Origin of the sequence: Flavobacterium anhuiense, from assembly GCF_050990855.1 — a bacterium.
In the GTDB taxonomy this organism is placed as follows: Bacteria; Bacteroidota; Bacteroidia; order Flavobacteriales; family Flavobacteriaceae; genus Flavobacterium; species Flavobacterium anhuiense_C.
In genome coordinates, this window is sequence record NZ_CP158861.1 from 2,558,671 (window position 1) to 2,616,341 (window position 57,671).

General features: G+C 34.0%; 56 protein-coding genes (1 of these 56 running past the window's edge). 21 read left to right on the forward strand and 35 right to left on the reverse strand.

Going from position 1 to position 57,671, the window contains the following annotated elements; all coding sequences use genetic code 11:
- Nucleotides 1-2,195, reverse strand: the 5' portion of a protein-coding gene (gene gltB / locus ABTV69_RS11360) for a glutamate synthase large subunit (RefSeq protein ID WP_433836416.1). It extends 2,323 nt beyond the left edge of the window; 2,195 of the gene's 4,518 nt are visible here — the first part of the coding sequence; its start codon is at nt 2,193-2,195; the stop codon falls past the left edge of the window.
- A gap of 415 nt (nt 2,196-2,610) precedes the next feature.
- Between gltB and sucC the strand changes: the two genes are divergently transcribed.
- Entirely contained in the window at nt 2,611-3,804 is a 1,194-nt protein-coding gene (gene sucC, locus ABTV69_RS11365) for an ADP-forming succinate--CoA ligase subunit beta (RefSeq protein ID WP_091131042.1), read from the forward strand.
- A 410-nt stretch (nt 3,805-4,214) separates the two neighbouring features.
- Here sucC and ABTV69_RS11370 read toward each other — a convergent pair whose 3' ends face one another.
- Both ABTV69_RS11370 and ABTV69_RS11375 read right to left on the reverse strand, forming a co-directional pair.
- The gene (locus tag ABTV69_RS11370; RefSeq protein ID WP_433836418.1) at nt 4,215-5,012 is read right to left on the reverse strand and encodes a DUF5694 domain-containing protein; all 798 of its coding nucleotides are present in this window, start codon (nt 5,010-5,012) and stop codon (nt 4,215-4,217) included.
- Nucleotides 5,013-5,090: 78 nt separating this feature from the next.
- Entirely contained in the window at nt 5,091-5,894 is an 804-nt protein-coding gene (locus ABTV69_RS11375) for a DUF5694 domain-containing protein (protein WP_433836420.1), read from the reverse strand.
- Between the two features lie 220 nt (nt 5,895-6,114).
- On the opposite strand from ABTV69_RS11375, the gene ABTV69_RS11380 reads away from it, so the two are divergent.
- Nucleotides 6,115-7,155 (forward strand): sensor histidine kinase, encoded by a 1,041-nt coding sequence (locus ABTV69_RS11380; RefSeq protein WP_433836422.1) that lies wholly within the window; start codon nt 6,115-6,117, stop codon nt 7,153-7,155.
- A gap of 3 nt (nt 7,156-7,158) precedes the next feature.
- Nucleotides 7,159-7,872 carry a LytR/AlgR family response regulator transcription factor gene (locus tag ABTV69_RS11385; protein ID WP_433836424.1) on the forward strand — a complete coding sequence of 238 codons (714 nt, stop codon included), beginning with the start codon at nt 7,159-7,161 and terminating at the stop codon, nt 7,870-7,872.
- 233 nt (nt 7,873-8,105) lie between these two features.
- Here the strand turns inward: ABTV69_RS11385 and ABTV69_RS11390 are convergent, their stop codons facing one another.
- From ABTV69_RS11390 to ABTV69_RS11405, 4 genes are all read right to left on the reverse strand, one after another.
- Entirely contained in the window at nt 8,106-8,573 is a 468-nt protein-coding gene (locus tag ABTV69_RS11390; protein ID WP_433836426.1) for a DUF1456 family protein, read from the reverse strand.
- A 108-nt stretch (nt 8,574-8,681) separates the two neighbouring features.
- Nucleotides 8,682-9,710, reverse strand: coding sequence for an aminotransferase class I/II-fold pyridoxal phosphate-dependent enzyme (locus ABTV69_RS11395; protein WP_433836428.1), 1,029 nt, complete (start codon nt 9,708-9,710; stop codon nt 8,682-8,684).
- Between the two features lies 1 nt (nt 9,711).
- Nucleotides 9,712-10,722, reverse strand: coding sequence for a dipeptide epimerase (locus ABTV69_RS11400; RefSeq protein WP_433836430.1), 1,011 nt, complete (start codon nt 10,720-10,722; stop codon nt 9,712-9,714).
- A 29-nt stretch (nt 10,723-10,751) separates the two neighbouring features.
- Nucleotides 10,752-11,549 (reverse strand): alpha/beta hydrolase, encoded by a 798-nt coding sequence (locus tag ABTV69_RS11405; RefSeq protein ID WP_433836432.1) that lies wholly within the window; start codon nt 11,547-11,549, stop codon nt 10,752-10,754.
- Nucleotides 11,550-11,606: 57 nt separating this feature from the next.
- Between ABTV69_RS11405 and ABTV69_RS11410 the strand changes: the two genes are divergently transcribed.
- Nucleotides 11,607-12,008, forward strand: a complete 402-nt coding sequence (locus ABTV69_RS11410; protein ID WP_433836434.1) for a TerB family tellurite resistance protein — start codon at nt 11,607-11,609, stop codon at nt 12,006-12,008.
- Here ABTV69_RS11410 and uvrB read toward each other — a convergent pair.
- The 12 genes from uvrB to trmD all read right to left on the reverse strand — a co-directional run bounded on the left by uvrB (nt 12,005) and on the right by trmD (nt 25,637).
- The gene (gene uvrB / locus ABTV69_RS11415; RefSeq protein WP_433836436.1) at nt 12,005-13,996 is read right to left on the reverse strand and encodes an excinuclease ABC subunit UvrB; all 1,992 of its coding nucleotides are present in this window, start codon (nt 13,994-13,996) and stop codon (nt 12,005-12,007) included. The two genes, ABTV69_RS11410 and uvrB, sit on opposite strands and share 4 nt — an antisense overlap.
- 158 nt (nt 13,997-14,154) lie before the next feature.
- Nucleotides 14,155-15,093 carry an alpha/beta fold hydrolase gene (locus ABTV69_RS11420; protein WP_433836438.1) on the reverse strand — a complete coding sequence of 313 codons (939 nt, stop codon included), beginning with the start codon at nt 15,091-15,093 and terminating at the stop codon, nt 14,155-14,157.
- Nucleotides 15,094-15,177: 84 nt separating this feature from the next.
- Nucleotides 15,178-15,414: a uroporphyrinogen decarboxylase gene (locus ABTV69_RS11425; protein ID WP_433836440.1), complete on the reverse strand. Its 237-nt coding sequence runs from the start codon at nt 15,412-15,414 to the stop codon at nt 15,178-15,180.
- A 309-nt stretch (nt 15,415-15,723) separates the two neighbouring features.
- Complete coding sequence (gene rlmF, locus ABTV69_RS11430; protein WP_433836442.1) at nt 15,724-16,671, reverse strand: 23S rRNA (adenine(1618)-N(6))-methyltransferase RlmF; 948 nt, start codon at nt 16,669-16,671, stop codon at nt 15,724-15,726.
- Nucleotides 16,672-16,807: 136 nt separating this feature from the next.
- Complete coding sequence (locus ABTV69_RS11435; RefSeq protein WP_433836444.1) at nt 16,808-17,467, reverse strand: thiamine diphosphokinase; 660 nt, start codon at nt 17,465-17,467, stop codon at nt 16,808-16,810.
- A 113-nt stretch (nt 17,468-17,580) separates the two neighbouring features.
- The gene (locus tag ABTV69_RS11440) at nt 17,581-18,027 is read right to left on the reverse strand and encodes a DinB family protein (protein WP_433836446.1); all 447 of its coding nucleotides are present in this window, start codon (nt 18,025-18,027) and stop codon (nt 17,581-17,583) included.
- Between the two features lie 2 nt (nt 18,028-18,029).
- Entirely contained in the window at nt 18,030-18,512 is a 483-nt protein-coding gene (locus ABTV69_RS11445; protein ID WP_433836448.1) for a GyrI-like domain-containing protein, read from the reverse strand.
- A gap of 2 nt (nt 18,513-18,514) precedes the next feature.
- Nucleotides 18,515-19,336 carry a DUF4249 domain-containing protein gene (locus tag ABTV69_RS11450; protein ID WP_433836450.1) on the reverse strand — a complete coding sequence of 274 codons (822 nt, stop codon included), beginning with the start codon at nt 19,334-19,336 and terminating at the stop codon, nt 18,515-18,517.
- Between the two features lie 30 nt (nt 19,337-19,366).
- Entirely contained in the window at nt 19,367-21,748 is a 2,382-nt protein-coding gene (locus ABTV69_RS11455) for a TonB-dependent receptor (protein ID WP_433836452.1), read from the reverse strand.
- Nucleotides 21,749-21,891: 143 nt separating this feature from the next.
- A complete protein-coding gene (locus ABTV69_RS11460) occupies nt 21,892-24,111 on the reverse strand; it encodes an NADP-dependent isocitrate dehydrogenase (protein ID WP_433836454.1) in 2,220 nt (739 codons plus the stop codon).
- Nucleotides 24,112-24,391: 280 nt separating this feature from the next.
- Nucleotides 24,392-24,742, reverse strand: a complete 351-nt coding sequence (gene rplS, locus ABTV69_RS11465; protein WP_008462155.1) for a 50S ribosomal protein L19 — start codon at nt 24,740-24,742, stop codon at nt 24,392-24,394.
- Nucleotides 24,743-24,962: 220 nt separating this feature from the next.
- Entirely contained in the window at nt 24,963-25,637 is a 675-nt protein-coding gene (gene trmD, locus ABTV69_RS11470) for a tRNA (guanosine(37)-N1)-methyltransferase TrmD (protein ID WP_433836456.1), read from the reverse strand.
- 182 nt (nt 25,638-25,819) lie between these two features.
- Here trmD and ABTV69_RS11475 point away from each other — a divergent pair, with 182 nt between their 5' ends.
- The 9 genes from ABTV69_RS11475 (at nt 25,820) to ABTV69_RS11515 (ending at nt 32,968) form a co-directional block, all read left to right on the forward strand.
- On the forward strand, nt 25,820-26,170 hold the full coding sequence (locus ABTV69_RS11475) for a hypothetical protein (protein ID WP_433836458.1): 351 nt from the start codon (nt 25,820-25,822) through the stop codon (nt 26,168-26,170).
- Between the two features lie 893 nt (nt 26,171-27,063).
- A complete protein-coding gene (gene tnpA / locus ABTV69_RS11480) occupies nt 27,064-27,525 on the forward strand; it encodes an IS200/IS605 family transposase (RefSeq protein ID WP_433836460.1) in 462 nt (153 codons plus the stop codon).
- A gap of 12 nt (nt 27,526-27,537) precedes the next feature.
- Entirely contained in the window at nt 27,538-28,074 is a 537-nt protein-coding gene (locus ABTV69_RS11485) for an NADPH-dependent FMN reductase (RefSeq protein ID WP_433836462.1), read from the forward strand.
- A gap of 31 nt (nt 28,075-28,105) precedes the next feature.
- Nucleotides 28,106-28,978: a sugar phosphate isomerase/epimerase family protein gene (locus ABTV69_RS11490; protein WP_433836464.1), complete on the forward strand. Its 873-nt coding sequence runs from the start codon at nt 28,106-28,108 to the stop codon at nt 28,976-28,978.
- Between the two features lie 12 nt (nt 28,979-28,990).
- Nucleotides 28,991-29,893: a reprolysin-like metallopeptidase gene (locus ABTV69_RS11495; RefSeq protein WP_433836466.1), complete on the forward strand. Its 903-nt coding sequence runs from the start codon at nt 28,991-28,993 to the stop codon at nt 29,891-29,893.
- 12 nt (nt 29,894-29,905) lie between these two features.
- On the forward strand, nt 29,906-30,256 hold the full coding sequence (locus tag ABTV69_RS11500) for a cupin domain-containing protein (protein ID WP_433836694.1): 351 nt from the start codon (nt 29,906-29,908) through the stop codon (nt 30,254-30,256).
- 188 nt (nt 30,257-30,444) lie between these two features.
- Entirely contained in the window at nt 30,445-31,599 is a 1,155-nt protein-coding gene (locus ABTV69_RS11505; RefSeq protein WP_433836468.1) for an MFS transporter, read from the forward strand.
- A gap of 42 nt (nt 31,600-31,641) precedes the next feature.
- Entirely contained in the window at nt 31,642-32,574 is a 933-nt protein-coding gene (locus tag ABTV69_RS11510; protein ID WP_433836470.1) for a peptidylprolyl isomerase, read from the forward strand.
- A 91-nt stretch (nt 32,575-32,665) separates the two neighbouring features.
- Nucleotides 32,666-32,968, forward strand: a complete 303-nt coding sequence (locus ABTV69_RS11515) for a cytochrome c (protein WP_433836472.1) — start codon at nt 32,666-32,668, stop codon at nt 32,966-32,968.
- A 91-nt stretch (nt 32,969-33,059) separates the two neighbouring features.
- On the opposite strand, the gene ABTV69_RS11520 is transcribed toward ABTV69_RS11515, so the two are convergent.
- The 3 genes from ABTV69_RS11520 to ABTV69_RS11530 form a co-directional block, all read right to left on the reverse strand.
- Complete coding sequence (locus tag ABTV69_RS11520; RefSeq protein ID WP_433836474.1) at nt 33,060-33,452, reverse strand: GreA/GreB family elongation factor; 393 nt, start codon at nt 33,450-33,452, stop codon at nt 33,060-33,062.
- A 374-nt stretch (nt 33,453-33,826) separates the two neighbouring features.
- Nucleotides 33,827-34,381 carry a thioredoxin family protein gene (locus tag ABTV69_RS11525; protein ID WP_433836476.1) on the reverse strand — a complete coding sequence of 185 codons (555 nt, stop codon included), beginning with the start codon at nt 34,379-34,381 and terminating at the stop codon, nt 33,827-33,829.
- A gap of 127 nt (nt 34,382-34,508) precedes the next feature.
- A complete protein-coding gene (locus ABTV69_RS11530; RefSeq protein WP_433836478.1) occupies nt 34,509-35,402 on the reverse strand; it encodes an alpha/beta fold hydrolase in 894 nt (297 codons plus the stop codon).
- 127 nt (nt 35,403-35,529) lie between these two features.
- On the opposite strand from ABTV69_RS11530, the gene ABTV69_RS11535 reads away from it, so the two are divergent.
- Nucleotides 35,530-35,865 carry a tRNA-binding protein gene (locus ABTV69_RS11535; RefSeq protein ID WP_144214881.1) on the forward strand — a complete coding sequence of 112 codons (336 nt, stop codon included), beginning with the start codon at nt 35,530-35,532 and terminating at the stop codon, nt 35,863-35,865.
- 87 nt (nt 35,866-35,952) lie between these two features.
- Here ABTV69_RS11535 and ABTV69_RS11540 read toward each other — a convergent pair whose 3' ends face one another.
- From ABTV69_RS11540 to ABTV69_RS11555, 4 genes are all read right to left on the reverse strand, one after another.
- Nucleotides 35,953-36,501 (reverse strand): RBBP9/YdeN family alpha/beta hydrolase, encoded by a 549-nt coding sequence (locus ABTV69_RS11540; protein ID WP_433836480.1) that lies wholly within the window; start codon nt 36,499-36,501, stop codon nt 35,953-35,955.
- A gap of 24 nt (nt 36,502-36,525) precedes the next feature.
- On the reverse strand, nt 36,526-37,350 hold the full coding sequence (locus ABTV69_RS11545) for an alpha/beta hydrolase (protein WP_433836482.1): 825 nt from the start codon (nt 37,348-37,350) through the stop codon (nt 36,526-36,528).
- A gap of 185 nt (nt 37,351-37,535) precedes the next feature.
- On the reverse strand, nt 37,536-37,904 hold the full coding sequence (locus tag ABTV69_RS11550; RefSeq protein WP_306157030.1) for a PUR family DNA/RNA-binding protein: 369 nt from the start codon (nt 37,902-37,904) through the stop codon (nt 37,536-37,538).
- A 68-nt stretch (nt 37,905-37,972) separates the two neighbouring features.
- A complete protein-coding gene (locus ABTV69_RS11555) occupies nt 37,973-39,751 on the reverse strand; it encodes an ABC transporter ATP-binding protein (RefSeq protein WP_433836484.1) in 1,779 nt (592 codons plus the stop codon).
- Between the two features lie 204 nt (nt 39,752-39,955).
- On the opposite strand from ABTV69_RS11555, the gene ABTV69_RS11560 reads away from it, so the two are divergent.
- The 3 genes from ABTV69_RS11560 to yajC all read left to right on the forward strand — a co-directional run bounded on the left by ABTV69_RS11560 (nt 39,956) and on the right by yajC (nt 42,610).
- Complete coding sequence (locus ABTV69_RS11560; RefSeq protein ID WP_433836486.1) at nt 39,956-41,059, forward strand: Glu/Leu/Phe/Val family dehydrogenase; 1,104 nt, start codon at nt 39,956-39,958, stop codon at nt 41,057-41,059.
- Nucleotides 41,060-41,341: 282 nt separating this feature from the next.
- Complete coding sequence (gene nusB / locus ABTV69_RS11565; protein ID WP_433836488.1) at nt 41,342-42,253, forward strand: transcription antitermination factor NusB; 912 nt, start codon at nt 41,342-41,344, stop codon at nt 42,251-42,253.
- 75 nt (nt 42,254-42,328) lie between these two features.
- Complete coding sequence (yajC, locus tag ABTV69_RS11570; RefSeq protein ID WP_433836490.1) at nt 42,329-42,610, forward strand: preprotein translocase subunit YajC; 282 nt, start codon at nt 42,329-42,331, stop codon at nt 42,608-42,610.
- Nucleotides 42,611-43,009: 399 nt separating this feature from the next.
- Here yajC and ABTV69_RS11575 read toward each other — a convergent pair whose 3' ends face one another.
- From ABTV69_RS11575 to ABTV69_RS11605, 7 genes are all read right to left on the reverse strand, one after another.
- Nucleotides 43,010-43,597, reverse strand: a complete 588-nt coding sequence (locus tag ABTV69_RS11575) for a YdeI/OmpD-associated family protein (protein ID WP_433836492.1) — start codon at nt 43,595-43,597, stop codon at nt 43,010-43,012.
- A complete protein-coding gene (gene pepT, locus ABTV69_RS11580; protein ID WP_433836494.1) occupies nt 43,598-44,875 on the reverse strand; it encodes a peptidase T in 1,278 nt (425 codons plus the stop codon).
- 118 nt (nt 44,876-44,993) lie between these two features.
- On the reverse strand, nt 44,994-46,133 hold the full coding sequence (locus tag ABTV69_RS11585; protein WP_433836496.1) for a formylglycine-generating enzyme family protein: 1,140 nt from the start codon (nt 46,131-46,133) through the stop codon (nt 44,994-44,996).
- A gap of 95 nt (nt 46,134-46,228) precedes the next feature.
- The gene (locus ABTV69_RS11590; protein WP_433836498.1) at nt 46,229-47,227 is read right to left on the reverse strand and encodes a DUF6515 family protein; all 999 of its coding nucleotides are present in this window, start codon (nt 47,225-47,227) and stop codon (nt 46,229-46,231) included.
- A gap of 72 nt (nt 47,228-47,299) precedes the next feature.
- Nucleotides 47,300-48,520: an OprO/OprP family phosphate-selective porin gene (locus tag ABTV69_RS11595; RefSeq protein ID WP_433836500.1), complete on the reverse strand. Its 1,221-nt coding sequence runs from the start codon at nt 48,518-48,520 to the stop codon at nt 47,300-47,302.
- A 21-nt stretch (nt 48,521-48,541) separates the two neighbouring features.
- Complete coding sequence (locus ABTV69_RS11600) at nt 48,542-49,123, reverse strand: hypothetical protein (RefSeq protein ID WP_433836502.1); 582 nt, start codon at nt 49,121-49,123, stop codon at nt 48,542-48,544.
- Between the two features lie 95 nt (nt 49,124-49,218).
- A complete protein-coding gene (locus ABTV69_RS11605; RefSeq protein ID WP_433836504.1) occupies nt 49,219-51,657 on the reverse strand; it encodes an arylsulfatase in 2,439 nt (812 codons plus the stop codon).
- Between the two features lie 329 nt (nt 51,658-51,986).
- Between ABTV69_RS11605 and ABTV69_RS11610 the strand changes: the two genes are divergently transcribed.
- Entirely contained in the window at nt 51,987-53,021 is a 1,035-nt protein-coding gene (locus ABTV69_RS11610; RefSeq protein ID WP_433836506.1) for a quinone-dependent dihydroorotate dehydrogenase, read from the forward strand.
- Here the strand turns inward: ABTV69_RS11610 and ABTV69_RS11615 are convergent.
- Nucleotides 53,016-53,723, reverse strand: coding sequence for a DUF3307 domain-containing protein (locus tag ABTV69_RS11615; protein WP_433836508.1), 708 nt, complete (start codon nt 53,721-53,723; stop codon nt 53,016-53,018). The two genes, ABTV69_RS11610 and ABTV69_RS11615, sit on opposite strands and share 6 nt — an antisense overlap.
- Nucleotides 53,720-54,334, reverse strand: coding sequence for a hypothetical protein (locus ABTV69_RS11620; protein WP_433836510.1), 615 nt, complete (start codon nt 54,332-54,334; stop codon nt 53,720-53,722). The genes ABTV69_RS11615 and ABTV69_RS11620 overlap by 4 nt, the downstream gene beginning before the upstream one ends.
- Before the next feature lie 364 nt (nt 54,335-54,698).
- On the opposite strand from ABTV69_RS11620, the gene ABTV69_RS11625 reads away from it, so the two are divergent.
- The 3 genes from ABTV69_RS11625 to ABTV69_RS11635 all read left to right on the forward strand — a co-directional run bounded on the left by ABTV69_RS11625 (nt 54,699) and on the right by ABTV69_RS11635 (nt 57,586).
- Nucleotides 54,699-55,565, forward strand: a complete 867-nt coding sequence (locus ABTV69_RS11625) for a hydroxymethylglutaryl-CoA lyase (RefSeq protein ID WP_433836697.1) — start codon at nt 54,699-54,701, stop codon at nt 55,563-55,565.
- A 78-nt stretch (nt 55,566-55,643) separates the two neighbouring features.
- Nucleotides 55,644-56,195: a hypothetical protein gene (locus ABTV69_RS11630; RefSeq protein ID WP_433836512.1), complete on the forward strand. Its 552-nt coding sequence runs from the start codon at nt 55,644-55,646 to the stop codon at nt 56,193-56,195.
- Between the two features lie 59 nt (nt 56,196-56,254).
- Entirely contained in the window at nt 56,255-57,586 is a 1,332-nt protein-coding gene (locus ABTV69_RS11635) for a DUF5723 family protein (protein WP_433836514.1), read from the forward strand.
- The last annotated feature ends 85 nt before the right edge of the window (nt 57,587-57,671 follow it).

A 57,671-nucleotide genomic window follows, 5' to 3' on the forward strand; every position in this document is an offset into this window, starting at 1 on the left:
GTAGAGATACCAATTTTGTTCATGATTTTTACGATTCCTTTTGCGATAGCTTTGTTGTAGTTTACAACTGCATAATCTGCTTTTACTTTTGTAATGAAACCTTTTTCAACTTGATCGTGAATGATTTCGTTTACCATGTAAGGGTTGATCGCACTTGCGCCATATCCAAACAATAAAGCAAAATGATGCGGTTCGCGTGGTTCAGCAGATTCGATGATGATTCCGAATTTAGAACGAACCTGTAAAATGTTTAATGAGTGGTGAATGTAAGAACAAGCCAATAACATCGGGATTGGAGCTAATTCTTCGCTTACACCTCTATCAGATAAGATAATGATGTTGCATCCTTCTTCAACTGCTTTAAAAGTCGCCTGAACACATTTTTCAAGAGCGCGCTCTAAACCGTTAACTCCTTTTTCTATTTTATATAAAGTAGAAATCGTAGCCGATTTGAAATCTGCGTGATCGATATTTCTAATTTTATCCAAATCCTCATTAGAGATAACTGGATTTTGGATTTTTAATTTTTTACATTGTTTTGATTCGATTTCGAAAATGTTGAAATCTCCTCCAATTGCTAAACTGATATCCGTAATGATTTCTTCACGAATACCATCCAAAGGCGGGTTAGTAACCTGAGCAAACAATTGTTTGAAGTAGTTGTACAACAATTGCGGCTGATCAGATAATACAGCTAATGGTGTATCGTTACCCATAGAACTGATGGCTTCAGCTCCGTCGCTACCCATTGGGTTGATGATTGTTTTTAAATCTTCAATTGTATAACCAAACAAACGTTGTCTTGTTAAGAAATCTAATTTTTCAACAGGAGTAGGGTTGTTAGTATAAGGAACGCTAGCCAAAGGCAACAAGTTTTCGTCAACCCATTGTTTGTAAGGACGTTTTGTAACTATCGCTTTCTTAACTTCCTCGTCTTCGATGATACGACCTTCATTCATATCAACCAAGAACATTTTTCCTGGCTCTAAACGACCGTGTTGGATTACATCTTCTGGATCGATGTCTAATACACCAATTTCAGATGACATAATTACGAATCCGCTATGCGTTAAAGTATAACGAGAAGGACGCAATCCATTTCTATCTAATAAAGCACCAATTACGTTACCATCTGTAAACGGAATAGAAGCTGGACCATCCCAAGGCTCCATGATACAAGCGTTGTACTCATAGAAAGCTCTTTTTTCCTCAGACATGGTTTGGTGTTTTTCCCAAGCTTCAGGAACTACCATCATCATTGCCTCTGGAAGAGAACGGCCTGTCATTAATAAAAGTTCAACCACCATATCCATAGAAGCAGAATCTGATTTTCCTTCTAAGATAATTGGGAATAATTTTTTGATATCATCGCCAAAAACTTTGCTCTGCATAAGCTCTTCACGAGCACGCATACGGCTTACGTTTCCACGAAGTGTGTTGATCTCACCATTGTGACACATGTATCTAAACGGTTGAGCTAAATCCCAAGAAGGGAATGTATTTGTAGAGAAACGTTGGTGTACAAGGGCAAGACGCGTCACCAAGTCTGGATCTTTCAAATCTATATAATAACGGCTGATGTCTTCTGGCATCAATAGACCTTTATATATTATAGTAGTGGTCGATAAACTAGTAAAATAAAACATGTGGCTTTCAGAAGTTTTAGATCCTCTTACGGCATGTTCAGCAATTTTTCTAGCTGCAAAAAGTTTTGCATTAAATTCATTTTCAGTTAAATCCTGTCCATTTTTAGAAACGAAAACTTGTTTAACTGTTGGTTCTTTTTCTGCGGCGATTTCACCTAAATTCTCAACGTCAACTGGCACATCTCTCCAACCTAAAACCTTTAAGTTCTGGTCTTTAATAGTAGCCTCAAATGCATTAATACAAAAAGAAACCTGGTTTTTGCTTTTTGGTAAAAAAACCATTCCTACTGCATACTCACGCGCTTCAGGGATTTCAAAGTCACATACTTTCTTAAAAAAATCATGAGGAATGTCGAATAAAATTCCGGCTCCGTCTCCAGTTCTTCCATCAGAACTAACGGCACCACGATGTTCTAATTTAATTAAGATGTCTAATGCTTTGTGAATAATATCATTTGACTTAATACCATTCAAATTACAAATAAATCCTGCACCACAATTGTCGTGTTCAAATTCAGGCAGATAAAGCCCTTGTTCTTTAACTCTCATTCTTGATATTTTTTTTACAAAAATACAGATTTCGTTAAACATAATGTATTGAAATTATCTATTCGCTTTCATTTTTATAGGAATATTAGAAAAAGGGTTCTTAAATGATAAAATTATCAGATAAAGCATTGCGAATTATCAAAATCATAATTGCGATTAAAATATATTAAGAAAAATCGTCGCTTAGGTATTGATAACAGTGAAGTTTTTGTTAAATCTCAAACGTTTTAGCGATTTTGTGTTAACTTTTTAGATACAATTGTTTAATGATTTTTTTTCTTTCGATTTAAATAGCAGAAGAATCATTTAAGGTGCCGTTATTAATTAAAAAAAGATTTTACTTTTAAGTTGAATTTTGCTACTTTTGTCGCACTTTTATTCTGAAATAAATTCAGAACCAGACAAATTCTATATTATGAACATACACGAATATCAAGGAAAAGAAATTTTAGCGAGTTACGGAGTACGCGTACAACGCGGAATCGTGGCTAATAATGCAGTTGAAGCTGTGGCCGCTGCAAAACAATTAACTGCCGAAACTGGAACAGGATGGCATGTAATTAAAGCACAAATTCACGCAGGTGGTCGTGGAAAAGGTGGTGGAGTTAAGCTGGCAAAAAACTTACAACAAGTTGAAGAGTTAGCAGAACAAATCATCGGAATGCAGTTAATTACGCCTCAGACTCCGCCTGAAGGTAAAAAAGTTAACAAAGTATTAGTAGCTGAAGATGTTTACTATCCTGGTGAAAGCGAAACTTCTGAATTTTATGTTTCTGTTTTATTGAATAGAGGTACAGGACGCAACATGATCATGTATTCTACTGAAGGTGGAATGGATATCGAAGAGGTTGCTGAGCACACTCCACACTTAATCTTTACTGAAGAAATCGATCCTTCTGTAGGTTTACAAGGTTTCCAAGCTAGAAGAATTGCTTTTAACTTAGGACTTTCTGGAAATGCTTTCAAAGAAATGGTGAAATTCATCGATGCACTTTACAATGCTTACATTGGTTCTGATGCTTCTATGTTTGAAATAAACCCTGTATTAAAAACTTCTGATAACAAAATCTTAGCTGTAGATGCTAAAGTTAACATCGACGATAACGCTTTATACAGACAACCTAAATATGCTGAAATGAGAGATATCCGTGAGGAGAATCCAATCGAAGTTGAAGCTAAAGAAGTTGGTTTGAACTATGTTGATCTTGACGGTACTGTAGGATGTATGGTAAACGGAGCTGGTCTTGCTATGGCAACTATGGATTTAATTAAATACGCTGGTTTTGAGCCTGCTAACTTCCTTGATGTAGGAGGAACTGCTGATGCTAAGCGTGTTGAAACAGCTTTCAGAATTATCTTGAAAGATCCAAACGTAAAAGCGATCTTAATTAACATCTTCGGAGGTATTGTTCGTTGTGACCGTGTTGCTCAAGGTGTTGTTGATGCTTACAAAAACATGGGTGACGCTATCAATGTGCCAATTATCGTTCGTTTGCAAGGAACAAATGCTGAAATTGCAAAAGAATTAATTGACAACTCTGGTATGCCAATCTTATCTGCAGTTCAATTCCAAGAAGCTGCTGACCAAGTTAAAGCTGCTCTTTCTTAATTAAAATAAGAAATCAAATTATATAGAAAAACCATTCCGAAAGGAATGGTTTTTTGTTTTTATGCCCAACGTATATTGTAGAGACGCACCGCAGTGCGTCTACATAAAGTCTGGCAAGGAATTACGTGACGTAAGACGCACTGAAGTGCGCCTCTACGGTAAAAAAAGGAAGAAAATCTTTAGCATACATTTTCTCTCGTAGATTGAGCAGATTTTTAAAAATAAAGAAAAAAAATAATCTGCTCAATCAGCAGAATCTGCGAGAGATAAAAAATCGTAGCACACAGAAAAAAATATAGCCACAGATTAAAAAGATTAAAAGGATTTTTAAAATCTGTGTTAATCCGTATAATCTGTGGCTAAAAAACTTTGCGAACCTTGCGTAATTCTTAGTGTGCGGTTAAAAAAAACTATTTCAAAACAGTTGACAATTCCACAATTTCAAATGTTGGATCATGTTCTATAAATTCTCTAATTAATGCAGCATGGCCAGCGCCTACTAAAATCATTATTTTGTTATCTGTACTTTCAGTTAATTTTTGAATTAAAGAGTACATATATAAGTTTCTTTTGTACCAATTTGAAACCAAAGAAGCTCCAGTAAAATCATCTGGATTTCCAGCTCTATTTGCTACTTCTAAATACCATTGGATGTTTTTATTTTCGGTTTCTTTTTTATTGTAATGTAGCATAAGTTCTTGTAACGAACTTTTTGTTATTCTTTCATTGTGATCTTTTTCATTCCTTTTTTTCCACTCACTATTTCTTTTCAATAAATCCTGTTGATTTGCTTTTTCCATTGACATCATTAAACTATCATAAGGAAAAGAAGTATAGAGATTCATTCCGTATAATTTTTTATGATTTAGTTTTTTTGCCGTGCGAAGTGCCAGTTGTGTTATTTCGTTTTTGTTAGTTTTAATAAGACTGTCAGTGTTTTTATTGTAAAACTTATCTAAATCGGCTTGTCCGCTAAATTCCCATTCGACAAATATTTTATCTGGGCCAAAATTTTTGATTTTGTCACTCATTATTTCGAGTTCTTTTTGGCTCTTCTCAGACATGATATTGAAACTGTTTAGTTTTGCAACATCAAGGCCAGGATTGGCGTAATGAAAAGTACCGACCAATAGAATCTGCTTTTTCTTAGTTTGTGCAGATGTCATGTTAAATGTAATAAGAGCTAATAATAAAATGATTTTTTTCATGATTTTTTATTTTTTAGGGATATAATGTATATGATTCTTGTATGTTAAAAAGTACTTGCATATTTCACGGTTAAAATGCTATTGTTTCAAAACAGTTGATAATTCTACAATTTCGAATTCAGGATCATGAGCTAAAAAGTCTCTAATGATTGCAGCATGACCCCCACCAACTAAAACCATTATTTTATTATCTGTGCTTTCTGTTAATTTCTGAATTATAGAATACATATATAAATTTCTTTTATACCAATTTGAAACCAAAGATGCCCCTGTAAAATCGTCTGGGTTTCCAGCTCTGTTGGCTACTTCCAAATACCACTGAATATTTTTATCAAGAGTTTCTTTTTTATTGTTGTAAAGCATAATATTGGTTAAAGATTTTTTGCTAATTTGTTCATTATCATTTTTCTCAAACTCTTTTGTACTCTCAGTATTTCTTTTCATTAAACCCTTCTGATTCGCTTTTTCCATTGACATCATCAAACTGTCGTAAGGAAAACGGGTACGGTAATCAATTCCATACATCTTTTTATGATTCAATTTTTTGGCCGTACGTAATGCTAACTGAGTAATTTCATTAGGATCTTTTTTTAGTAAACTGTCGGTATTTTTATTGTAGAATTTATCTAACTCGGCTTGTTTGTTAAATTTCCATTCTATAAATATTTTATCTGGACCAAATTTTTTGATTTTATCACTCATTATTTCGAGTTCTTTTTGGCTTTTTTCAGACATTACATTAAATGTATTTATTTTAGCAATATCATTTCCTGGATTAGCAAAATGAAAAGTTCCAATTAATAAAATTTGTTTTTTCTTAACTTGTTGAGCAATAGTCGTGTTAAGTGTAATAAAGGCTAATAGTAAAATGATTTTTTGCATGATGGTTTGTTTTTAAATTCATGGCAAATGTATTCTGTCTTTTGAGGGTATTTTTTTGTTTTTGATGAACACAGGATTTCATTTTATAAACAGGTGAAATTTGGAGTATAATAATTTCGTATAACGTTTTTGGCAGTTCATACCTAAAAAAAGGCATTTTAAATAAATACCATTTTCTATTAAAGGCTTAATTGTATTTTTGAATTAATTATCAAAAACTATGAAATCAAGAATCCCTTTTTATTATCACATTGTCTTTTTCTTTTTGTTGTTTCTAACATACATTTTCTGGGACATTGGACTTAATGATCAAAAGATAGAAATTGTAATCAAAGCAATACGTTATGGAATTACGCCAACTCATTTGTTAGCCATATTTTGCATTTATATTCTCAATTTTTACTACTTCTGCGAATGGTTTTTAAACAAGAAGAAATTACTTTTTTATATTCTGACCATCCCAGTTTCGTTATTGCTTTTTGCAGCTGTTCGTTATTTTTTGCAAGAAGTTGTTATGTTTAATATTACCGGAATACACAACTATTATGAAGAAGCTAGAGAAATAGGTTATTACATAAAAGATAATTTTTTCTTCGGATTACCAGCTGTAATTTTAAGTGCTTTGACTTTTTTATTCTGGCAATTTCAGACTGCACAACTTCAAAATCAGGAATTATTATTAGAGAATAAAAAGGCAGAATTTCAAATGTTAAAAGCACAAGTGAGTCCGCATTTTTTATTTAATACTTTGAATTCTTTTTACAGTCAATTGATCCTGAAAGACGATAAAATGGCCGATGATGTTTTGGTACTTTCTGATCTACTTCGTTACGTTATTACAGAAACAGACAAAGAGGAAGCGATACTTTCAAAAGAGATTCAATTCATTCAAAATTATATTCATTTACAAAAGAAAAGATTTGAAGATCAGCTGTTTTTGGACTTTACAATTGAAGGAAATTATTCAAACGAAAAAATCATTTCTTCGGCTTTGATTCATTTTGTTGAGAATGTTTTCAAACATGGAAAATTTAATAATGAAGAAGAAAAAGCCATTATTTCTATTCGAATAAAAGACGATTTTCTGGAAATTTCAACTTTTAATTATTTCATTGAGGGAGAAAATTATTCTTCAACTGGAATTGGTTTTGATAACTTGACGAAAAGATTGGAATACACGTATAAAAACCAATTTATTCTTGAAAAAACAGAAGAAAATAATACCTTTAAAACTTACTTAAAAATACCGCTAAAGAAATAATTTATGGCTTTTAAATGTATAATTGTCGATGACGAACCGCCAGCAACTCGAATATTAGAAAATTATATCGGAAAAGTAAATTTTCTGGAGAAAGTCGGCGTTTTTAATGATTCTTTAAAAGCACTGGAATTTCTAAATAAAGAATCTGTAGATGTTATTTTTCTGGATATTCAAATGCCTCAATTGACAGGTTTACAGATTTCTAAAATTATTTCTAAAGATATAAAAGTCATTTTCACAACTGCTTATCCTGATTTTGCTTTAGAAGGATTTGAGCTAAATGCCGTTGATTATTTATTGAAGCCAATTGCGTTTGAACGTTTTTATCAAGCGGTTTCAAAACTAAACTCTGAACCAAAAATAGAAGTTTCAAACAGCACTAATAATTCTGGACCAGATTTTTTATTTATAAAAACCGACGGAAAAAATAAATTTCAGAAAGTATTTTTGAATGAAATTTTATATGTAGAAAGTTTACAGAATTATGTTTGCATTCATACCATAAAACAGCAGATTATCACACATTCGTCTTTAAAAAATGTAATAGAATCATTGCCAGAAAATGGTTTCATTCAAATACATAAATCGTATATAATTTCATTACAGCACATCGAATCGACAGATAATTTTTCTGTTTTTGTAAATGGAAAAGAATTGCCAATTGGAGCAACTTTTAAAGATGCCTTTTTTGATGAAATTGATCAGAATAAAATATAGTCAAAGTATATCGTAGAGGCGCACTGCAGTGCGTCTACGCAAAGTTTTGACATTGTGGTTACGTTGTGTTAGATGCACTGCAGTGCATCTCTACAATAAAATTGATATAAAAAATATAGCCACAGATTAAAAAGATTAACACAGATTTTTTAAATCCTTATAATCCTTTTAATCTGTGGCTAAAAAATATCTTTGCTCCCGATAGCTATCGGGATTGCAGTTAATTCGCCCAATTAAGATTTTTTCTTATTTCCATTTTTGAAAACCACCTTCTCTACAACAACTGGTTTTCCATTTCCTTTTGGGAATGATTTCTTTTTAGGTTTTCCAGTTGCTGAACCTGATTTTGACGGACTTTGATCGCCTCTGTATTTTTCAGAATCTTTTGGAGTTGCTTTAAATTCAGCTCTTTCTTTAGTGTTTTCTCTTTTTGGAATTTCAGCTTTATGTTTTGCTAAAACATCATTTGGGTTCTTCGGATTTTCTTTAGTTCCTCTCAAATGAATAACTAATCCGTTTAAGAAGTTTCTCAAAACCTGATCGCCACATTCCATGTAGTTTGGATGATCTTCGGCTCTAAAAAAAGCACCCAACTCTGATTTTGAAATTCTAAAATCTACTAATTCTAAAATTTCAACTATTTGGTCATCACGGAGCATTAAAGCCACGCGAAGTTTTTTAAGTATATCGTTATTTGTCATAATTTTTGTTTCAAGTTTTTTTGTTTCAAGTTTCAAGTTTTTCAATCTTTACTTGAAGTTAAAACTATTATTTATTTTTGCAAAGGTAGTTTTTTAAAATGATTAAAATTAAGAATTAAAATCATTTAAAACGCCAACCAATTTATCTAAATCTTCTCTTGTGTGATTTGCCGTTATGACAATTCTATTCAATGGTTCGGCCTCTTTGGTATATTTAAAACTGGCAATAATGATATTTTCTTCTTTTAATTTCAGAACTAATTCTTTTGGCAATAAATAAATTAAAGGATAATATTTACTGAATTTAACGTTCTCATTTTTAATTAAAATCGAATCAATATAACTTAAATTGTCTAGCAATTTTTGATGCTGTATTTTATAAATTTCTGAAGCATCTGAAATCGTTTGTACAAAAGCAGGATTCATTCCCGCAGCGCTGGTAAAAGTTTCTAATTCTTTTAATTCAGAAATAAATTCAGAATCTGAAGCAATTACGCCGCCTGTTAATCCAAACGCTTTTCCGAGGGAAGAAACCAAGATTTTTCTTTTAATTGGAAAATCAATTGATGAATAAATTCCAGAACCAATATCGCCGATAATTCCTAGCGAATGAGATTCATCAATAACCAAAGTGATTTCCTTTTGATTTGAAATCTGATTTAAGAAAGACAAATCAACAGGTTTAGTTTGAAACGAAGGAACTCCATCGGTTAAAATTGTTATTTTTTCTGGTTTAGAATCTAGTAAACGTTCATTCAATTTTTCATTTACAAAAACAGGTAGGCTATTTTCTATCTGAATTGCCGAGTGAATTTCGTTTACATGATAAAAACAATCGGTTTGTTTCTTCAGTTTTTCTAAAACCAATTTTCCAGCCAGCATTCCAGACGAAACTGTTACAGCATCTTCTGAGCCAATATGTTGAGCTAAAAACTTTTCGCCAGAAGTATAAGCACTTAATTTGATATTGGCAGTTCTTGAACTTCCGTAAGTGGTTCCCCATTTCAAAATGTTCTGAACGACTAAATCTTGAAATTTTTGGTTTGTTGGAAGTCCCAAATAGGCAGTCCCGCCAAAATACAAATATTGTTTGTGGTCAATTTCAATAATGCGGTCTGGAAATTTTTCGACTATCATTTTACAGCAATGTAACTCCGGTTCCGTTTAGGTTTGAATAATGAATAATACCATTTTCAATTGTTACTCCTGTTGCAATATCTTCTGCTAATAAAAGCGCGCCGTCCATATCAACATAGTCTAATTGCGGAAGCAAATGCGCAATGGCAGAAATCCCGACAGTAGATTCGGTCATGCAGCCAACCATTGTTCTTAAGCCTAATTTTTTAGCTTCTTCAATCATGCGTTTTCCTGGAGTTAGTCCGCCGCATTTTACCAGTTTCACATTCACGCCATGAAAATGATTGAAGCATTTGGCAACATCTTCTTCGATGATACAGCTTTCGTCAGCAATTACAGGAAGAGCAGAGTGTTTGAATACTTCTTTATGGCCTTCCCAATTATCTGCTTTCATAGGCTGTTCTAGAAACTCAACGCCAAGTTTTTTTAATTCGACTGCATTGTTAATGGTTTCATCAACCGTCCATCCGCAATTGGCATCAATTCTAAAAATGGAGTCAGTATGTTTTCTCAATTCTTTTACAATGGCAATATCTTCCTTAGTTCCTAATTTAATTTTGTAAATAGGCCAAGGCAGTTCTTGCATTTTAAAAACCATTTTTTCAATGGTGTCAATTCCGATTGTATAATCGGTTAACGGATTATGATCGGTTTTGTAATTCCATAATTCGTATAATTTCTTGCCTTTTTTACGAGCATACAAGTCATTGTAAGCCAAATCTAAAGCGCACAACGCAAACATATCGTCTTTTAAATACACATGCATTTTGGACCAAAATACCTCTGGAGTTTCATTTTCTGTATTTTCAATAATCGATCTGATTTTCTCCAAATCAGCAACCATCATCGGAACTGTAATATGATAATACGGATTTGACGTAGCTTCTCCGAAACCAGAGAAACCATCGCTTTGCAATTCTACAATTAATGAAGGCTGTACATCAATAGATTCTCTCGAAATCGTGAAAGTATGCTTTAGTTTGAGATTGTATTCTCTTAAAATAAGTTTCATTTTATTGGGGTGTTTTTTTATTTTTTTAGTTAATAGCCTAGCCATAATAATGCTTCAACAAAATGATCGCGCCATAGTTTTTCATTGTGTTGGCCACCTTTTACAATTTTTTCTTTATCCAAATGAAGACAATAACAGCGTTTGGTATCTAATAAACGTTTCATTTTATTTAAATCGTTTACCATATCGTCACTTTCTTTATCACCGCATAGAAAATAGATTTTGGTCTTGATTTTAGATTGTTTTTCGGTAAAAGCATAAATCTCATTAGAAAACCAAAAAGAGGGCGAAAAAACGCCTGCTTTAGCAAAAACATCAGGATATTTTAAAGCGCCATAATACGAAACCAATCCGCCGAGCGAACTACCGAATAGAATCGTATTTTTAGCTTTTGTTTTGGTTCTGTAATTTTTGTCGATATGTGGTTTTAGCGTTTTTACAATAAACTCTAAATAATGATCTGCATTTCCTCCGCCATATTTTTCGTTTTTGAAAGGAGTCAATTCATCAATGCGTTTTTCGTTTCCGTGTTCGATTCCAACTACGATTACAGGAGCTTTTAAGCTGTCTAATTTCTCGTCGACATTCCATTCGCCAGAATAGGAAGTTTTGGCATCAAACAAATTTTGAGCATCATGCATATAAATAACGCTGTATTTTTTCTTTATGTCTTTGGAATAATTTTCAGGAAGATAAATCCAGATTTTCTTTGTGGTATTGAGTTGTGGCGCTTCAATTGTAAAAGTAGAAACATTTTTTGAAGCTGTATTCTGCGCTTTGCCAATAAATGTAAATAGAAGTAAAACTGCAAAGAAAATCCTCTTCATTATCTGTGTTTTGTATTTTTATTTAAAAGCAATATTTTAGCTAAAAATAAGAAATTGATGAATACGGAAGCAGAAAAAAGAAGTTTACTTTTAGAAATGATTATGTTCGCTACAGTTGACGGACATTTGCACAAACGTGAGCTTGAATTTTTAAGACTCGTAGCTTTAGAATTGAGTATTAGCGAAGAAGAATTTCAGGATTTATTTCATCAGGAACATAAAACCATTCCCATAAAATCAGAAATGCAACGTATCAATCAGTTTTACAGATTGGCTTTATTGATGCATATTGATGGCATTTTGCACGAAAGAGAACATCACGCCATTCAGCAAATTGCTTTAGAAATGGGATTGAATTTGTCGGCGGTAAAACGTGTTTTGGAAATGATGAAAAAAGCGCCAAATACGATGATTAATCCAATTGTATTATTGGAGATTTTTCAGGAACAGCACAATTAAGGAAGCTGTTCCTGTAGTTTTTTAATTTCGTCACGAAGTTTTGCTGCCTGTAAGAAATCTAGTTCTTTAGCTGCTTTTTCCATTGTTTTACGCTTTTCGCGAATCATTTTCTCGAGTTCCGCTTTAGATAAATAAGCTGTTTCTGGCTCAGCTGCAACCGGAATTGGATGTCCTAATTCATATTCCACCAATGGATTTTTGGTAAAGGCACTTTCTATTTTCTTGTTTAAAGGCTGCGGAACAATATTGTTTTCTACGTTATAGTTGATTTGTTTGGTTCTTCTGTAATTGGTTTCATCGATTGTTCTCTGCATGCTTTCGGTAATTTTGTCTGCATACATAATCGCTTTCCCATTAACATTTCTAGCCGCACGACCAATAGTTTGCGTTAACGATTTTCTGTTACGCAGAAATCCTTCTTTATCGGCATCTAAAATAGCAACAAGAGAAACCTCGGGTAAATCTAAACCTTCACGAAGTAAGTTTACTCCAATAAGTACATCAAAAAGTCCTTTTCTTAAATCCTGCATGATTTCGATACGTTCTAAAGTATCCACTTCAGAATGTATGTAACGGCATCGAATGTTTACTTTTGTTAGATATTTTGCCAATTCTTCGGCCATTCTTTTGGTTAAAGTTGTCACTAAAACTCTTTCGTCTAATTCACAGCGAACCTGAATTTCTTCAATCAAATCATCAATCTGATTTAAACTTGGACGAACTTCAATAACAGGATCTAATAATCCCGTCGGACGAATAATCTGCTCGACATAAATACCGTCTGATTTTTGCAATTCGTAATCGGCTGGAGTTGCAGAAACGTAAATCACCTGATTTTGCAATGCTTCAAATTCTTCAAATTTCAAAGGTCGGTTATCCATCGCGGCAGGAAGGCGGAAGCCATATTCAACTAAGTTTTCTTTTCTGCTTCGGTCACCTCCGTACATCGCATGAACTTGCGACACGGTTACGTGGCTTTCGTCTACAACCATTAAATAATCGCTTGGAAAATAATCTAATAAACAGAAAGGTCTTGTACCAGCTTCACGTCCATCTAGGTATCTTGAGTAATTCTCAATTCCAGAACAATATCCTAATTCACGGATCATTTCTAGGTCGAAATTGGTTCTTTCTTCTAGACGTTTTGCCTCAAGATGTTTTCCAATTTCTTTGAAATAATCCACTTGTTTCACCAAATCTTGCTGAATCTGCCAGATTGCGCCTTGTAAAACTTCTGGAGAAGTTACAAACATGTTGGCAGGATAAATGGTTAAACGTTGAAATTTCTCTATTACTTGAGAAGTCTTAGCATCAAATGATTCGATTTCTTCAATTTCATCTCCAAAAAAGTGAATTCTGTACGCATCGTCAGCATAACTCGGATAAACTTCAACCGTATCACCTTTAATTCTGAAAGTCCCTGGATTAAAATCGGCTTCTGTTCGGGCATATAAACTTTGAACTAAACTATGCAATAATTTAGTTCTCGAAATGACTTGGTCTCTTTTAATTTCGATTACATTTTTCTGAAATTCAACAGGGTTTCCAATACCGTAAAGACAAGAAACCGATGCCACAACCAAAACGTCACGTCTTCCTGAAAGTAGAGAAGAAGTGGTGCTTAAACGCATTTTTTCTAGTTCTTCATTGATAGATAAATCTTTTTCAATAAAAACTCCTGTAACAGGCATAAAAGCTTCTGGCTGATAATAGTCGTAATAAGAAACGAAATATTCAACTGCATTATTCGGGAAGAATTGCTTGAATTCGGAATACAATTGCGCAGCCAACGTCTTATTGTGAGCCAAAACCAAAGTTGGCCTTTGCACTTCTTGAATTACGTTGGCAACGGTAAACGTTTTTCCGGAACCTGTAACTCCCAATAATGTTTGGTATTTATCTCCCTCAATCACGCCTTGAGCTAATTTTTCTATGGCTTGGGGCTGATCTCCTTTTGGACTATATTCTGAAGAAACTTGAAATTTCATTTATTTAGGCTGAAAATTTGTTCTGTAAAGATACGAAGTTTGAATGTAAATGAATTGTGTAAAAAAGTTTGCCACGAATTACACGAAGTTTTAACGACACTACAAAATAGATATCAATTAGAATTTGTGAAAGTTCGTGTAAGTAGTGGCTAAAAATTTTAATCTAAAAAATTAATAACAGCATCATTTACAACCTTTGGCTGATCTATGGTTAGAAAATGTCCTGCATCTTTTACAAGTTTGGTTTTGGAGTTCGGCAAATGTTTCTGCGCTATCTCTAAGCTTTCTTCTGAATTAATCACGTCTTTGTCACCAACCAAAACCAAAACAGGATTCTGAATAGATGCTAATTCTTTGTTTGAAAACGGCATCATTTTTAACATGCTTGAATTGGATTTTGCGTATTTATTAGCTAAATAAAACTGTCTTTTATAGGTGCGGCTTATGTTTTCTGGATGAGTTGAAAAAGTGTTTAAGGTTTTACTGAATTTCTTTTCGCTTGGAAAAAGTTTCAGCATTAATGCTGAAGTCGTCTTTCTTGGTTTGTCAAGAAATTTGAAAGTCTGCGCAGGGCTTAATAAAACAATTTTATCAATAGAATTTGGTTTTTGAATAGCTAATAACGTGGCAATCCATCCACCTCGTGAAGCGCCAATAATGTCGAATTTCCTTAATTTATAATGATCAAAAATCTCATTGTAAAAAACTACAATATCATCTGAGGAAAGAGGTTTTGCTGTTAGATTGGATTTGTTGGGTTCCATAATAAAATCAATCGCGTAAATGCGATGATTCTTGGCTAAAACCTGAATGTTTGGATACCACATTGTTGAGCTGGCATCCATTCCGTGGAGTAAAACTAAAGATTTTCCATTTTTTGGACCTGCGATTACAACGTGTGCGGTTCCAAAATTGGTTTTTACATCTTCTTCGTTATACGGAATATTCCAAAGTTTTAAAGCTTTGTCGTAAGCAGCTTGGTATTTGACTTCTTCAGTTCGGGTTTTAAAAACATAGTCTTCATATTTTGCTTTTTTTGAAGCGCAACTTGTGACTATGAAAAGTACGATGGCTAAGCGGGAATATAGTTTTAACATGGTATAAAATTCAATTTTCAGCTTAAAGTTACGAGTGGAGTAGGTGAAAAGTGTATCAGAATTTTATTTTAAAATATCATAATTTTAAGATTTATCATTTTTTGAGGTTAAATAATAAATCTGTACAAAGGCTAAAATGGCATTCGGAATAATTACGGGCCAGAGCCACTGGCTTAAGTCGCTAGAGTCGTTTAAAAAGATGCCATAAATAACAAAACAAATACAGCCAAACATATTAATCAGTCGGATTGTTCTAAGGTTTTTAAGTAAAAAACCGCCAACAATAAAAACAGATGCGAGATAACCAATATATTCTGCCATAATCTTGATTTTAAAATGTTTACAATAAATGTACTTAAAGTAAATTATAAAATCAAGGTTTTGGTTTGGAAATCAGTTGTTTGAAAATTTTAGTTTGTCAAAAAATATTTCGCTCCGCTGGAGCTTTGGAAACTACGACCAATAATTTCTATAAATATTTCGTCCCGCGGGGACTATTCTAAAATAATATCTATTTCAATTTGTGTTAAGGCTCCGGAGGAGCCAAATATTTATAGCAAAATTTGTCACCACATGGTATAAAAGCTCCAGCGGAGCGACACATTCTAAAATGTTAGAAAATCATATCTTTTAAATTGTAGCTTTTCGTTGAGCATCATTTAAAAAACTCCAAGCTACAATACGACTATTTTTCTGTCCTTGCGCCATATCAATTGTTTGGACAGAAACAGCATTTACTTTTTTCAAAGTTTTATAAATCGAAGAAAGATTTTCTTTTTTAGAAACCAAAGTTGTAAACCACAAAACCTGTGAAGCATATTTTGCGCTTTCGTAAATCATTTGAGTTATGAATCCGATTTCGCCGCCGTTGCACCATAATTCGGCATTTTGACCTCCAAAATTTAAAACGGGATTTGTATTTCTTTTTTCTTTCGGATTAAGATTGGAAACTTTTCTCGATGCACTTTTATTTGCTTCTTCCGCAGAGGCATGAAAAGGCGGATTACACATTGTGAAAGTAAAACGATCTTCGGGCGTAATGATGTTTTTGAAAATGAAGCGAGATTCGGTTTGCTGTTGTAAACTGATTGCGTCAATTAATTTCGGATTGGCTTCGATAATTTTACTGCAATTTTCAATTGATTTTTTGTCAATATCCGTCGCTACAAAACTCCAATTGTAAATGGAATTTCCCAAAATAGGATAAATGCAATTTGCGCCAGTTCCAATATCTAAACCTAAAACAGACGAAGTATTTGGAATTTGATTGTTGTTGCTTTCCGCTAATAAATCGGCGATGTAATGAATGTAATCGGCGCGGCCTGGAATTGGTGGACAAAGATAATTTTTAGGAATATCCCAGTTTTGAATTCCGTAATAGGTTTGTAGTAAAGCGCTATTTAAAGTTTTTACCGCTTTTGGGTTACTGAAATCAATGGTTTCGATTCCGTGTTTATTTACTGATACAAAAGCTTTTAATTCAGGACAATTTGAAATTAGTTTTTCGAAATCGTATCGTGCTCGATGAAGATTTCTTGGGTGTAAAATGTTTTTTTCAGAATTGTCGTTTGCTTTCATTTTCATTGATTTCGATTGCAAAGATAGGTAAGAAAGTCTTGTTTTGAAAATGAGTGCCCTAGTCCTGATGGGAGCGGCATCCTTTTTCTGGCTTCTTTAGCCAGGAAAAGATACAGCGGACAGCAGGAAATAGCTTCTAATCAAAACACTCCATTAAAAGAAGATCTCCTTCATGATGTGTAATGGTTACAATGCCATCTTTTTCAACAGAATTACTGCTTCCGGTTCTGTAGCCCATTGTTAGCGTATCATTGTTTAATTCGTATTTTAAATTGGTTGAATTAATACCGTTTACAATACCAATAGGAATCAATGAAATTGGCGTGTTTGCGGTATACCATTTCTCGAATTTTGTTGGCAAAAGAAATATTTTTGAGTGATCGTCTAGAATTACAATTTTTAGTAAATTTCTGTAACGAACAATTTGTGTTAAGTTTGTGATGGTGTGATCGGCACGTCTTCCGGTTGCCCAAACGACATTTACGGCAGGAATTTTTCTTTCTATAAGATAATCAAAAGCTTTTTCTAAATCGGTTTTGTCTTGATCTGGCGTGTGAACGATTTCGATTGGAAATTGCGATTTGTAAATTTCTGGATCGAAACCGCGATCAAAATCACCCAAAAGGACATCGACTTTTATGCCTAATTCAATAACTCTTTCGATAGCTGAATCTAATACAACAACTAGAGGCGACCATTCTAGCAATTGCCCTAGTAATTCAGGGTCACACGCTGCGCCGTTTGCAATTATTAAAGCAGGTTCTTGATCGTCGCGGACTATATGATGTGATGACATGTATGTTTTTTTGAATGTAGTGCAAATGTACGGTTTACCATTGTAGATTTTAGATTTTAGTTTTTTTTAATCTTTAGGATAAAAATCTAAAATCTACAATCTGAAGTCTAAAATTAGAAATCTAAAAGCCTTCTGTGGTAATTAATTTGTCCTAAATGATAGGCTAAATGTGTTGAAAGATGAATTAGGAAGAATCCTGTGGTCATTTCTTTTTCGAAAACGATCTGCGGATAAATCTGTTCTAAATCTTTTTCTGTTAATGCATCTAAGCTGTTATTAACGACTTCAATTGTGCTTTCGATTTTGGAAATCAGTTCTGATTTTGAAATATCTTTTAATGAAAATTCTAAAGGACGATTTCGTACATAACCCGTTTTGCCAATTTCTGCACCAATATAAGTGTTGAGATTTCCAATTAAATGCAGACATAAATTTCCTGCCGAATTGGAAATGTTTTTGTCAATTGCCCAGATCTGTTTTTCGAATTCATAAGATTCTATTTCAAATTTTAGTTTGTCTAGATCTCTATTGAAAAGTGTTTTTAAAGTTTGTAAAATCATATTTATTCTCTGCTTTTTATCGGAATCCAAATTTCTTCCTCAGAGTCTGGATCGTCTTTTTTGTATTTCTCATTCATTACTGCAAAATGCGGTCTGTTATCTACTGTATATTCAGAATTTGGCAACCATTCTGCAAAAATGTAGTGATACGTTTTGTGAGCTTCTGTAGCTGGACCTATATGAAGAAAGACAGCATATAGACCATCAGGAACTGTCAAAGTTTCCATTCCTTCTGGAACATTACCGTAATCTGAGACTTCTACGGCTGCCCATTTTTTGAAGCTTTCATTAGGGTCAAAATTATCAAAATGGTTTTCTTTATAAACTTCTAGAGAATATAAATTAGCTCCAATTGCATTTTTTATTTCTTTTCGATTTGGCATAAAACCGCTCCATAATTGAAAAGTTTTATTTTCGATGAACGACATTTCAATAGAATGGCCAGCGAGTTTTTTCTCTGTTAAGGTTTTGATGATTGGTTGCATAATTACTCAATTTTGTACTTTTTTGTACTGGTTTCGCTAAGAGAAAAGTATCCTAGCGGATAATTATTTTTATCTGTTGTATTGATGATATTTCCTTTTACGGTTGCGGGCGGCGACTGAAATGGACCTCCAATATTGCTTCCAGCTATACTAACCAAAATATTCATATAGTTAAAATATTGCCTAGAAATTCCGTAATGTGTTACTTCAACTTCATCTCCTGCTTTTAAATCTTCATCAACAGCACTGCTGAAAATTTCGTTTCCTTGATAGAACTTGTCTTCAGAAACATAATAATTTGAAGTGATTTTACTCGAATAAACATATTTAAACAAATAAAAATTGTCTTCATCAGCAGGATCTGTAAAGTACGCTTTTATTTCGATATCTTCTCCTGTAAAACCGCTATCATTTTTTTGTTCAATTCGTGTAATGGGCGCTACCGATTTTAAAATTTCTGTTGCCGTGTAAGTATTTCCTTTGCTGATAACGGTTAAAGTATATTCTTCATTAAGTTCGGCTTTGAAATCATTACAAATGTAATTGCCAGTTTTATTGAATTCGGTAAAGTTAAATTTTTGGTTTTTACTGTTTTTTATGAAAACTACAGCATTTGATACTGCCGGAATTTGATTTTCAAAATATCCCGTTGTCGTAGAAAGTTTGATAATCTGTTGTTTTCCAGAACTTCCTTTTTCCCAATTTATAACAGCTTCTATAACCAATTTAGCAGGCGCTGTTTCTAAGTCAACATCAACCACTTCTTCACAGCTTGTGAAAAAAAGTGATGAAAAAAATGCGATAAAAAAAAATAATTTTCTCACAATCATATCTTAGTTTTTGAAGTGATTTTTTTAGAATTTGAAATTATAGCTTACTGCAGGTACAATTCCGAAAATAGACAATTGCACCGCTTCGTTTACTCCTGTATCAACATTTTGTCTGAAATTGATCGAGGCCGCATTCATTCGATTATAAAGATTGTAAATGCTGAAAACCCATTCGCCTTTCCAGCTTCTATCTTTGTTTTTACGTGGCGTTAAAGTGGCAGAAATGTCCAAATGATTATAAGAAGGAAGTCGATTTTCGTTTCTTAAACCGTAACTTGGCACTACAATTCCTAAATATTGATATTGTCCGTTCGGATACGTTACAGGTTGTCCTGACTGTAAGGCAAAGTTAGCGCCAAATGACCATTTTTCGTTTAAATTGTAAGCAGATGTAATCGCCAAATTATGCGTTTTATCGTAAGCTGATGCGTACCATTTACCGTTATTAATGCCAATTTCTTCCGACGTTCTTCCTGGAGTTTGCTGTTCCGATCTTGAAATAGTGTACGAAATCCAGCCGTTAAATCGACCTTTGTTTTTCTTCACCATCAATTCTAAACCATACGATCGCATATGGCCATTTAAAACAACCTGTTCGATGGCGTTATTGGCAATTAAATCGGCGCCGTCAATATAATCTAATCGGTTTTGTATTTCTTTATAATAGGTTTCTACTTCTAACGAATAGGCATCATTATAAATATTTCTAAAATAACCCACAGCAACCTGATCTGCAAGTTGCGGTTTAATATAATTGTCACTAGGCATCCAAACGTCTAGCGGAGTAGGAGATGAGGTGTTGGAAATTAATTGAAGATATTGCGCCATTCTGTTGTAACTCGCTTTAAGAGATTGCTCCCCATTTAATTGATAAGAAATAGAAAAACGCGGCTCTAGATTATCATAACTCTGAATGACTTTATTTTTGCCAAAATGTTGAGTTGAAGTTGGTGTGCCTTTTTCGTAAATCTGCATGTCGTTATTAAAAACTACTGCTTCGTTATTGTCGTAATAATTAACGGTTGAAGCGCCTAATCTGTAAAATAAACTATAACGCAATCCGTAGGCAATGGTGATTTTTTTAGAAAGCTGACTTTCGGCATCTAAATAGACAGAAGGCTCAAAAGCATATTTTTTATCTAATTGATCTGGATTAATGCCCGAATCTTCACCTGTCGGTTTAATGGTTCCAGGATTAAAGTTGTAGTAGATTCCGTTTACACCGTAATTCAGTTTTAATTTGTCGGAAAGATAATGTTTGAAATCGTATTTGAGATTGTAATTTTTGATTCCAGAATCCCATTTGAATCCCACAAAATCAAGATCTAATCCGTAATAATAGTCGCTGTAAATTAGAGAGAGATTGGAGAATAATTTGTTAGAATACAAGTGATTCCATCTCAAATTTAAGGTTGAATTTCCGTACGTATTCGTAAAACTTTTATTTAATCTGAAAACGTCTCTTCCAAAATATCCAGACAAATACAAACTGTTATTGTCGTTGAGTTTGTAGCTTAATTTAGTATTTAAATCGTAAAAATACGCGGCGTTATCTTTGTCTTTTTCAGAGAATTTGAGAAAAAGATGTGCATAGGAAGCTCTTCCGCCTATCAGAAAAGAACCTTTATCTTTGACAATTGGACCTTCAGCCAATAGACGACTTGAAATCAATCCGATACCGCCATTCATATGAAAATCTTTACTGCTGCCGTCTTTTTGATAAATTTCTAAAACAGAAGAAGCTCTTCCTCCATAACGTGCTGGAATTCCGCCTTTGTATAATTTTAAATCTTTAATGGCATCGGGATTAAAAACAGAAAAGAACCCGAAGACGTGAGAAGAATTAAAGATTGTAGCTTCGTCTAGAAGAATCAAGTTTTGATCGGCTCCTCCTCCTCGAACATTAAATCCAGAAGCGCCTTCACCCGCATTGGTAACTCCAGGGAGCAATAAAATAGATTTTAAAACGTCAACTTCTCCTAAAACAACGGGCATTTTTTTTATGGTCGAAATGGAGAGTTTATTGATACTCATTTCTGGCGATTTCACATTTATTTTGCCTTTGTTCTCTGTTATGATGACTTCTTGAAGTTCTTCGCTATCTTCTTTGATGGAGAAATTACTTTTTGTATTCTGATTTAAATTAATTTTTTTTTGAATGGTTTGATAGCCAATATAACTGATTTCAATTTCGTATTCGCCTTTTGGTGCAGAAAGAGAATAGAAGCCATATTCGTTAGTGGTGGTTCCTATTTTTAAGGCTGGAATGAAAATGTTAACTCCAATTAAAGTTTCATTGTTTTTGCTGTCGCTAATGATTCCGCTTAAAGTGAATTTTTCCTGCGCAAAGGAGGTGAAAATCGTTAAAATAAAAAGAAAAAATGCGCAGGTATCTTTTGTAATCATTATATTGATTTTGATTTACATAGTTAACAAATTCTTACTAAATATTCTCGCGAAACTTTTGTTAAACATAAGTTAAGATAAAAAAAAGGACAACCTTATGAGTTGTCCTTTTTGTTTATTTAGAAATACAGATGTATTCTGAATTATTTGATTTTAGCAACAATACCGTTGAAAGTTTCGCTTGGTCGCATTGCTTTGCTTACCAATTCTGGAGTTGGTTGGTAGTAACCTCCAATGTTTTGAGCTTTACCTTGAGCACCAATTAATTCTGCATCGATTTTAGCTTCATTAGCTTCAAATTCAGCAGCAATTGGAGTAAAGATAGCTTTCAATTCAGCATCTTTAGTTTGAGCAGCCAAAGCTTGAGCCCAGTAGAATGCTAAATAGAAGTGAGAACCACGGTTGTCAATTTGTCCTACTTTACGAGCTGGAGATTTATCGTTTGCTAAGAATTTATCGTTAGCTTGGTCTAAAGTCTCAGATAAAACAATTGCTTTAGAATTGTCTAAAGTTTGTCCTAAATGCTCCAATGAAGCACCAAGAGCTAAAAACTCTCCTAATGAATCCCAACGTAAATATCCTTCTTCTGTAAATTGCTCAACGTGTTTAGGAGCAGAACCTCCAGCACCAGTTTCGAACAATCCACCGCCATTCATTAAAGGAACAATAGAAAGCATTTTAGCAGAAGTTCCTAGTTCTAAAATTGGGAATAAATCTGTTAAGTAGTCACGTAAAACGTTTCCAGTTACAGAGATAGTATCTAAACCTTTGATGATTCTGTCTAAAGTGAATTCTGTAGCAGCAACTGGATTTAAAATACGGATATCTAAGTTTGTAGTATCGTAGTCTTTAAGGTATTTTTGAACTTTTACGATCAATTCTCTATCGTGTGCTCTGTTTTCGTCTAGCCAGAAAACAGCAGGAGTACTAGATAAACGAGCTCTGTTTACAGCCAATTTAACCCAGTCTTGAATTGGAGCGTCTTTTGCTTGACACATTCTGAAAATGTCATTAGCTTCAACGTTTTGCTCCATTAGAACATTTCCGTTAGCATCAACCACGCGAACAACTCCGTCAGCTTTCATTTGGAAAGTTTTGTCGTGAGATCCGTATTCTTCAGCTTTTTGAGCCATTAATCCAACGTTAGGAACACTTCCCATTGTTTTCGGATCAAAAGCACCGTGTTTTTTACAGAAATCGATTGTTGCGGTATAAACTCCAGCATAAGAACGATCTGGAATAACAGCAAATGTATCTTGTGCTTTTCCTTCTTTGTTCCACATTTGTCCAGAAGTACGGATCATTGCAGGCATAGAAGCATCAACGATTACGTCAGAAGGAACGTGTAGGTTTGTAATTCCTTTATCAGAATTAACCATTGCCAAAGCTGGTCCGTTTTCTATAGCGGCATTAATTGCTGCTTCAACTTCAGCTTGCTCAGGTCTTCCAGCAATTTTAGCATAGATATCACCTAAACCATTTCTAGTGTCAATATTTAATTCAGCGAATAAAGAAGCGTATTTTTTGAAAACATCTGCAAAATATACTTCAACGATAGCGCCAAAGATAATTGGATCAGAAACTTTCATCATGGTAGCTTTTAAGTGCACAGAAAGTAAAACTCCTGCAGCTTTAGCTTCAGCAATTACATCAGCAGCAAAAGCTTTTAATTTGCTTACGCTTAAAACAGAACTGTCAATAATTTCTCCGGCTTTTAAAGGAGTACTTGCTTTAAGAACAGTTGAAGTTCCGTCTTTAGCAACAAATTCGATTTTTACATCATTAGCTTCGTTTACAGTAACCGATTTTTCACTTCCGTAAAAATCACCGCCTGACATAGAAGCCACTTTAGTTTTTGAGTCAGCAGACCAAGCACCCATAGAGTGAGGGTTTGCTTTTGCAAAGTTTTTAACTGCTCTTGGAGCTCTACGGTCAGAGTTTCCTTCACGTAAAACTGGGTTTACAGCAGAACCTAATACTTTTGCATATTTTGCTTTAATTTCCTTTTCAGCATCGTTTTGTGGATCTTCTGGGAAATTTGGTACGTTGTATCCGTGTGATTGCAATTCTGCAATAGCCGCTTTTAATTGCGGTACAGATGCAGAAATGTTTGGTAATTTGATAATGTTAGCTTCTGGCTGAGTTGCTAATTGACCAAGTTCTGCCAAGGCATCTCCAGTTTTTTGAGCATCAGTCAAAGATTCTGGGAAGTTTGATAAAATTCTTCCTGCCAGCGAAATATCTCTGGTTTCGATTTCAATTCCAGCTGTCGCTGTAAAAGCTTGAACAATTGGTAACAAAGAGTAAGTTGCCAATAGAGGCGCCTCATCAGTTAAGGTGTAAAAAATTTTTGATTTTGTCATTTTCTTTTTTTTTTATAATCGTATCGTCAGGAGTTAACGATGTAAAAGATATATTCGGCTCAAAATGAGCGGAGCAAATATAATAAAATCACAACGAAAACGGTTGAGTTTTGGTGAGAAAAGACGAAATTAACAGATTGTTATTTCGAGCTCGTTAAATTGCTAAATCGATGATTTTGGTATTAAAAAATTACAGTTTTGTTAGTGGTGAAAATAGAACATAAAAAAAACTCGTTTCAAACGATATGAAACGAGTTTTTTATAACATTTAGATAAATGATTATCTTCTTTTATCTTTAATCTTAGCTTTTTTACCAGTAAGTTGTCTGAAGTAGAAAATTCTAGCTCTACGTACAGCACCTTTCTTGTTAACTTCGATTTTTTGTAAAGCTGGTAAGTTTACTGGGAAGATACGCTCTACACCAACAGATCCAGACATTTTACGGATAGTAAAAGTTTCTGTAACACCAGAACCTCTTCTTTGAATCACAACTCCTTTGAAGAACTGAGTTCTTGTTTTTTCACCCTCTTTAATTTCGTAGAAAACAGTGATTGTGTCTCCAGCTCCGAAATCTGGGAAATCTTTTTTAGCAACGAATTCGTCTTGAACGAATTTTAATAAATCTGCCATGATAATTTAAATTATGGTTTTTATATTAGAACAACATTCACGGATCTCGCCAGAGGTTGGTCAAATTCGGGTGCAAATGTAAAAAATAATTATAAATTATGAATTATAAATTGTAAATATTTTTTGAGTCATAAAGTCTAAAGTTGTAAAGTCATAAAGATTTCAAAATGAAGATTCTAAATAATGGACTTTATGACTTTAGACTTTACAACTTTATGACTTATTCTAATAAATCTGGCCTTCTGTTTTTAGTATGTTCATAAGCCATGTCTTCACGCCATTTGTCGATTTTTGCTGCATGGCCGCTGGTTAAAACTTCTGGCACTTTCCATCCTTTATAATCTGCGGGTCTTGTATAAATTGGACCTGAAAGTAAATTGTCCTGAAAACTATCTGTCAAAGCTGAGGTTTCGTCACTTAAAACACCAGGAATTAATCGGATCAAGGCGTCAGATAAAACTATTGCACCCAATTCTCCTCCAGATAAAACGTAATCACCAATAGAGATTTCTTTTGTAATAAAATGATCTCTCACTCTTTGATCAACACCTTTATAATGACCGCATAAAATAATGATGTTTTCGTACATCGACATTTTATTTGCCATTTTTTGATTCAAAGTTTCGCCATCTGGTGACATATAAATTACTTCATCATAGTCACGCTGGCTTTTCAAATGAGTTATGCAGTCGTCGATAGGCTGAATTGTCATTACCATTCCGGCACCTCCTCCAAAAGGATAATCGTCTACACTTTTTTGTCTGTTGGTGCTATAATCACGAAGATTGTGAAAATGCACTTCGACCAAACCTTTATCAATGGCGCGTTTCATAATGGAAGCCTCAAACGGACTTCTTAATAATTCTGGTAAAAGAGTAATAATATCAATTCGCATCTTTATTCGATAATTTTCTTGCTTGGCAAAGATACAAATAAAGCACAGAGTCTTTTGGTAATAATTATATAACATAGTTATTGAATTGTGTAAAATTTATAATGGTAACTTTAATTAATATTACGCACCTAATTATCAATAGATAACAACCAAAACCAAACACAAATTCTAAAAGCTTAATTATGAAAAAAGCAATCATAGCAACCGCGATACTTGCACTCTTTATATCCTGTGCAGGTACCAATTCGGCAACTGTGGCCGTGGGCGAATCCAAGACGAAAGTGCTAAAAATATTGGGTAGTCCAGTAAGAACTTTAGACAATAAACAGAATGGAGAAATTCTTGTTTATGCAGATCAGGTTTTTGTTAATGAAGATTCACAAGCAAAAAGATCAAACTACTGGCGTTACAATTATGTGTATGTAAATAAAGAGGGCAAAGTAACTTCTACACGACAAGAAAAGCAAAACTATCCGCCACAAGCAATTGATTCAGTAAGAATGGAAAGTATGAATCTGTTGACGGTTAAATAAAATCTAGTCCCTAACAGAACAAAATGAATCGGTATTGCTTTGGCTACTGATATTTTTTTTCCACCGATATTCGGTTCCTGACGGAACCGTTTTTTTTTTTTTTTTTTTAATCGATATGATTGAAATATTGCTTCTACCGATATTTGGTTCCTGACGGAACTGTTTTTGTGACATATCGATTGATTAAAATATTGTTTCTACCGATATTTGGTTACTGACGGAACTGTTTTTTTTATCGATATGATTGAAATATTGCTTCTACCGATATTTGGTTCCTGACGGAACTGTTTTTTTTAATCGATATGATTGAAATATTGCTTCTACCGATATTTGGTTCCTGACGGAACTGTTTTTTTGTTATATATCGATTGATTGAAATATTGTTTCTACCGATATTTGGTTCCTGACGGAACTGTTTTTTGTGACATATCGATTGATTAAAATATTGTTTCTACCGATATTCGGTTCCTGACGGAACCGTTTTTTTTAATCGATATGATTGAAATATTGCTTCTACCGATATTTGGTTCCTGACGGAACTGTTTTTTGTGACATATTGATTGATTAAAATATTGTTTCTACCGATATTCGGTTCCTGACGGAACTGTTTTTTTTAATCGATATGATTGAAATATTGTTTCTACCGATATTTAGTTCCTGACGGAACTGTTTTTTGTTATATACCGATTGATTAAAATATTGTTTGCCGATGTTTTATTTCTGGCGGAACTATTCTTATCATTGATATGCCGTGCTATTTTACTTTATTTTTTAAAAATTGAAAGATATTTCTTTCTTTTTTCTAAGTTTGCATTTATCAAATATTCCGATAGGAATAAAATATCGGTAGAAATAATAATAAAGAAATCGATGTCCCGTAGGGACTATATGTAATGGCAAACACATATACACAAATACATATTCATTTTGTTTTTGCTGTCAAATATAGAAAAGCAATTATCCATAAAAATTGGAAAGATGAACTGTATAAATATATTTCGGGAATCATCAGGAATAATAATCATAAACTTCTTGCTATAAATGGAGTTTCAGATCATATTCATATTTTGGTTGGATTTAGACCTGTACAGTCAATATCAGAATTGATGAAAAATGTAAAGCAAAATTCATCAAAATGGATCAATGAAAATAGATTTATAAATACTCATTTTGAGTGGCAAGAAGGATATGGAGCGTTTTCATATAGTAAGTCTCAATTGCATGCGGTTATAAATTATATTGAAAATCAAGAGCAGCATCATAAACAGAAAACGTTTAGAGAAGAGTACATTAATTTTCTTGAAAAATTTGAAGTCGATTATGATGAAAAGTTTATTTTTAAGGAACTAATTTAGTTCTTATTGAATATGTCTTCACCAAAAATAAAAATCCTTGCCATATCTGGAAGTACTAGAAACAACTCCAGCAATTTCAAAATTCTTAAATATATTTCAGATTATTTAAAACCTCAATTCGAAGTAGAAATTTTCGAAGATTTGGAAAGTCTTCCGCATTTTAATCCAGATTTAGATACAGAAAATCCTCCAAAAGAAATTACTTTTTTTAGAAATAAAATAATCAACGCTGATGGCGTAATCATTTGCACGCCCGAATATGTGTTTAGCCTTCCTGGAAGTTTGAAAAATGCTTTAGAATGGTGCGTTTCGGCGACTATTTTTTCAAACAAAAATACAGGTCTGATTACGGCTTCGGCTTCTGGAGAAAAAGGGCACGAACAGCTTTTGTTGATAATGAAAACTCTGGAAGCTAAATCTGATGATGCAACTCAGCTTTTAATTCAAGGCATTCGCGGAAAACTGAATGCTGAAGGAGAAATCGTATCGGAAAAAACTGCACAAGCGCTTCAAAAGTTGGCAGAAAATTTTAAGAACCAATTTTTATAATATATTTACTTTCTGAAAATTATATCATAAAATGATTAGCAGAAGAAATTTTATCGTAACCACAGGTTTAGCCACAACAGCTGTTCTGGCTTCACCATCATTTGCATTTTCTATGAATAAAAAAGAAATAGGTTTACAGTTGTATACGCTTCGTCACCAACTGCCAAAGGAAGTAAAAGAAACGTTAGAAAAAGTGGCTACAGCGGGATATACGACAGTCGAAACATATGGTTTCTCTACCAAGGATCAGTTTTGGGGACTAACGGCAAAAGAATTAAAAAAGATTCTAGATAAAAATGGCTTAAAGGCTATTAGTGGGCATTATAATTTAGGAAGTTTTTTGTATGACGGGAATACTGAAGAATTAATTGCTTCAATTGAAGCAGCTAAAATTCTAAAAAGCGAATTTTTAACTGTTCCGTGGGTTGATGAGCCTTTTAGAAGAAATATCGAAGATTATAAAAAGATTGCCGCTCGGCTAAATGAAGCGGCAAAAATGTGCAAAAAAGCAGGTCTCAAACTGGCATATCACAATCATGATTTTGAATTTCAAAAACACGAAGGCGTTACAGGTTTTGAAATTTTATTAAAAGAAACCGATAAAGATTTGGTCTTTTTTGAATTGGATTTATATTGGGTAGTTCATTCAGGAAATGATCCTTTGCAATTATTCAAAGAAAATCCTGGACGTTTTAAAATGTGGCATGTAAAAGACAAGGACAAAAACAATAACGATTTGAATACAGAAGTTGGTTCTGGAACAATAGATTTTAAGCCTTTATTCGCGGCAGCAAAACAATCTGGAATGATTCATTTTTTTGTAGAACAGGAAAATAATTTTGCTTCCAATTCTTTTGAATCTATAAAATCAAGCTGTGATTTTATTTCGAAAAACTTAATCTAGTACATTTGGTTTATGAAGAAACTTCTTTTGTTGTTATTAGTAATTCTTTGTTCTTGCGAATCAAATAAGAAAGAAAAGTCAGATCTAAAACCAGAACCGAAACCGGAGCTTAATTTAAAACTAGATCCCTATTTTGTCGCAATCAAAAATAATGATGTTAAGCTTGGTAAGCCTGTTTATGGCGATTGGCTTTATTCTCGCAATGAAAAAGGACAGACTTTTGAGCAGTTTATCAAAACAAAACATATTATTCCAACAAAAGAAGAAAACATTATTTATTTGCAACCTATAGGAAAATTTAATTCGTTGCAGAAGAAGCAAATTGAATTAGTCGGTCAATATTTGCAGCTATTTTTTCAGTTAGAAACTAAGGTTTTAAAAGATGTTTCAAATGATATTATTCCGAATAAAGCCAGAAGAATTGGCGATGTAGGACAGGAACAATTTTTAGCGGGTTATATTTTGACTGATGTTCTAAAAGAAGAAAAACCAGATAGAGGAGTGGCTTTAATGGCAATAACAGAAAAAGATTTGTATCCAAAGCCAGAATGGAATTATGTTTTTGGATTGGCATCTTATAGAGATAAAATTGCAGTAAGTTCGATGTATAGAATGCAAAAAGAAGCAGATTTTAATTTGAGTTTAGAGCGGTTATTGAAGATTTGTTCGCACGAAATTGGACATATGTTTGGTTTGCATCATTGTATTGCGGCTAATTGTGTTATGAATGGAACAAATAGCATGACAGAAACAGATGGACATTCTATTAGATTGTGCTCTCTTTGCCAAAGAAAATTAAATTCGGGATTTAAATATAATAATGTAAAAAGAGTAAAAGAACTAGAAAAATATTTTAAGGACAACAAACTAACCAGCGGTGTTAAGTTGATGGAAAAAGACCTTAAAAGCATTTAATAAAAATTAAAAATTATGAGTTTAGGTACGAGCAAAGAGTTTATAAAAGGAGACGATATCGAATGGGAAGTAGTCGGAGAAGGCATCAAACGCAAGATTTTAGCTTTTGACGAAAGAGTAATGTTAGTAAATGTTTATTTTGAAAAAGGTGGCATCGGTACTTTGCACGACCATTACCATTCACAAGTGACCTACATCGCAAGCGGAAAATTTGATGTAACCATTAGTGGCGTAACACAGACTTTAAAAGAAGGGGATAGTTTCTATATTCCGCCTCATGCTGTGCATGGAGTTGTATGTCTGGAAGAAGGAATGCTGACAGATGTTTTCAGCCCTGCAAGAGAAGACTTTTTGAACTATTAAAAGTTGAAAAAAAATAACCATATAAGTGCTATAAGGAATTTAAGTTTAAATTTCGTCAAGCTTTTAAATGAACTTATGGGACTTATATGGTTTAAAAAAGCTTAAAATTTATACTTTTTTTAAAGTTCTGCTAAAGATAAGAGTGGTATTTTTGCAGCATGAATTTATCAAAAACGAATGTACTTTTTATGGCAGTTTGCACTGGTCTTATAGTTGCAAATCTTTATTACTGCCAGCCTTTGATTGTTTTAATTGCCAACGAATTTAAAATTCCCGAAGCCAGCGCCGGAACAATTACTTACCTTACTCAAGCGGGTTATGCAATCGGACTGTTTTTTATGGTGCCTCTTGGCGATAAATTAGAGCGAAAAAGGCAAATTTTAATGACCACTTTTGCTACGGTAATTGCCTTATTAATTGCAGCAACAGCCAAAAGTTTTCTTATTTTACAAATTGCTTCACTGCTAATCGGAATCACGTCGATTGTGCCACAGCTTATTCTTCCCTTGGCAGCTTCTCTAAGTGCTCCTGAAGAACGAGGAAAAGTGGTAGGAACTATTATGAGTGGACTTTTAGTTGGGATTTTGCTTTCGCGAACTTTAAGCGGATTTATCGGCCAAGTTTTGGGTTGGAGATCAATGTTTTATATCGCGGCTGGAATTTGTCTTTTGATCTTTTTTGTAATCCAAAGCAAGTTCCCGCAGAACAAACCTCAATTTCAAGGAACTTACGGTCAGTTAATTAAATCGTTATTTACGCTTATTAAAACGCAGCCTGTTCTACGTGAAGCAACAGCAATCAATGTTTTCAGTTTTGCGCAGTTTGGAGCTTTCTGGACTACAATGGTTTTATTGCTTTCTGGAGAACCGTTTCATTTTAATAGTGCCACAATCGGATTGTTTGGAATTGTTGGGGCATCTGGAGCTTTGGCAGCGCCTTTGGTTGGAAAATTGGGCGATAAAGGAAACTCAAGAATTGCAGTGGGTTATGGCTGTTTATTGGTTTTAATCAGTTTTATAACCTTCTATTTTGCTATCGAAAGTGTAATCGGAATCGCAATTGGAATTGTATTTATCGATATAGGAATTCAAGGTGTTCACATTTCAAACCAAACACGCGTTTATTCGTTATTGCCAGAAGCCAGAAACAGATTAAATACCGTATTTATGTCGCTTACCTTTTTAGGAACGGCTGCAGGATCTGCGTATGGTTTATTGCTTTGGAAATTGGGCGGGTGGCCTGCTGTCACAATCGGATGTATGGTTCTATCATTAATCTCATTAGCTATTTACGGACTTACTTATAAATCAAAATCTAAAAAAGCGAAAGCGCAAATTGATTAAAAAATTAATTTGTAAATTTGCGTTCAAATTAAAAATAACAACATGGAAAACGGAATATACGCTAAATTCAATACTAGCAAAGGTTCAATTTTAGTAAAATTGACACACGATTTGACGCCAGGAACTGTAGGTAACTTTGTTGCTCTTGCAGAAGGAAATATGGAAAATAAAGTAAAACCTCAAGGACAAAAATTCTATGACGGATTAACTTTCCACAGAGTAATTGCAGATTTCATGATTCAAGGAGGTTGTCCAAAAGGAACTGGAACTGGAGATCCAGGTTACAAATTTGATGATGAGTTTCACCCAAGTTTGAAACACGATCGTCCAGGAGTTTTATCTATGGCAAATTCAGGGCCAGGAAGTAACGGTTCTCAATTTTTCATTACACACGTTCCAACTCCTTGGTTAGATAACAAACATAGTGTTTTCGGGCACGTTGTTGAAGGACAAGATGTTGTTGATGCTGTTGCTCAAGGTGATAATTTAGAGTCTGTTGAAATCATCAGAGTTGGTGAAGAAGCTCAAAAATGGAATGCTATTGAGGCTTTCATTGGTTTAAAAGGTGCTCGTCTAAAAAGAGAAGCAGCTTTAAAAGCAGAATCTGAAGCAAAAATGGAACAATTAGCTGCTGGTTTTGATAAAACTGAAAGCGGTTTACGTTATAAAATGATTCAAAAAGGAGAAGGAAAAAGAGCTGAAGCTGGAAAAACAGTTTCTGTACACTACGAAGGTTCTTTAGAAAACGGAAAAGTTTTTGATTCTTCTTACCCACGTAAAAAACCAATCGAATTCAAATTAGGAATTGGACAAGTTATCGAAGGATGGGACGAAGGTATTGCTTTATTGCAAGTGGGAGACAAAGCGCGTTTTGTAATTCCATCTGATTTAGCTTACGGGCCATCTGGTGCAGGAGGAGTTATTCCGCCAAACGCAACTTTGATTTTCGACGTTGAATTAATGGACGTAAAATAAGACTTCATTAGCAATTTAGTATTGTTATAAATAGAATCCCATATGTCACGGCATATGGGATTTTTTTATATTTACTAAAAAAACAAAGCCAATGAAAAATATAATAATCCTTGCAGGACTAGCATTATTTATGGTTTCTTGCGGAAGTAAGAAAGCAGCTCCTGTAGCATCTGCACCAGCTAACGAAACAACAAAAGCTGTGGCATTAACACCTGAATTAGAAGCAGGTAAAAGTTTATACGAAAACAATTGTGCAAAATGCCACAAATTGTTTGAACCGAAAAAGTTTACAAAGGAAGAATGGACACCAATTTTGGTAAGAATGGGTAAAAAGGCGAAGTTAGATGAAACTCAAATGACGTCGATTACGAATTACATCGATTCTCAACTATAAAAAGACAAAGGGCATTTCAGAAATTGGGATGCTTTTTTTATTTGGATGAGGTATAAAAAAAACACCGTCACAGAATGAGGTGTTTATAAAGTTACGAATGCAGTACGTCTGAATTGTCTACTGAAACTACTTTTAATGTTTTAATTCCTGCAGGAAGTTCCCAATCAACCTGATCATTTTCTTTAAAACCAATTATAGCAACGCTTAATGGTGCTAAAATCGAAATTTTTGATTGTTTCAAATCTGCGGCTGAAGGCAAAACAATTTGAATTTTCATTTGTTTATTGGCTTGTACATCTTCAATGGTAACAAACGAATTGATGCGAATAACCGAATCTAATTCACTCTCTTTGCCAATTACAGCGCGATCTAATTCTTGTGAAAGTAAATTGGCTTCTTTTGTATTGGTTTCGTTTTTACTTTTTAAAATCAATTCTCTTAGAAATTGATAATCTGCTTTGCAGAAAGTAGGTATTGGTTTCATAATCGTATTCATTTATATTATTAAAATTTATTTATTCATTCATGGTGTTTTAAAATTATAGTAATCGTATACTTTTTAATCCTTGAACTCAATTTTTGAACGGATAGAAAAACGGAAAATCATCTGATAGAGTAATGCTCTTTCAAATAAAAAACGAATTAAAAAATTTGATAAAATCCTCCGTCAAAAGAAGAAAAAAGTGAAGTAGACGGAGGCCTAAAAAATAAAGGCCTTATTATGCGAAATAATTACAGCAGGAAGTGGTTTTGCAATGCAAAACGACTTTAAAGCGGCTGTAAGTAATGTTGTATTTCCCATAAGGATGTTAAACTGAAAAAGCAAAGATACGTAATCTTTTTGGATTTAGTGAGGATTTACTTCCATTTTATGCCACAACCCAAACTTGGTTTTTGTGGTTCTTTCAAACTTCTATTGTAAATTAAAGCATCAATTGCTCCTCTCAAATCGCTTCCGCTCAGGGGAATACCGTTGCCTGGTCTAGAATCATCCAACTGTCCACGATAGAATAATTTGTTTTGATTGTCAAATAAATAGAAATCTGGGGTGCAAGCTGCTTGATAGGCTTTTGCAACTTCTTGAGTGGCATCATACAAATAAGGAAAATCAATTTTGTTTTCCAGTGCAAAGTCAGTCATAAATTCTGGACTGTCTTGCGGATATTTTACAGCATCATTACTTGAAATAGCAATTACGCCAAGACCTTGAACGCGATAATCGTTGGCAATCATTACAACTTCTTTAATTGCATGGTGTACAAATGGACAATGGTTACAGATAAATAACACCAGAGTTCCTTTCAGACCTTTTAAATCTTCAAAAGTAAAAGTGTCATTAGAATTAGTGTCTTTTAAATAAAATTCAGGAGCAATTGTTCCTAAAGGAAGCATTGTTGATTCTGTTCGTGCCATTTTATCTCAAATTTGATTTTCAAAAATAACTTTAAAAATCTGTAAATAAAAGAGCACAAGAATAAAAAATATCCAAAGAAAGCAGTTAGCTGCAAGAGCTTGCTTCTTTGGATACTCTTTCAAATTTTTAGGAATTTAAAAATTCCAGTAAATCTTCATTTAATTTTTCTCTATCCGTATAAAAAAGTCCGTGTGGTGCTCCTTCATACTCAATATAGGTATTGTTTGCTATAGATTTTGCAGCTTTTCTAGAAGTTAAATCAATTGGTACGATCTTATCATCGTCTCCGTGAATGATTAAAGTTGGGACTTTAATAAAATCTACTTCATCTCTAAAATCAGTGTATGAAAAAGATTCAGCACATTTTAAAGTTGCTCTTGGAGAAGCCACAGAGCATAAATTTCTATAGTATTCTAGTAGAGGCGTGCTTAAAGGTTTGTTGATGATATTAACGCCGAAAAACGTTTTTCCAAAATTATCAATAAAGCCTATTCGATCTTCTTTAATTGCCATTGCTGTATTATCGCTTTTCTCTTTTGGATGGCCATCAGGATTGTCATGAGTTTTTAGAAGAAAAGGAATAATTGAAGAAATCAAAGCAGCTTTTGTAACTCCTTTTCCTCCGTGACGGCTAAAATAACGAACCACTTCGCCACCTCCCATTGAAAAACCTACAAGTGTTACATTTTCTAATTCGAGTTGTTCAATAATTTCTTTAAGATCATCAGCCAAAGTATCATAGTCATAACCATCCCATGGTTGAGAAGATTTTCCGAAACCGCGGCGATCGTATGCTATAACGCGGTAATTATTTTGCACTAAATGATCTATTTGATATTCCCACATTTCATTTGAAAGCGGCCAGCCGTGAATTAGGATAACCGGTTTTCCTTGGCCATAATCTTTAACATAGAGGCGCACATTTTGAGCGACTTCTATATATTTATCAGTATGAACCTGTTTTAGATTAGATTCAAAATCTTTAATTGACATGCATGCATTTGGTTCAGTATGTTCCATGTTTATATATTTTTACGTGAGTTTCATTCTTTTCTCTTGTAAAATTAGACCGTAAGCAAAAGAAATGGGTTATAGAATTAGGCGCATTAATTACAAAATTTATAGGTTTGTAATAAAACAGATTAAAATGGATTTAACTTGGAACGAATTTGAAAGAACCGATATGCGCATCGGAACCATTATAGAAGTAAACGATTTTCCCGAAGCTAGAAAACCGGCTTTTCAGCTGACAATTGATTTTGGTTCAGAAATAGGAATTAGAAAATCTTCGGCACAAATAACCAAAAGATATCAGAAAGAAGATTTAGTAAATCGCCAAATTGTGGCTGTTGTAAATTTCCCCAAAAAACAAATCGGGAAATTTATGAGTGAATGTTTAGTTCTTGGCGCTGTAGGCGAGGAGGGAGATGTAATTTTATTAGCTCCCGATTTTAAAATACCAAATGGACTTCGAATTGGATAAAGTGATCAGTGTTCAGGTTTTTAGTGTTCAGTTTTTTAATGATAAGTTAATAACTGACTACTCAAAATTTGAACACTGACCACTTTTTTAAAAATTTATTCTTTCAATCAATTGCTGTAAAATCAATTGTCCCTCTTCCCAATATTTCAAATCAGAATCAGAGTTGATGTGGCCTTGTTCGCCAATATTCACAAAATCACTTCCCCATTTTTCGGCAAAGTATTTTTTTCTTTCGAATAGCGAATAAGGATCATTTTCGCTTGCTACAACTACCGATGGGAAGGGCAATTGGTAAAGTGGCATTGGTGAAAAATTTCTCGTGCATTCTGGTGTGTGTTCTGGTGAATCTACATCTGCGGGAGCCACTAAAAATGCACCAATAATATTGGAATTATTAGATTTTTCTGCCCAATGCAAAACCAATGAAACGGCTAAACTGTGGGCCACTAAAATAGTTGGTTTGTCTAGTTTTAAAATGTTCTCATTTAATCTTTCAAGCCATTCTTCTCGAATCGGTTCGTCCCAATTGTCTTGTACAACCCGAATGGAATTTTCGAATTTTTTGTGCCAAAAGGTTTGCCAGTGTTTTTCTCCAGAATCTCCAAGTCCTGGTATAATTAATAGTTGTGTCTCCATTGCCGTGGAATTTTTATTTAGTGATTATTTTTTACGTTCTTTTAAAATTCGGTTTACTTCATTAACCAAAAGAGGAAAAGCAGGTTCTGTCATTCCGTGGTTGTAACCGTCCAATTCGTAAAGTTTAGTTTGCGTATGTCCAACCAATTTCATCATTCTGGCCATGTATGCATTTTCTTCGTATCGCCCCAACATTTCTAGTTCGCGATCTCCGGTAATTAATAATAAAGGTGGAGCGTCAGCACGAACGTGGTATAAAGGAGCGAATTCGTCAATTGTTGGTTGTTTTTCTGGAATTCCATTTTCTCTTCTAATTTCAAAATGCGTAATGCACTGACTGCTAAACGGAATAAGCCCAGCAATTTGATTGGCATCAATTTTTTCTTTCTGGAGCCATTTTTTTTCTAAACCAATCATCAAACTTAAATAAGCTCCAGCAGAATGTCCAGAAACGAAGATTTGAGATTTATCTCCGCCATATGTTGAAATGTTATTAAAAGCCCAAGCAACAGCTGCAGCAGCGTCTTCAATACATTTCGCAGCTTTTACTTTTGGAGATAATCTGTAATTTACGCCAATAATAGCAAAACCTTTATTTTTTAAAGCTTCAGGGATTTCTTTATTTCCTCCAGTTAATCCGCCACCGTGAAACCAAACGATTGTAGCAAACCCACTTTTGTTTTTTGGATAGTAAATATCTAAAACACATCTTTCGCTAATGTATTTATCTGCTTTATTTGCCGATGCGTTATAATATTGAATGTTGTTTTTCGTTTCATATTCTGTATTCTGTGCAGAAAGAGAGATTCCGAAGATTATGAAACTTAAAAGAAGAATTAGTTTTTTCATTTTTTTGTGAGTTAATAGTAAGATGTTAGAAGTAAAATGTAATTTGTGAAATGTTAGAAGTTAGTTAAAAGAAATATGAATCGTAAATCTCACATTTTACAAATCGCATCTCACAAACATAAAAATATAAAAAAAGTCCAAAATGCAGAACAAATTGGACTCTTAATTTATATGGATGATTTTGATTAAATATCGTCAAAATCAATATCTGTAAAACTAGATCTTTGACTTTCAGCTTTTTCAGAACTGTATTCTTTCTTAAAGTCTTTTTGATGTCTTTCAGAAATTACTTCTTCACCCTTGTGGTTCAGAACATAAGAAGTCATTTCCTCTAATATTTCGGCGAAAGCACTAAAATCTTCTTTATATAAGTAAATTTTGTGTTTTTTGAAGTGAAAAGAACCATCTTCCTCAGTAAACTTTTTGCTTTCGGTAATAGTAATGTAGTAATCATCAGCTTTGGTAGCTCTCACATCAAAGAAATAAGTTCTTCTTCCTGCGCGTAATACTTTAGAAAAAATCTCTTCTTTTTCTAACATGTCATTTTCTCTCATAATACGTTCTATCATTTTTGGAATTAATAGTACTCAAAAATCATAAAAAATTATCTATTACGCAACAATTAAAGTAATTCTTTTTCCGAAAGTTGTTTTAAATATAACGACGAATAATATCCCTCTTGATTTATTAATTGATTATGAGAGCCTTGTTGAATTATATAGCCATCTTCAAGGATAATAATTTTGTCTGCGTTCTTTGCAGATGAAACACGATGACTTACAATTATGGTGGTTTTGTCTTTAGAAATTTCAAATAAATTATTCAAAATCAACTCCTCGGTTTCGGTATCAACAGCAGACAAACAATCATCAAAAAGTAAGATTGCAGGATTTTTTATAATCGCTCTTGCAATCGAAACACGCTGTTTTTGCCCTCCTGAAAGTGTGATTCCTCGTTCCCCTAAAACGGTGTCGTATTGTTTGTTAAAGGCAATAATGTTGTCATGAACAACGGCATTTTTAGCTGCTTCAATTACCTCTTCATCCGTTGCATTTTGATTTCCGAATTTGATATTGTTTTTAATCGTATCAGAAAATAAGAAAGCATCTTGAGGTACAATCCCAATATTGTTTCGAAGGTCATTTAGGTTTAAAGCGCTGATTTCGTTTTCATCAATTTTAATTTCACCTTTTGTCACGTCATATAATCTCGATATCAAAGAAAGAATCGTCGATTTTCCAGAACCAGTTTTTCCTAAAATGGCTAAAGTTTCTCCTTTTTTTACTGTGAAAGAAACGTTTTTCAGCGCTTCAATATTAGTGTCTTTATAGGTAAAAGAAACATTATCGAAAGTAATATTTCCTTGAATATCTGATGAATTTTCGTTGTTGTTTTTAATTTCTGGTTCAATTTTCAAGAATTCGTTCAAACGTTTTTGAGAAGCTTCTGCCTCCTGAACCATTGAAGAAACCCATCCTAAAGAAGCAACTGGCCAAGTTAGCATATTTACATATAATATAAATTCAGCGATTGTTCCAATATTCGGAATGCTTCCATTAATATACATTACGCCTCCAAAATAAATTACCACCAAATTACTGATTCCGATAAGGGCAATCATCAACGGACCAAATAAAGATTGCACTCTTGCTAAGCTTAAACTTTTGCGTTTGCTTTCTTCAGCCAAATCAACCATGTTATTTTGATGTTGATGTTCTAATGAATAAGCTTTTATAACGCGAATTCCAGAAAAGATTTCTTGAGTAAAACTCGATACTTTAGAAAGATATTGCTGGAAAGTGGTGCTTCGTTTATTGATTTCAGAACTTAGTTTAAAAATACAATAGGAAAGAATTGGTAATGGCAAGATAGTATATAAGGTAAGGAGAGGAGAAACATTGTACATATATAGGATAACAATCGCGAAACGAATAAATGTATTAATAGTATACATTACTGCTGGCCCAACATACATACGAACTTTTGAAACGTCTTCGCTAATACGATTCATTAAATCTCCTGTTCTATTTTGTTTGTAGAAATTCTGCGAAAGATTCTCATACTGTCTGAAGACTTCATTTTTTAAATCAAACTCAATGTGACGTGACATTACGATTAAAGTCTGGCGCATTAAAAACGTTAGAAATCCAGCAACAATCGTTGTTCCGATGATAAGTAGCACATTATGAATGAGATCCTGACGATATGCAGCGATTATAATTTCAGAATTTTGCTCTGCTACAGAAAGTTTGTCAAAATTTTCAATGGCGTTTAAAGACTTACTAATGAGCTTTGGAGTAAATAAAGAAAATATTTGTGCGATTATGGTGATTAAAATACCTGCTGAAAAACTATATTTATACTTGATGAAATATTTGTTTAAATAGCTTAATTCTTTCATTTTTTTAAGAAATCTGATATTGAATTGATTTGAATTTAAGAATTATTGGTAATTAAAATTATAATAATTTGCGATTTAATCAAAACAATAATATTGTAAAATTGTTATTTAATGGATAAAAAATTAGCACATGTGTATTTTTTAATTATGTTTGAGAAGTCTTTTTGACGAATTCATAATTTTAACCTAATTAATACTAGCGCTATGGATGCAACTTTCGCAACTGGAAAGGAACTTCAAAAAATGGATCCTGTTTTTGGTCAATTATCTTTTGACGATCACGAACAAATTGTATTTTGCAATGACAAAGATACAGGTTTAAAAGCAATTATTGGTATTCATAATTCGGTTATGGGACCAGCTTTGGGAGGAACTAGAATGTGGAATTATAACACAGAATGGGAAGCTTTAAATGATGTTTTACGTCTTTCGAGAGGTATGACTTTTAAATCGGCTATTACTGGACTAAATATTGGTGGAGGTAAAGCAGTTATTATTGGTGATGCTAAAACGCAAAAAACGCCTGAATTAATGCGTAAGTTTGGTGAATTCGTTCATTCATTAAGTGGAAGATATATCACTGCAGAAGATGTCGGAATGGAAACGAAAGACATGGATACTGTTAGAGATGTAACACCTTATGTTACGGGTATTTCTGAAGAAAGAGGTGGATCTGGAAATCCTTCTCCTGTAACAGCTTACGGGGTTTATTTAGGGATGAAAGCAGCTGCTAAAAGTCAGTTTGGTACTGATGTTTTAGATGGTAAAAAAGTTTTGGTACAAGGAATTGGACACGTTGGTGAAACTCTAGTTGATTATTTGACTAAAGAAGGGGCGCAGGTAACTATTTCTGATATTAACGAGGAAAAATTATACCAAGTTGCTTCAAAATACAACGCATCAATTTATACTGGTGAAGATTTATATACTGCAGATGTTGATATTTATGCACCGTGTGCAATGGGAGCAACAATCAACGATAATACTGTAGATAAAATTAAAGCTAAAGTGATTGCTGGTGCTGCAAATAATCAATTAGCTGATGAAAATGTTCACGGAGCAAGATTGCAAGAAAGAGGAATTTTATATGCTCCAGATTTCTTAATCAATGCTGGTGGAATTATCAATGTTTATGCTGAATTAGCAAACTACGGTAAAGCTGAAATCATGAGTAAAACAGAGAATATCTACAATACAACTTTAGAAATTATCGATTTCGCTGCTAAAAACGGAATCACAACGCATAAAGCGGCTCTTACTATTGCTCAAAATCGTATTGACCAAAGAAGAATAGAGAACGCTAAATAAATTTAGTGCTCAGTATTGAGTTTTTATTGTTCAGTCTATGAATTGATATTAAATACGATAATAAAAAAAGTCTCATTTTCAGTTTTTCTGAAATGAGACTTTTTTATTTTAAAACTGAACGCTAAAAACCTGAACACTGAATACTTTTCCTCCAGTTTTCTCAGAATAAACGTTTTTTTAATGTATAAATTTTAAAATTCGCTTCAAAAGTTATACTTTTGCAGACTAATTTTTAAATGTTCTTACACGGTGGTAAATAGAAGACACATACGCGTTAAAGTAATGCAATCCATTTATGCAATGCATCAAAGCGGTTCTGAAAACATGGAAAAAGAGGAAAAATTCCTTTTTTATAGCATTGATAATATTCAGGACTTATATCTTATAATGCTTTCTTCATTGATAGAAATTTGTAAAAAAGAGGCAGTCTTTTTGCATCTATCAAGTAAAAAACACCTTGCTACTGCAGCAGAACGTAACCCGAACGAAAAATTTGTAAAAAACAAAATTTTTCAACTTCTTGCCGAAAGCAACTCGCTTAGCATTGCTTTAGAAAATCGTAAAATTAATAACTGGTCTTTAAATGACGATTATATTATTTTGCTTTTAAATGATGTTAAAGCAAGCGATATCTACAAAAAATACATGAGTAATAACGTAAACACGTTTGAAGAAGACAGACAATTTATTATTGATTTGTTCGAAAATGTTATTGTTCCAAATGAAAAATTATACGAGTATTTAGAAGACGATAAATTAACTTGGGTTGATGATATTCCTGTGGTAAACACTCATATTGTAAAACAATTGAAAGCAATTAAAACGGAAGATCCGGACGATTTTAGAGTGCCTAAATTGTATAAAGATGTCGAAGATAAAGATTTTGCTAAAGATTTATTTAGAAGAACAATTCTAAACGAAACTGTTTTTGCAAAAGAATACGAAGATAAAACACCAAATTGGGATAGTGATCGTATTGCTGAAATAGATACGATTATCTTGAAAATGGCTATTTGCGAGTTTATTAAATTCCCTTCAATTCCAGTAAAAGTAACTCTTAACGAATATTTAGAAATTGCAAAAGAGTATTCTACTCCAAAAAGTAGTATTTTTATCAACGGAATTTTAGATAACCTTGTTAAAGAGCTTACTGCCAACAAAAAGATGGTAAAAGTAGGAAGAGGGTTAATGTAATTTGAAATAAATTCCAATTTAAGAATAGACAAATTCCAAAAAAAATTAATTATAAATCAAAAACAAATTTAAATTATGGAACAATTAACTCAATTTGCGCCATTCCTTTTAATGTTTGTGGTTCTTTATTTTTTCATGATCAGACCACAGCAAAAAAGAGCAAAAAATGAAAAAGAATTCGAAAACAGCCTAAAAGTAGGTGACAAAATAGTTACAAAAAGTGGTTTCCACGGTAAAGTTTCTGAAATAAGTGAAAATTCAACTTCAATAATTATAGAAACCATGGCTGGAAAATTAAAAATCGAGCGTTCTGCTATTTCTTTAGAAATGAGTGCTGCTTTGAATAAAAAGGCTTAATTTTTAAATTTTCAATAAAGTTTAAAATTCCAAATTCCATCCCGAAGTCTCGGGAGGAGTTTGGGATTTTTTTTATGAATGAATTTTACACATACAGTTTTGTCATTCCTGACAAACTGTAGCTGAATAGGTTGACCGAATCTTGTCATTTCGAGGAACGAGAAATCTTCGCAAGTAGTTCATATTCTATATTGCCAATCTTTGTAGAGTTTCTTGCGGAGATTTCTCGTTCCTCGAAATGACAAACTGGTGTGTTGATATTGTTAAGTTAATAACGAAAAAACCTTTGTCAAAGTTTTAAACTTTGACAAAGGTCTCTATAGTTTGGTTCTTCGACTTTGCTCAGAATGACAAAGTTGTTGGAATTTGGAATTTTTTAATTTGCAATTTCAAAAAACATCACCTGTATTTATCATTCAATCCAATATTCGCCAAAATCATTGGGAGTACTTTTTCAATTCTTGATAGTTTCGTTTTTTCCTGTTTAGCCGATTCTATATATTCTAAAAACTCATATTGTTTGTAGGGAGAAAACTTCGCGAAAGCATCTTTTAAAGCAGGATTTTGAGCCATTTCCTTTTCTAAAAGTTCAGAAACAATTGCTTCTTTTTTAGAAGGTTTTATGACTTTTCCTTGTTTTTCGTTTTCAATCGCTTCTTTAATGTATTCTAAAATAACCGTTTCGTCTATTTCTTCTTTAGATGAAAATCGCCATTGACGCAGCGATTTTGTGACATCTTCCTGAGCATTTATAAGTTTCTTTTTTTCGTCTTTTAAGAAAACGCCATTGAAAAACCATAAAGCAAAATAATCTTTAAATCCTCCAATTCCGACCACATTTTTCTTTTCATAAACAAAAACCGGACCTCCCCATTTTGTAGTTTCGGTGAGTTCGGTTTTGTCAATTATGGCTCTAAGAAGAATCAATTCTTCTTCCCATTGTGCGCCATATTTCCACATGCCTTTATTTTCGGATTTTGTTGCCAATTATTTTCTTTTTTTAGATTTTTCTGGTGCTTCAAAAATTCCTGGAATTGCTGTCAATTCAGCAATTTTAACAATAACATCAGTCGCTTTTTGAATGCTTTCTGCTGGAACATATTCGTATTTTCCATGGAAATTATGTCCGCCCGCAAAAATGTTCGGACAAGGCAAGCCCATAAACGATAACTGAGAACCGTCAGTTCCGCCACGAATTGGTTTAATGATTGGTTTGATGTTCAATTCTCTCATCGCTTTTTCGGCAATGTCTACAATATATTTTACAGGAAGAACCTTTTCTTTCATATTGTAATATTGATCTTTAACTTCGGCAACAACAATATCTTCACCGAATTTCTTCGCAAATTTTTTATTGAATTGTTTCGCCAATTTATGAATCAATTCTTTTCTTTTTTCGAATTTCTTTCTGTTGTGATCACGGATAATCAATTCTAAAACTGTTTCTTCGATATTTCCTTTTATATGATGCACGTGAAAGAAACCTTCATAACCTCTCGTTTCTTGCGGAGTTTCTCCTTTTGGAAGTTCGTTGATAAAATCATTTGCCAGAAGCATAGAGTTGATCATTTTTCCTTTTGCATAACCAGGATGAACGCTTTTTCCTTTGAAAGTAATTTTAGCTCCAGCGGCATTAAAATTTTCATATTCTAATTCACCAATCTGACTTCCGTCCATCGTATAAGCCCATTGAGCACCGAACTTTTCAACATCAAAATGATGTGCTCCACGACCGATTTCTTCATCAGGTGTAAAACCAATTCTGATTTTTCCGTGTTTAATTTCTGGGTGCTGAATTAGATATTCCATTGCTGAAACAATCTCTGTAATTCCAGCTTTATCATCAGCTCCTAAAAGAGTCGTTCCATCAGTTGTAATGATGGTTTGACCCTTATATAATAATAAATCTTTAAAGTAATTTGGAGACAAAATAATGTTTTTCTCAGCATTCAAAACAATATCTTTTCCGTCGTAATTTTCTACAATTTGAGGTTTTACATTCGCTCCGCTAAAATCTGGAGAAGTATCAAAATGAGAAACAAAACCAATTGTTGGCACTTCGTGATCAACATTGCTAGGAAGCGTTGCCATGATATAAGCTTTGTCATCAATCGTTACATCTTCTAGGCCAATTGCTTTTAGTTCGTCAACCAATTTATTGGCAAGATTCCATTGTTTTTGCGTACTCGGTGTTGTTTGTGAATTTGGATCCGATTCTGTATCAATTGTTACGTAACTGATAAAGCGGTCTATGATATGTTGCATTTTTTTGAATTTTTAGCAAATATAGAAAATTTTTTCTCCGCGGAAATTTGACTTTCTATATCTGAATGAATGAAAAAAGGGATTCAAAATTGAATCCCTTTTAGGTATTTGAAATTTGTTATTTGCTTTTTACACATCTAAAGCCAACATGGTTTGCAGCAGATCTGATTTCTCCTTTTCCTCTTGTTCCAACCATGTATCGAGTACAATATTGGTCGGTACATAGGAATGAACCGCCGCGGTGTACGCGTTTTATTTCAGATGGATCGTTTGGGTCATAATAAGCATCTGGACCTTGCGGGTTTTTTGTTACTTTTCCGCTTTCTGCTAGTGATTTGTAGTAGTCAACACTGTACCAGTCATTTACCCATTCCCATACATTTCCAGCCATATCGTATAAGCCATAACTATTTGGAGCGTATTGTTTTGTTGGGGCAATTCCTTTAAATCCGTCTTCTCCAGTATCGCCATCTTTAATTGGGAAATGGCCTTGATAAATATTGGCTTGAAATTTTCCTTTCGGTTTTAAGTCATTCCCCCAAGCATAAAGATTTCCAGTTTTTCCGCCTCTTGCAGCAAATTCCCATTCTGCTTCAGTCGGAAGTCTTTTTCCAGCCCATTTGGCATAAGCGGCAGCATCTTCGTAGACAACATGAACCACTGGGTATTTTTCTTTTCCAATAATAGTGCTTTGCGGACCTTCAGGGTGTCTCCAATCGGCTCCTGGCTCGTAACGCCACCATTGCAAGAAATTATTCAAATTAACCGCTGATGGCGTAGGAGTGAAGACCACAGAACCTGTAATTAAGTCTTCTTCGTTTGCAGTTGGAAATTCTTCTTTTGTTGGTTTTTGTTCGGCAACAGTTACATAACCTGTTGCTTTTACAAATTTTTCAAATTCTTCGTTTGTCACTTCGGTTTCATCCATATAATAGCCATCAACGTAAACTCTATGAATTGGGGCTGCGTCTTTGGTAACCCCTTTGATGCTGCATAAACTTTCATCTTCAACATTTGTTCCCATAGAGAATTCGCCTCCAGGAATCCAAACCATGCCTTTTGGTGCTTTTGCTGCTGGTTTGAATTTGTTTTCGACAGTTGGTTTAAATTCAGATTCTAGATTACTAGGTGTTTCATGACATTCAGCCACTGCTTTTTCTGCTTTTTGCTCGTGATTTGTAAATCTAGTATAACTGTAAGCAATTGAAATAATGGATAATGTGAGTAACGCAAAAATCCAAAAGGTTTTGTTTTTCATGGTTATTTGTTTTTGAGCTTATAGGGTTGTTAATTGCGGGTATAAAATTAGATAAAATAATTGTAACTATATTAATTTTATAGAATTAAAGAAGTTTATTTATCATCTTCAACCATAACGACTTCGTATTTGTCTTTACCATCGATTTGTACAGGCTGGTAATACGTTTCGCCAAACTTGATGTATTTGACATTGCCCATTGTCACTTCTTCGCCGCCCTCTGGTAAACTATCTACGATTGTTCCTGCTGTCGGAGCTACAACTTTATAAGAACTTCCATCTTTTTCATAATAGGTTCCACCGTAATAATAGTTGTTGACGGTTCCTGTATTAACGGTTTGCGCGCCACTCGGAATATTATTTACGGTACCGCCTACAGGTGCTGGTACAACAGTATAACCTCCGCTTGACGGTGCATACCAAACTCCTTGATCGTAATGATATTGCGTGCTTTCTACGCTCACCACAATCGCTGTGACGGCCAAAGTTGCTACGAAGAATCCCCAAGGATGCCAAACTGGCCCCCAATAAAAAGGTCTGTATGGATGATAATAATAGGGATGATAACCGTAATATCTGCGACCGCCATATACATAAGGAGGACGGACATAGGCTACATTACCTCTTCTTACTACAGTATTTCTATTATTTTGAACATGAATACTGTTGTTTACATTAATATTGACATTATTTCGATTTCTATTTACTGTATTACCGCTAATATTTGTATTTCTGTTGCCAGAGTTTCTATTTACGGTATTATTTCTATTTACAGTATTATTTCGATTTGTTGTATTGGCTCTATTAGTTGCATTGTTCGCAGGTCTAGTTACTCTGGTTCCAGAGTTGTTTGCTCCTGGTCGCGTTGTTACAGCAGGTCTAGTAGTATTGGCTGGTCTACTTACATTTGGTCTTGACTGAGTTGCTGGTCTTGCTTGCCTAGTATGTGTTGCTCCGCCGCCGCCACGTACTGCTCCACCACCGCGAACTCCTCCTCCGTGACGCTGTGCAAAACTATCAATTGAAATAAGGAAAAATGTCCCACTGAGGCATGTAATTGCTATTTTTTTTACTGTGCTTGATATATTTTTCATCTTCAGTATTTTAGGTCAATTAAAGTTATGAAAAAAAATGTACGATTAGTGTTAAGGAACTAAAAGTTTGAATTATAATGAAATATCCCATTGTATTCTAAATCGCCATCCTTGTTGTAATGGCAGTGTTTTGTCTTGAAAACTAAAATAGCTTACCTCTGAAGTCAGTTTGTTCTTATGGCCTTTAAAAAACCAGTTAAAAGCTATTGTGGATTCTTCTTGTCTATTTTCTCTTATAGAGTTATCTGGTCTGTAAGCTGCATGACGGCCTGCCATTTCTAACTTTTTTGGCCACCATTCAAAAACATTATGAAAGAAATACCCGGCCTGAACGTAGTAACCTTTCATGATGGTAGTGTCGTCATTATTTATTTTATCAATAATTTGTTTATTGTGTAGTTCACTTTGCCATGAAAAACCACGATACATAAAAGCGGTTTCAAAATTCCATTGGTTGACTCTATATTGTCCAGGAAGTCCATCTTCAAATCCGTCTAGCGAGCCACCTCCAGCCTGTGAAAAACGTGTGTAAGGGCTTCGGTTGGTTATGGCTGAAAAGGCAATAATTGGTGTGAGTTTTTCATGAAATTCTAAATCACAACCTTCAAATTCAAGAGATCTACCTAAGAAATTCCATTGTGCTCTTCCAAAATACATTAAATGATTATCGTCGTTGGAAGTGCTTCCGCGTCCAGTTCCGGTTAAGGCTGCTGCCCAATAATTGAAATCGGCAATTCCAGCACCCTTTAAATGGCCGTAAACTTCAACTCCTAATTGTCTATCAACAGTAAAAGGACGGTTAATTAAGGATCGATCCACCATTTGCTGTTCACCACTGCTGATAAATCGTTCGCGAGTAAATTCGGTTTTCCATTGTCCTACTTTAAAGCTTAGCCAATCCCATTTTTCAATCATAATTCTAAAATCGAGCAAATTGGACTGACTTAATTCATATTCCCAATAATATTTAAGCCAAGGTTCAAAAGCATGACCTCCAATTTTAAGCCTTGCACGGTTTATTTTGAAAGTGGTTTGTGCATCTCTACTATAATCATCGTAAGTTAAAGGATCTGTATCATTTGGTGTAGAAAAACGAAATTGCAAACGGCTTGCCAATTGAAAAAGAAATTTTTTGTCTCGAGTTTCTAATTCAACTCCTTTATTTCCATAATGAACATTCATTAATTTGGTAGTGTCTTTTTCTTGTTGCGAAAGTCCTTTAAAACCAATTAATAAGAGAAAAATGAAAAAAAGGTTTTTAATCATACGATTTGATTTATTTGAGATATACATAAGTCAGTAGGTTTGTATAAATTATTTTCCTCCAAAGTTTTTTGCAATTCCTAAACCAATTCCCCAACTGTCGTAAGCATTCCATTTAAAGTCGTAACTCGCCGTCCCGAAAATTTCCCAACCTTTTGGAAGTTCATATCCGTATTCTACGCCAGCGCGAGTCAGGAAAAAATCTTCTTCTTTGGCAAATTCGCCCCCAAAACCTAAAAGAAAACTCCAATGTTCATTTGGTTTGTAAATTCCCATTAGAGCAGGAGCAATAGGATAGCTTCGTTCTACTGTTTCTTGATCGTCTCCGCTAGCATATACCTTTTCAACTTTAAATTTTTCGACAATAAAATCGGTATGAAGACCGATAGCCCATTTTTCATGAAATTGATACGTATAATCAATTCCCCACGCAGGAAGGGTTAAAGTTTCGCGATTTCCTTCGTCGTCACGGCCTTCAAAAACATGAACATGGTTGATTGAGATTCCAATTTGATGATGCGGACTGAATTTTTTCTCTTCGCTTTCCTGAGCTGAAATTTTAGCAGGGAGAAAGCCAAATAAGCAAAAACAGAAAAGAAAATAAGGCTTTAAATGTGTGCGTATATAGAACATTTGACTTCTCTATTAATGAAACATTTATTTGAAAAGTAACAAAGAGGCATTTCGATTATGTAAATAAAATCGAAATTACCTCTTTGTTATATTTTTTAATCTCTTCCTAAAGCTCTTTTTGCTTCGTTGTTTAAGTCAGAATATTCAATTTTTCCAACATTTACGCCAACTCCCAAGATTTCACCACCTTTAAATGTACCTGGAGTTTTGTATTCTTTACTAACAGCATCACCACTATCAAAACCAACACAAAGCCCGTCGCCAGAAAGTGTAAATTTACCAGTTTGCGTTCTCATTGGTCCAGAAGCCACTTCTTTTCCATCGATGTACAATTTCATCGTTCCGATAGATTCTCCGTTTGGACCTTGTTTTTCACGATTGAATTCCATTCCAAAAACGTGTTTTCCTGGAGTTATAGCCACATTTGAAGTAAATTTCTGTTCTGGTTGAATTCCTAAGAAATTGTAAACATAGTTTAGTTTTTTGTCTTTAAGGAATAAAGTATGACCTCCAAAACGAGAACCGTGAGCAAATAAAACTCCTGAAGCATTTGCATCTTTTACATCAACGTCTGCTACGATTTTATACGAACGTCCGCGAACATTTACTGCAACTCCTTCCGGTACAGGAGAAGTTCCTGGATAATACACATATTGATCACGAGGCTCTTCTGAAGATGGTCTTTCTGTCCCTAAGATTTCAATTGCAGAACGGTCGTCTAATGGAAGCACTAAGTTTTTGGCAGCTTCACTATTCCAATCGGCGATTAATTCTTTTAACTTGTCTGGATATTTTTTAGCTAAATTATTTGACTCAGAACGGTCAACATCTGTGTTGTACAATTCCCAAACATCTTTGTCAAAGTTTCCTTTTCCAGACAATGGTGCATGTAATGCTACCGCTTTCCAGCCATCTTTCCATAATGCGCGGCTTCCCAACATAGCAAAATATTGAATGTGTTTTTGAGTTTTGGTGTTTGGAGCAGCATCAAAAGTATAACGCATAGAAACTCCAGATAAAGGATATTGTGGTGTACCGCGATATTCTTTTGGCATTTCTAATCCGCAGATATCTAAAATAGTTGGTACAATATCTGTTGAATGGTGAAATTGATCTCTCACAACTCCTTTTGCTTTAATTCCTTTTGGCCAAGAAATTACTAACGGATCACAAGTTCCCCCAGCATATTGGCTATATCTTTTGAACATTTTAAAAGGAGTTGAAAATGCTGCTGCCCATCCAGTTGGATAATGCTCATAAGTATCAGGGCTTCCTAATTTGTCTAAATATTTCAGGTTTTCTTTCAATTCATCTGGATATCCGTTAAAGAATTTATTTTCGTTAACAGAACCCGATTCTGATCCTTCTCCAGAAGCGCCATTATCGGCAGCATAAATTACAACAGTGTTCTCTAATTGACCAGATTTTTCTAAATAATCAATAATTCTTCCCACTTGAGCATCAGTGTATTCTGAGAATCCAGCATAAACTTCTGCTAATCTTGAAAATAATTTTTTCTCTTCTGGTTTCAGTTTATTCCAATCTAATACATTATCAGCAGGGTTTGCAACTCCTGGAGGCATTGGATTGAAATTGTCTAATTTAGTTCCTGCGGGAATAACACCTTTAGCAATCATACGAGGTAGAACCCATTTGCGGTAAGCATCGTAGCCTTCGTCAAATTTCCCTTTATATTTTGCAATGTATTCTTCTGGAGCATGATGCGGCGCATGATTTGCACCAGGACAATACCACATGTACCAAGGTTTTGATGGATTTGTTGCTTGTTGGTCTTTAATGTATTCTAAAGCGTGATCGGCTAAATCTTTGGATAAATGATAACCTTCTTCTGGAGTTGCAGGAGGTTCAATAAAATGATTATCCTCAACTAGATCAGGATACCATTGGTTGGTTTCTCCTCCAAGAAAACCGTAAAAACGATCAAATCCCATTTGTAGTGGCCACGTACTGCGAGGTCCGCCAGATGCGATATCCTGTTCTGGAACATTGTGGTTTTTTCCAATCCAAAAAGTACTATAACCATTATCTTGCAGGATTTGTCCGATTGTAGCGGCCTGTTTAGGAACTCTTCCGCTTGCTCCTGGATAACCATCGGCAGTTTCTGTAATGGCTGCCATACCATTTAAGTGATGATTACGACCTGTAAGCAATGTCGAACGCGTTGGAGAACACAAAGCAGTGGTATGCCATTGCGAATAAGTGATTCCATTATCTGCTAATCTTTGCATGGTCGGCATATTGATAGCGCCTCCATAAGGTGACCAAGCGGCTAATCCAGTATCATCATACAAAATGAATAGAACATTAGGAGAACCTTTTGGTGCTTTTTTAGGCAAGTAAGGTGTCCAGTCACTTTTAGAATCTCGAATGTCTAATGCCATTTTACCATGAAAAGTTTCCTTGGTAACCTGTTGAGGGTCTGCCTGAGCAAATATTTTCGTAGTTGTTCCTATTGAAAAACAAAATAGGAGCACGAAAATACTTTTTAGAATGAGTTTTGTGCCGATTTTCATAATATAAGTTGTTGATTGTTTGTAAATCTTTTAAAATAGAGTAGTCTCAAATTTAAGCATTAAATACCCCTTAGGCGTTTTGGAGAGCACCAAACATGTTTCATATTATAACTTGCAACATAAAAAATGGGTTTTTCGGTAGATTTTCTGTTTTTAAAAAGAAAATCTGCTCATTTAAGTTGTATCGTTCAAGAAAGCTTTTGGAGTGGGTTTATTTGCGAATGAAATAATTAAACAAAATAGAAAATATTTGTTTTGGTAAAAAAAGCACCTTTTTAAACTATAATATTTAAATTTGCATCCGAAAAAATAACAACAACACAACTCTTATGTATAAATTGATAATTCGTCCGATACTTTTTTGTTTTGATCCGGAAAAAGTGCACTATTTTACTTTTTCATTTGTAAAATTCATTTCAAAAATACCTGGAGTTACGGCAATTATAAGATCAATTTATGAAGTGAAAGATGCTCGATTAGAAAGAGAAGTTTTCGGAATCAAATTCAAAAATCCAGTTGGACTTGCAGCTGGTTTTGATAAAGATGCAAAACTGTACAAAGAACTTGGCGATTTTGGTTTTGGTTTTATCGAAATCGGAACGGTAACGCCAGTTGGACAAGAAGGAAATCCAAAGAAACGTTTGTTCAGATTGAAAGAAGACTCAGCAATTATTAACCGAATGGGATTTAATAATGGCGGAGTTCTAGATGCAGTAGAACGTTTGAAAAAGAATTCGGGTGTTTTGATTGGTGGAAATATCGGAAAAAATAAAGTGACTGATAACGAAGATGCCGTTAAAGATTACATCATTTGTTTTGATGCCCTTTTTAATCATGTTGATTATTTTGTAGTCAATGTAAGTTCGCCAAACACGCCAAATTTAAGAGCTTTGCAAGATAAAGAACCGTTGACAGCTTTATTGCAGACTTTGCAAAACAGAAATGTTGAAAAACAAAAAACAAGCACTCAAAAAGTAAAACCAATTCTTTTAAAAATAGCTCCAGACTTAACAGATGAGCAATTATTAGATATTATTGATATTGTAAAAACAACTCAAATTGCGGGTGTAATTGCAACAAATACCACGATTTCTAGGGAAGGATTGCAATCGGCGAACCAAACAGAAACAGGAGGATTATCTGGAAAACCATTAACAAAACGTTCGACAGAAGTAATTCGTTTTCTTTCAGAAAAAAGCAATAAAGCATTCCCAATTATTGGAGTTGGAGGAATTCATTCTGCAGATGATGCGATTGAAAAATTAAATGCAGGAGCAAGCTTAGTGCAATTGTATACAGGTTTTATTTATGAAGGTCCAGCATTGATAAAAGCAATCAACAAAAAGGTTTTAGAGCAATTATAAAAGTAGCGCTTGAACTACAAGGCCAGCTAGTATTGCAATACCAAAACTGATCAAAGTTCCTATCATTACATATTCTGTGAGTTTTCGGTCTTTGGCTTCTTTTAAATCTCCAAACCTAAAAATAGATTTAGCGGCAAGCAGAAAGCCAATCGCTTCAAAATGTCCGGTTAATATAAAACCGAAAACAAATAGGCGTTCTAAAATGCCAATATAATTTCCAGCAGCTATCAGAGAATTATCCTGATGGCTGTTTTTGCTTTCTGGAGCCCAGATTGAAATAATTGTTTTTATAAAAATAGAGGTTGGTTTGGTTATCAGTAAGATTCCTGTCAGTAGAATCCAGAATGTATTATTCTGCCAAAAATGGATTATTGTTTTGTTTTCATACAAAAGAACGACACCCATTAAAACCAAAATATGCGCAATTTGATCGACAACAAACCATGTTCGTTTTGTTTTTTGCTTTTGAAAATTGAGCTTGATCAAATCGATGATTCCGTGTGTAACAGCAATTATGATGGCATACGGTATAAAACTAATTTCTCCCGCTAGAATTGCAGCTAAAGCTCCATGAAGCAAAATATGAACATATAAGTAAATGCTTTTATGTTTTTTTACTTCTTTATCGGCTACCCAAGAGTTGGGTTGCCAGATAAAATCTCCTAATAAATGAGCAAGAAATAGTTTTATAAATAAAATCATGGGGCTGTATATTGTTTTATTTGTTTTCTAAAATAGCGATCTAAATTCATAACCAAATCAAACTGAGCACGTTTTTGTCTTCGGCTCACAGCAGCTTGGTTAATGCCTAGTTTTTGTCCTAATTCTTCTTGAGACAAAGTTGGGTTTTCTATAGCAATGGCAACAAATTCTGCTGATTGTACCAGCCAGCTGTCCATAAATGTCAAAGCCAACTGCAACATTAAATTCAGTTTTTCGTCAAAATCAGCATCACCTGTTCGCATCGCCAAAGTGACTTTCTGTTTTTTTAAAGTTTCAAATAGTTCTCCTGAATTAATAAACGCAGAACCGTTGCTTTCAGAAATTCGTTCGCCATTGTGCGTTTTATCTCCAAAACCAATACTCATGCGCGCATCAGACTTTACAGCTCTTAAATGTGCTTTTATTAAAACAGCTATAAGTAAAGCATCTTCGGGATTAATAACTTCAACCTGAAATTCATCTCCACGATAGACTTCCCACTGATTGGGCGTTTTGCCAAATGGAGCTAAGATTTTCTTCAAATCTTCAACCCAATGTTCTGATTTTTGCTGTCTTGAACCAATTATATCACCTGTAATTACACTAGTCATAACTCAAATATAAGTAAAAAAATATACACTTTCTATTACAAATATACGTAATAAAATTATTTATTACGTTTTTCGGTAATAATTATAAATATTACATTTTTTGGTAATAGCTATAATAGCAATTCGTTTGGTGCGTCTCTACGACATGCTATGTATTATAATTTTGCATAATAATTTGTTTTGTTATGCATTACGGATTCTCTTTGTGTAGACGCACAGCAGTGCATCTCTACGATTTACTATATGTATAATTGTCGCAGACAATACCATTAAATGAACTTATATTACTTATATGGTTTTAAAAAAACATAATTTTTATTTCAATAAAAAAGGAACTAACTTAGCCTTTACTAAAGAATACGCTTTGAGTAAAGAAATTAAAATCATCGAATGTCCTCGAGATGCCATGCAAGGCATAAAGGATTTTATTCCGACCAAAAATAAAGTTACTTACATACAAGCTTTGTTGCGAGTAGGTTTTGATACAATCGATTTTGGAAGTTTTGTTTCTCCAAAAGCTATTCCGCAAATGCAAGATACTGCAACCGTTCTAGAACAACTTGATTTGTCTCAAACCACAAGCAAACTGCTTTCTATAATTGCCAATACTCAAGGTGCAATTACGGCTTCAGAATACGAACAAATTCGATATTTAGGTTTTCCATTTTCTATTTCAGAGAACTTTCAGATGCGTAATACGCACAAAACGATTGCAGAATCTTTGGTTATGCTAGAAGAAATTTTAGAAGTGGCCGATAAGAAAAAGAAAGAGGTTGTAACGTATCTTTCAATGGGTTTTGGAAATCCGTACGGAGATCCGTGGAATGTTGAAATTGTAGCAGAATGGACTGAAAAGCTTGCAGAAATGGGCGTAAAAATTTTGTCGCTTTCTGATACTGTGGGAACTTCTACGCCAGAAGTGATTACTTATTTATTTTCAGATTTGATTCCGAAATATCCAGAAATTGAGTTTGGTGCACATCTTCATACCACACCAGAAAGTTGGTTCGAAAAAATCGATGCTGCGGCAAAAGCTGGCTGTACTCGTTTTGACGGAGCCATTCAAGGTTTCGGCGGCTGTCCAATGGCAACTGATAAACTAACTGGAAATATGCCGACAGAAAAATTGGTGTCTTATTTTACGGCTAATAAAAAAATAACAGGACTTAATTCACTTAGTTTTGAAAGTGCCTACAACGAAGCTTCAAAATTGTTTGGAAAGTTTCATTAAAAAATAGTTATATTTCATTACCTTAGATAATGATTGCAATTATAATGCGTTACATTTAGTATTGCTATAACTATTATCATGAGGTCAAATTCGCTAAGTAAGATTTCAAGTATACTATTTTCCATCTTTTTATTGTTCTCCTGTTCAAGCGATTTAAATTTCGATCAGGTAAACGATTTTAAGATAGAGCCTGTTTTTGTAGCCAATCTGGCTTATTTTAATATTCCTGCTAATCGACTTATAGACGATGGCGGAACGAATGTATATCCAGACGTAAGAGATTTTGATGTTTTTAAAGATAGTTTTTTTAATGAACGTCTTAAAAGAGCTGATTTTGATTTTGAAATCGAAAACAATATAAACCGCGCTTTTCTTGTAAATATGCTTTTGCTTAACGAAGAAAATAAAGTGTTGCAAACGATCTCTTTTGCCGTTCCCGCCTATAATGGCACATCAAATGTTATAAAATATCCAACAGAAGTTTTTGAAAATACTCGATTAGATCTTTTAAAACAAACTCAAAGAATTGGTTTTGTGGTTATAATAGCAGCCGGACCTCCATTAAATAATCAGAGTGAAGGAAATTTAAGATTAAGATCAAGTGCAACGGCTTATTTAGTAATTGAATGAGAAAAACGCTAATTTTTTGCTTGTTTTTTCATCTTTCTTGTTTTGCCCAAAACAGGGAGTTGTTATATAATTTTACTTCCATTCCGCAGTCTTCACTGGTAAATCCAGGTGCTGATGTCTCGTATAAATATTATTTCGGATTTCCAGTTTTGTCTGGTGTTTCTGCCAATATTGGATCGAGTAGCTTTTCGGCATACGATCTGTTTTCAGACGATGGAGTCGATTTTAATCAAAAAGTGAGAGATGTTATCAATAAATCGTCCAGTCGGGACAAAGTAGTGACCAATCAGCAATTGGAAATATTTTCTGGCGGATTTAGAATTGGAGGCAGAGAAAGCCGTTCTTATATTTCGTTTGGACTGTATCAAGAATTCGATTTTTTTATGTTTGTTCCAAAAGATTTGGCTTTGCTTGCTCTAAACGGAAATAGAGATTACATCGGAAAGTCGTTTAATTTAGGCGATCTGAATATGAAAGCCGAAGTGCTTTCTGTTTTTCATGTTGGTTTTCATAAAAAACTCAATGATAAATTTGTTTTTGGAGGACGCGCTAAAATTTATTCGAGCGGTGCAAATGCAACTTCTACAAAAAATTCTGGATATATATTTACAGGTGAGCAGGCTGGAACTCCAAACCTGTACAATCAGATTATTTCTTCTAATTTAGAATTAAAAACCTCTGGATTTGCTCGATTTACCAAAGACGAGTATGAAGGAAATGTAATTAGTGATATTGCCCATAATACTTTTTTTAACGGAAGTTTAGGCTTTGGTGTCGATGCGGGAATTACCTATTACATAAAAGACAATTTACAGTTTACAGCAAGCGTTATTGATTTGGGTTTTGTGAGACAGACCAAAGATATCGAAACGCTTACTTATAAAGGAACCTATCAATACAATGGTGAAAATCCCGATTTTTTAGGTACAGATGATCCTGAAAATGTCTTCGACGAATTTGATAAAGCGATACCTAGAGATACCCTTTACAACAAATATACGACCTGGCGTCCGACAAAGATTTATTCATCTATTCAATATTCTTTTGGAGAAGCCCGTCCTGATGATGAATGTAATTGCAGAGGTAAAGTCGATAAATATTATAAAAACGCTGCTGGACTTCAAGTCTTCGGAATGTCTGCTCCACGCGAACCTTTAGTAGCGTTGACTGCTTTTTACAGAAGAAATATTTTTAGAAAATTAGACGTTAAAGCAACCTATACTTTCGATACTTTTTCGAATACCAATATTGGTATTGGCCTTGCAGGTACAGTTGGTCCAGTCAATATCTATGCGCTCGTCAATAATGTATTAGAATATAAAGATATTTCGAAAGCCAGTAGTGCAGCCTTCCAACTCGGAATCAATTTTGTGTTTCAAGACAAAGATTAAAATAATTAAATCCCAATTTTTTAAATTCCAAATCCCAAATTGCCCCAGAAAAAGCGAAGCTTTTTTTATCCAACTTGGAATTTGG

What these genes read in the sequence shown, in the direction of transcription:
- sucC (WP_091131042.1), top strand. Translation starts at nt 2,611, where the DNA reads ATGAACATACACGAATATCAAGGAAAAGAAATTTTAGCGAGTTACGGA.
- ABTV69_RS11370 (WP_433836418.1), bottom strand. Translation starts at nt 5,012, where the DNA reads ATGAAAAAAATCATTTTATTATTAGCTCTTATTACATTTAACATGACA.
- ABTV69_RS11375 (WP_433836420.1), bottom strand. Translation starts at nt 5,894, where the DNA reads ATGCAAAAAATCATTTTACTATTAGCCTTTATTACACTTAACACGACT.
- ABTV69_RS11380 (WP_433836422.1), top strand. Translation starts at nt 6,115, where the DNA reads ATGAAATCAAGAATCCCTTTTTATTATCACATTGTCTTTTTCTTTTTG.
- ABTV69_RS11385 (WP_433836424.1), top strand. Translation starts at nt 7,159, where the DNA reads ATGGCTTTTAAATGTATAATTGTCGATGACGAACCGCCAGCAACTCGA.
- ABTV69_RS11390 (WP_433836426.1), bottom strand. Translation starts at nt 8,573, where the DNA reads ATGACAAATAACGATATACTTAAAAAACTTCGCGTGGCTTTAATGCTC.
- ABTV69_RS11395 (WP_433836428.1), bottom strand. Translation starts at nt 9,710, where the DNA reads ATGATAGTCGAAAAATTTCCAGACCGCATTATTGAAATTGACCACAAA.
- ABTV69_RS11400 (WP_433836430.1), bottom strand. Translation starts at nt 10,722, where the DNA reads ATGAAACTTATTTTAAGAGAATACAATCTCAAACTAAAGCATACTTTC.
- ABTV69_RS11405 (WP_433836432.1), bottom strand. Translation starts at nt 11,549, where the DNA reads ATGAAGAGGATTTTCTTTGCAGTTTTACTTCTATTTACATTTATTGGC.
- ABTV69_RS11410 (WP_433836434.1), top strand. Translation starts at nt 11,607, where the DNA reads ATGAATACGGAAGCAGAAAAAAGAAGTTTACTTTTAGAAATGATTATG.
- uvrB (WP_433836436.1), bottom strand. Translation starts at nt 13,996, where the DNA reads ATGAAATTTCAAGTTTCTTCAGAATATAGTCCAAAAGGAGATCAGCCC.
- ABTV69_RS11420 (WP_433836438.1), bottom strand. Translation starts at nt 15,093, where the DNA reads ATGTTAAAACTATATTCCCGCTTAGCCATCGTACTTTTCATAGTCACA.
- ABTV69_RS11425 (WP_433836440.1), bottom strand. Translation starts at nt 15,414, where the DNA reads ATGGCAGAATATATTGGTTATCTCGCATCTGTTTTTATTGTTGGCGGT.
- rlmF (WP_433836442.1), bottom strand. Translation starts at nt 16,671, where the DNA reads ATGAAAGCAAACGACAATTCTGAAAAAAACATTTTACACCCAAGAAAT.
- ABTV69_RS11435 (WP_433836444.1), bottom strand. Translation starts at nt 17,467, where the DNA reads ATGTCATCACATCATATAGTCCGCGACGATCAAGAACCTGCTTTAATA.
- ABTV69_RS11440 (WP_433836446.1), bottom strand. Translation starts at nt 18,027, where the DNA reads ATGATTTTACAAACTTTAAAAACACTTTTCAATAGAGATCTAGACAAA.
- ABTV69_RS11445 (WP_433836448.1), bottom strand. Translation starts at nt 18,512, where the DNA reads ATGCAACCAATCATCAAAACCTTAACAGAGAAAAAACTCGCTGGCCAT.
- ABTV69_RS11455 (WP_433836452.1), bottom strand. Translation starts at nt 21,748, where the DNA reads ATGATTACAAAAGATACCTGCGCATTTTTTCTTTTTATTTTAACGATT.
- ABTV69_RS11460 (WP_433836454.1), bottom strand. Translation starts at nt 24,111, where the DNA reads ATGACAAAATCAAAAATTTTTTACACCTTAACTGATGAGGCGCCTCTA.
- rplS (WP_008462155.1), bottom strand. Translation starts at nt 24,742, where the DNA reads ATGGCAGATTTATTAAAATTCGTTCAAGACGAATTCGTTGCTAAAAAA.
- trmD (WP_433836456.1), bottom strand. Translation starts at nt 25,637, where the DNA reads ATGCGAATTGATATTATTACTCTTTTACCAGAATTATTAAGAAGTCCG.
- ABTV69_RS11475 (WP_433836458.1), top strand. Translation starts at nt 25,820, where the DNA reads ATGAAAAAAGCAATCATAGCAACCGCGATACTTGCACTCTTTATATCC.
- tnpA (WP_433836460.1), top strand. Translation starts at nt 27,064, where the DNA reads ATGGCAAACACATATACACAAATACATATTCATTTTGTTTTTGCTGTC.
- ABTV69_RS11485 (WP_433836462.1), top strand. Translation starts at nt 27,538, where the DNA reads ATGTCTTCACCAAAAATAAAAATCCTTGCCATATCTGGAAGTACTAGA.
- ABTV69_RS11490 (WP_433836464.1), top strand. Translation starts at nt 28,106, where the DNA reads ATGATTAGCAGAAGAAATTTTATCGTAACCACAGGTTTAGCCACAACA.
- ABTV69_RS11495 (WP_433836466.1), top strand. Translation starts at nt 28,991, where the DNA reads ATGAAGAAACTTCTTTTGTTGTTATTAGTAATTCTTTGTTCTTGCGAA.
- ABTV69_RS11505 (WP_433836468.1), top strand. Translation starts at nt 30,445, where the DNA reads ATGGCAGTTTGCACTGGTCTTATAGTTGCAAATCTTTATTACTGCCAG.
- ABTV69_RS11510 (WP_433836470.1), top strand. Translation starts at nt 31,642, where the DNA reads ATGGAAAACGGAATATACGCTAAATTCAATACTAGCAAAGGTTCAATT.
- ABTV69_RS11515 (WP_433836472.1), top strand. Translation starts at nt 32,666, where the DNA reads ATGAAAAATATAATAATCCTTGCAGGACTAGCATTATTTATGGTTTCT.
- ABTV69_RS11520 (WP_433836474.1), bottom strand. Translation starts at nt 33,452, where the DNA reads ATGAAACCAATACCTACTTTCTGCAAAGCAGATTATCAATTTCTAAGA.
- ABTV69_RS11525 (WP_433836476.1), bottom strand. Translation starts at nt 34,381, where the DNA reads ATGGCACGAACAGAATCAACAATGCTTCCTTTAGGAACAATTGCTCCT.
- ABTV69_RS11530 (WP_433836478.1), bottom strand. Translation starts at nt 35,402, where the DNA reads ATGGAACATACTGAACCAAATGCATGCATGTCAATTAAAGATTTTGAA.
- ABTV69_RS11535 (WP_144214881.1), top strand. Translation starts at nt 35,530, where the DNA reads ATGGATTTAACTTGGAACGAATTTGAAAGAACCGATATGCGCATCGGA.
- ABTV69_RS11540 (WP_433836480.1), bottom strand. Translation starts at nt 36,501, where the DNA reads ATGGAGACACAACTATTAATTATACCAGGACTTGGAGATTCTGGAGAA.
- ABTV69_RS11545 (WP_433836482.1), bottom strand. Translation starts at nt 37,350, where the DNA reads ATGAAAAAACTAATTCTTCTTTTAAGTTTCATAATCTTCGGAATCTCT.
- ABTV69_RS11550 (WP_306157030.1), bottom strand. Translation starts at nt 37,904, where the DNA reads ATGAGAGAAAATGACATGTTAGAAAAAGAAGAGATTTTTTCTAAAGTA.
- ABTV69_RS11555 (WP_433836484.1), bottom strand. Translation starts at nt 39,751, where the DNA reads ATGAAAGAATTAAGCTATTTAAACAAATATTTCATCAAGTATAAATAT.
- ABTV69_RS11560 (WP_433836486.1), top strand. Translation starts at nt 39,956, where the DNA reads ATGGATGCAACTTTCGCAACTGGAAAGGAACTTCAAAAAATGGATCCT.
- nusB (WP_433836488.1), top strand. Translation starts at nt 41,342, where the DNA reads ATGCAATCCATTTATGCAATGCATCAAAGCGGTTCTGAAAACATGGAA.
- yajC (WP_433836490.1), top strand. Translation starts at nt 42,329, where the DNA reads ATGGAACAATTAACTCAATTTGCGCCATTCCTTTTAATGTTTGTGGTT.
- pepT (WP_433836494.1), bottom strand. Translation starts at nt 44,875, where the DNA reads ATGCAACATATCATAGACCGCTTTATCAGTTACGTAACAATTGATACA.
- ABTV69_RS11585 (WP_433836496.1), bottom strand. Translation starts at nt 46,133, where the DNA reads ATGAAAAACAAAACCTTTTGGATTTTTGCGTTACTCACATTATCCATT.
- ABTV69_RS11590 (WP_433836498.1), bottom strand. Translation starts at nt 47,227, where the DNA reads ATGAAAAATATATCAAGCACAGTAAAAAAAATAGCAATTACATGCCTC.
- ABTV69_RS11595 (WP_433836500.1), bottom strand. Translation starts at nt 48,520, where the DNA reads ATGTATATCTCAAATAAATCAAATCGTATGATTAAAAACCTTTTTTTC.
- ABTV69_RS11600 (WP_433836502.1), bottom strand. Translation starts at nt 49,123, where the DNA reads ATGTTCTATATACGCACACATTTAAAGCCTTATTTTCTTTTCTGTTTT.
- ABTV69_RS11605 (WP_433836504.1), bottom strand. Translation starts at nt 51,657, where the DNA reads ATGAAAATCGGCACAAAACTCATTCTAAAAAGTATTTTCGTGCTCCTA.
- ABTV69_RS11610 (WP_433836506.1), top strand. Translation starts at nt 51,987, where the DNA reads ATGTATAAATTGATAATTCGTCCGATACTTTTTTGTTTTGATCCGGAA.
- ABTV69_RS11615 (WP_433836508.1), bottom strand. Translation starts at nt 53,723, where the DNA reads ATGATTTTATTTATAAAACTATTTCTTGCTCATTTATTAGGAGATTTT.
- ABTV69_RS11620 (WP_433836510.1), bottom strand. Translation starts at nt 54,334, where the DNA reads ATGACTAGTGTAATTACAGGTGATATAATTGGTTCAAGACAGCAAAAA.
- ABTV69_RS11630 (WP_433836512.1), top strand. Translation starts at nt 55,644, where the DNA reads ATGAGGTCAAATTCGCTAAGTAAGATTTCAAGTATACTATTTTCCATC.